Annotated in this window: 45 protein-coding genes and 1 pseudogene (2 of these 46 only partly in view); 9 read left to right on the top strand and 37 right to left on the bottom strand. The window is 52.0% G+C overall.

From position 1 onward, the window contains the following. The 4 genes from AC4PHM_RS11705 to AC4PHM_RS11720 all read right to left on the bottom strand — a co-directional run. On the bottom strand, positions 1–1,033 hold the 5' portion of the coding sequence (locus AC4PHM_RS11705) for a thiamine pyrophosphate-dependent enzyme (protein ID WP_492017937.1). It extends 923 nt beyond the left edge of the window; 1,033 of the gene's 1,956 nt are visible here — the first part of the coding sequence; the start codon lies at positions 1,031–1,033; its stop codon lies off the left edge, out of view. Between the two features lie 35 nt (positions 1,034–1,068). After that, positions 1,069–1,596, bottom strand: a complete 528-nt coding sequence (locus AC4PHM_RS11710; protein WP_492017938.1) for a ferredoxin domain-containing protein — start codon at positions 1,594–1,596, stop codon at positions 1,069–1,071. Between the two features lie 119 nt (positions 1,597–1,715). Next, positions 1,716–2,312 (bottom strand): LysO family transporter, encoded by a 597-nt coding sequence (locus AC4PHM_RS11715; protein ID WP_492017939.1) that lies wholly within the window; start codon positions 2,310–2,312, stop codon positions 1,716–1,718. Then, on the bottom strand, positions 2,309–2,590 hold the full coding sequence (locus tag AC4PHM_RS11720; RefSeq protein WP_492017940.1) for a LysO family transporter: 282 nt from the start codon (positions 2,588–2,590) through the stop codon (positions 2,309–2,311). Before AC4PHM_RS11720 ends, AC4PHM_RS11715 begins: the two co-directional genes overlap by 4 nt. Before the next feature lie 286 nt (positions 2,591–2,876). Between AC4PHM_RS11720 and AC4PHM_RS11725 the strand changes: the two genes are divergently transcribed. After that, positions 2,877–4,433 (top strand): ABC-F family ATP-binding cassette domain-containing protein, encoded by a 1,557-nt coding sequence (locus AC4PHM_RS11725; protein ID WP_492017941.1) that lies wholly within the window; start codon positions 2,877–2,879, stop codon positions 4,431–4,433. 299 nt (positions 4,434–4,732) lie between these two features. Here the strand turns inward: AC4PHM_RS11725 and AC4PHM_RS11730 are convergent, their stop codons facing one another. Genes AC4PHM_RS11730 through yedE form a run of 3 tightly spaced genes read right to left on the bottom strand, consistent with a single transcriptional unit; the run spans position 4,733 to position 6,286 of the window. Beyond that, positions 4,733–4,981, bottom strand: coding sequence for a putative Se/S carrier protein (locus AC4PHM_RS11730; protein WP_492017942.1), 249 nt, complete (start codon positions 4,979–4,981; stop codon positions 4,733–4,735). Positions 4,982–4,992: 11 nt separating this feature from the next. Continuing rightward, positions 4,993–5,208, bottom strand: a complete 216-nt coding sequence (locus tag AC4PHM_RS11735; protein ID WP_492017943.1) for a sulfurtransferase TusA family protein — start codon at positions 5,206–5,208, stop codon at positions 4,993–4,995. A gap of 1 nt (position 5,209) precedes the next feature. Next, positions 5,210–6,286, bottom strand: a complete 1,077-nt coding sequence (gene yedE / locus AC4PHM_RS11740; protein ID WP_492017944.1) for a YedE family putative selenium transporter — start codon at positions 6,284–6,286, stop codon at positions 5,210–5,212. 190 nt (positions 6,287–6,476) lie between these two features. On the opposite strand from yedE, the gene AC4PHM_RS11745 reads away from it, so the two are divergent. Further along, positions 6,477–7,619 (top strand): aminotransferase class V-fold PLP-dependent enzyme, encoded by a 1,143-nt coding sequence (locus AC4PHM_RS11745; protein WP_492017945.1) that lies wholly within the window; start codon positions 6,477–6,479, stop codon positions 7,617–7,619. A 124-nt stretch (positions 7,620–7,743) separates the two neighbouring features. Here AC4PHM_RS11745 and AC4PHM_RS11750 read toward each other — a convergent pair whose 3' ends face one another. From AC4PHM_RS11750 to AC4PHM_RS11865, 24 genes and pseudogenes are all read right to left on the bottom strand, one after another. Beyond that, entirely contained in the window at positions 7,744–9,216 is a 1,473-nt protein-coding gene (locus AC4PHM_RS11750) for a 2Fe-2S iron-sulfur cluster-binding protein (protein ID WP_492017946.1), read from the bottom strand. Beyond that, positions 9,213–11,678 carry a xanthine dehydrogenase family protein molybdopterin-binding subunit gene (locus AC4PHM_RS11755; RefSeq protein ID WP_492017947.1) on the bottom strand — a complete coding sequence of 822 codons (2,466 nt, stop codon included), beginning with the start codon at positions 11,676–11,678 and terminating at the stop codon, positions 9,213–9,215. The genes AC4PHM_RS11750 and AC4PHM_RS11755 overlap by 4 nt, the downstream gene beginning before the upstream one ends. Before the next feature lie 131 nt (positions 11,679–11,809). Beyond that, positions 11,810–13,405 carry a complex I subunit 5 family protein gene (locus tag AC4PHM_RS11760; protein WP_492017948.1) on the bottom strand — a complete coding sequence of 532 codons (1,596 nt, stop codon included), beginning with the start codon at positions 13,403–13,405 and terminating at the stop codon, positions 11,810–11,812. Then, on the bottom strand, positions 13,405–13,755 hold the full coding sequence (locus AC4PHM_RS11765) for a sodium:proton antiporter (protein WP_492017949.1): 351 nt from the start codon (positions 13,753–13,755) through the stop codon (positions 13,405–13,407). The genes AC4PHM_RS11760 and AC4PHM_RS11765 overlap by 1 nt, the downstream gene beginning before the upstream one ends. Next, positions 13,752–14,189 carry an MnhB domain-containing protein gene (locus tag AC4PHM_RS11770; protein WP_492017950.1) on the bottom strand — a complete coding sequence of 146 codons (438 nt, stop codon included), beginning with the start codon at positions 14,187–14,189 and terminating at the stop codon, positions 13,752–13,754. The genes AC4PHM_RS11765 and AC4PHM_RS11770 overlap by 4 nt, the downstream gene beginning before the upstream one ends. 161 nt (positions 14,190–14,350) lie before the next feature. Then, positions 14,351–14,632 (bottom strand): Na(+)/H(+) antiporter subunit B, encoded by a 282-nt coding sequence (locus AC4PHM_RS11775; RefSeq protein ID WP_492017951.1) that lies wholly within the window; start codon positions 14,630–14,632, stop codon positions 14,351–14,353. Positions 14,633–14,784: 152 nt separating this feature from the next. Then, positions 14,785–15,366, bottom strand: a complete 582-nt coding sequence (locus tag AC4PHM_RS11780) for a Na(+)/H(+) antiporter subunit B (protein ID WP_492017952.1) — start codon at positions 15,364–15,366, stop codon at positions 14,785–14,787. Further along, entirely contained in the window at positions 15,354–15,659 is a 306-nt protein-coding gene (locus AC4PHM_RS11785; protein ID WP_492017954.1) for a cation:proton antiporter, read from the bottom strand. The genes AC4PHM_RS11780 and AC4PHM_RS11785 overlap by 13 nt, the downstream gene beginning before the upstream one ends. Further along, complete coding sequence (locus AC4PHM_RS11790; RefSeq protein WP_492017955.1) at positions 15,656–15,913, bottom strand: MrpF/PhaF family protein; 258 nt, start codon at positions 15,911–15,913, stop codon at positions 15,656–15,658. The genes AC4PHM_RS11785 and AC4PHM_RS11790 overlap by 4 nt, the downstream gene beginning before the upstream one ends. After that, positions 15,906–16,433, bottom strand: a complete 528-nt coding sequence (locus tag AC4PHM_RS11795; protein WP_492017956.1) for a Na+/H+ antiporter subunit E — start codon at positions 16,431–16,433, stop codon at positions 15,906–15,908. The genes AC4PHM_RS11790 and AC4PHM_RS11795 overlap by 8 nt, the downstream gene beginning before the upstream one ends. A gap of 145 nt (positions 16,434–16,578) precedes the next feature. Continuing rightward, complete coding sequence (ltaE, locus tag AC4PHM_RS11800; protein ID WP_492017957.1) at positions 16,579–17,613, bottom strand: low-specificity L-threonine aldolase; 1,035 nt, start codon at positions 17,611–17,613, stop codon at positions 16,579–16,581. 112 nt (positions 17,614–17,725) lie between these two features. Then, positions 17,726–18,694 carry an MBL fold metallo-hydrolase gene (locus AC4PHM_RS11805; protein ID WP_492017958.1) on the bottom strand — a complete coding sequence of 323 codons (969 nt, stop codon included), beginning with the start codon at positions 18,692–18,694 and terminating at the stop codon, positions 17,726–17,728. A 61-nt stretch (positions 18,695–18,755) separates the two neighbouring features. Further along, a complete protein-coding gene (locus tag AC4PHM_RS11810) occupies positions 18,756–19,487 on the bottom strand; it encodes a response regulator (protein ID WP_492017959.1) in 732 nt (243 codons plus the stop codon). Further along, on the bottom strand, positions 19,480–21,069 hold the full coding sequence (locus AC4PHM_RS11815; protein WP_492017960.1) for an ATP-binding protein: 1,590 nt from the start codon (positions 21,067–21,069) through the stop codon (positions 19,480–19,482). Before AC4PHM_RS11815 ends, AC4PHM_RS11810 begins: the two co-directional genes overlap by 8 nt. Positions 21,070–21,090: 21 nt before the next feature. Continuing rightward, complete coding sequence (locus AC4PHM_RS11820; protein WP_492017961.1) at positions 21,091–21,564, bottom strand: FMN-binding protein; 474 nt, start codon at positions 21,562–21,564, stop codon at positions 21,091–21,093. Between the two features lie 909 nt (positions 21,565–22,473). Continuing rightward, the gene (locus tag AC4PHM_RS11825) at positions 22,474–23,442 is read right to left on the bottom strand and encodes a polyprenyl synthetase family protein (RefSeq protein ID WP_492017962.1); all 969 of its coding nucleotides are present in this window, start codon (positions 23,440–23,442) and stop codon (positions 22,474–22,476) included. 104 nt (positions 23,443–23,546) lie between these two features. Further along, entirely contained in the window at positions 23,547–24,080 is a 534-nt protein-coding gene (locus AC4PHM_RS11830; RefSeq protein ID WP_492017963.1) for a Gx transporter family protein, read from the bottom strand. Then, the gene (locus tag AC4PHM_RS11835; RefSeq protein ID WP_492017964.1) at positions 24,064–24,444 is read right to left on the bottom strand and encodes a NusG domain II-containing protein; all 381 of its coding nucleotides are present in this window, start codon (positions 24,442–24,444) and stop codon (positions 24,064–24,066) included. Before AC4PHM_RS11835 ends, AC4PHM_RS11830 begins: the two co-directional genes overlap by 17 nt. A gap of 100 nt (positions 24,445–24,544) precedes the next feature. Then, positions 24,545–26,455, bottom strand: a complete 1,911-nt coding sequence (locus tag AC4PHM_RS11840; protein WP_492017965.1) for an FAD-dependent oxidoreductase — start codon at positions 26,453–26,455, stop codon at positions 24,545–24,547. A gap of 346 nt (positions 26,456–26,801) precedes the next feature. Further along, positions 26,802–27,274 (bottom strand): annotated as a pseudogene (gene tnpA, locus AC4PHM_RS11845) (IS200/IS605 family transposase). Between the two features lie 172 nt (positions 27,275–27,446). Beyond that, a complete protein-coding gene (locus AC4PHM_RS11850; RefSeq protein ID WP_492017966.1) occupies positions 27,447–28,565 on the bottom strand; it encodes an FAD:protein FMN transferase in 1,119 nt (372 codons plus the stop codon). Between the two features lie 95 nt (positions 28,566–28,660). After that, entirely contained in the window at positions 28,661–29,536 is an 876-nt protein-coding gene (locus AC4PHM_RS11855; RefSeq protein ID WP_492017967.1) for a hypothetical protein, read from the bottom strand. A gap of 201 nt (positions 29,537–29,737) precedes the next feature. Beyond that, positions 29,738–30,403: a YczE/YyaS/YitT family protein gene (locus AC4PHM_RS11860; RefSeq protein WP_492017968.1), complete on the bottom strand. Its 666-nt coding sequence runs from the start codon at positions 30,401–30,403 to the stop codon at positions 29,738–29,740. Positions 30,404–30,530: 127 nt separating this feature from the next. Next, the gene (locus tag AC4PHM_RS11865) at positions 30,531–31,649 is read right to left on the bottom strand and encodes an alanine racemase (protein WP_492017969.1); all 1,119 of its coding nucleotides are present in this window, start codon (positions 31,647–31,649) and stop codon (positions 30,531–30,533) included. Between the two features lie 283 nt (positions 31,650–31,932). On the opposite strand from AC4PHM_RS11865, the gene AC4PHM_RS11870 reads away from it, so the two are divergent. Both AC4PHM_RS11870 and AC4PHM_RS11875 read left to right on the top strand, forming a co-directional pair. Further along, on the top strand, positions 31,933–32,949 hold the full coding sequence (locus AC4PHM_RS11870; RefSeq protein ID WP_492017970.1) for a potassium channel family protein: 1,017 nt from the start codon (positions 31,933–31,935) through the stop codon (positions 32,947–32,949). A gap of 98 nt (positions 32,950–33,047) precedes the next feature. Then, positions 33,048–34,907 carry a diguanylate cyclase domain-containing protein gene (locus AC4PHM_RS11875; protein ID WP_492017971.1) on the top strand — a complete coding sequence of 620 codons (1,860 nt, stop codon included), beginning with the start codon at positions 33,048–33,050 and terminating at the stop codon, positions 34,905–34,907. A gap of 139 nt (positions 34,908–35,046) precedes the next feature. Here the strand turns inward: AC4PHM_RS11875 and AC4PHM_RS11880 are convergent, their stop codons facing one another. Next, positions 35,047–36,207, bottom strand: a complete 1,161-nt coding sequence (locus AC4PHM_RS11880; RefSeq protein WP_492017972.1) for a GGDEF domain-containing protein — start codon at positions 36,205–36,207, stop codon at positions 35,047–35,049. 228 nt (positions 36,208–36,435) lie between these two features. Next, a complete protein-coding gene (locus AC4PHM_RS11885) occupies positions 36,436–36,960 on the bottom strand; it encodes a hypothetical protein (RefSeq protein WP_492017973.1) in 525 nt (174 codons plus the stop codon). A 1,081-nt stretch (positions 36,961–38,041) separates the two neighbouring features. Here AC4PHM_RS11885 and AC4PHM_RS11890 point away from each other — a divergent pair. Both AC4PHM_RS11890 and AC4PHM_RS11895 read left to right on the top strand, forming a co-directional pair. Then, positions 38,042–42,553, top strand: a complete 4,512-nt coding sequence (locus AC4PHM_RS11890) for a hypothetical protein (protein WP_492017974.1) — start codon at positions 38,042–38,044, stop codon at positions 42,551–42,553. Between the two features lie 326 nt (positions 42,554–42,879). Beyond that, positions 42,880–43,479, top strand: a complete 600-nt coding sequence (locus AC4PHM_RS11895) for a rhodanese-like domain-containing protein (RefSeq protein ID WP_492017976.1) — start codon at positions 42,880–42,882, stop codon at positions 43,477–43,479. A gap of 142 nt (positions 43,480–43,621) precedes the next feature. Here the strand turns inward: AC4PHM_RS11895 and AC4PHM_RS11900 are convergent, their stop codons facing one another. Then, positions 43,622–44,782: a GGDEF domain-containing protein gene (locus AC4PHM_RS11900; RefSeq protein ID WP_492017977.1), complete on the bottom strand. Its 1,161-nt coding sequence runs from the start codon at positions 44,780–44,782 to the stop codon at positions 43,622–43,624. A 1,455-nt stretch (positions 44,783–46,237) separates the two neighbouring features. Here AC4PHM_RS11900 and AC4PHM_RS11905 point away from each other — a divergent pair. Next, positions 46,238–52,330 carry a DUF7507 domain-containing protein gene (locus AC4PHM_RS11905; protein WP_492017978.1) on the top strand — a complete coding sequence of 2,031 codons (6,093 nt, stop codon included), beginning with the start codon at positions 46,238–46,240 and terminating at the stop codon, positions 52,328–52,330. A gap of 733 nt (positions 52,331–53,063) precedes the next feature. Here AC4PHM_RS11905 and AC4PHM_RS11910 read toward each other — a convergent pair. The 3 genes from AC4PHM_RS11910 to AC4PHM_RS11920 form a co-directional block, all read right to left on the bottom strand. After that, positions 53,064–53,336 (bottom strand): Txe/YoeB family addiction module toxin, encoded by a 273-nt coding sequence (locus AC4PHM_RS11910; protein WP_492017979.1) that lies wholly within the window; start codon positions 53,334–53,336, stop codon positions 53,064–53,066. Further along, the gene (locus AC4PHM_RS11915; protein ID WP_492017980.1) at positions 53,330–53,569 is read right to left on the bottom strand and encodes a type II toxin-antitoxin system Phd/YefM family antitoxin; all 240 of its coding nucleotides are present in this window, start codon (positions 53,567–53,569) and stop codon (positions 53,330–53,332) included. The genes AC4PHM_RS11910 and AC4PHM_RS11915 overlap by 7 nt, the downstream gene beginning before the upstream one ends. A 258-nt stretch (positions 53,570–53,827) precedes the next feature. Next, positions 53,828–53,950, bottom strand: a complete 123-nt coding sequence (locus AC4PHM_RS11920; RefSeq protein WP_492017981.1) for a hypothetical protein — start codon at positions 53,948–53,950, stop codon at positions 53,828–53,830. A 742-nt stretch (positions 53,951–54,692) separates the two neighbouring features. Between AC4PHM_RS11920 and AC4PHM_RS11925 the strand changes: the two genes are divergently transcribed. Further along, entirely contained in the window at positions 54,693–56,084 is a 1,392-nt protein-coding gene (locus AC4PHM_RS11925) for an ATP-binding protein (protein ID WP_492017982.1), read from the top strand. Positions 56,085–56,520: 436 nt separating this feature from the next. Beyond that, positions 56,521–57,671, top strand: partial view of an RNA-binding domain-containing protein gene (locus AC4PHM_RS11930; protein WP_492017983.1) — the 5' portion only. 157 nt of this gene lie beyond the right edge of the window; only the first 1,151 of its 1,308 coding nucleotides appear in the window; it begins with the start codon at positions 56,521–56,523; its stop codon lies off the right edge, out of view.

The raw sequence follows: 57,671 nt of genomic DNA on the forward strand, positions 1-57,671 counted from the left end.
GCTCTGTATGCAGTTCTCCGGTAAAGCTGAAATATTTCTTCCCTTCACATTGAATGCCATGGCTTTTGAGTTCATTCTCAATGAAAGGGGTCAGCTCCTCCAGCACCAGCACCTGCTCGTAATCCTCCACCAGGGACCGGAGCGCTTCAATTGGCAGCGGATACACCATGCCCAGCTTGTAGATGTCGACAGGTGCCTCCAGCTCTTTAAGGTTGTAGTACAACAGCCCCGAGGTGATGATCAGGGTTTTGGGTGGGAAGAAGGGGTCGCTAGGCGCAAGCCACTGCACCGTCTGTCTCCCATTTATTGGATGGAAGGGGGTGTCTGACACCTTCTTCCTCTCATCTTCCTCCCAAACCTCCAGGAAGTTGATGTCCCAACCAGAAGCATCCTCTGTCAAGCGCTCGATGCGCTTTTTCATCTCAAACTGTTTGGGAAACGTGTTGGGCGGCACCATGCCAAAATCCTCCGGGATCTTGGAAAAGCCCGCGATGTCTCGAACTTCCCGCTCCAATTCTTCAACCGGCCCCCGGCTGTGGCAGACACGGCTCGTCATTCGGAGCATGACCGGCAGACCATAATCCTCGCTGAGAGAAAATCCGAGTTTGGCAAAGTCCTTGGCTTCCTGAGAAGACCCCGGATCCAAAATCGCCATATTGGCGAATTTCCCAAGCACACGGTTATCCTGCTCATTCTGAGAAGACATCATTCCGGGATCCTCCCCGGAGACAAGCAAAAATCCACCCTGAATAGGCGTTTGCGTAAACGTCATCAGCGGATCCATGGCTATGTTGACCCCCACGTGCTTCATGGACACCATGGCCCTGGCCCCCGTAAAGGACGCGCCTATGCCGACCTCCAGCGCCACCTTCTCATTGACGGAAAACTCTGCATAGACTTCCGGCGCATAGGCCCGGACCGCCTCCAGCAGTTCTACCGTCGGTGACCCCGGATAACTCGACGCCACCAGACCGCCAGCCTCGTAAAAGCCTCGAGCCGCCGCCTCATTCCCTGTCATCAGCTTGACTTCCAAGAAGATCCCTCCCTAAGACTTGTCGCGAAAGTTTCTTACCCTCTGTCAAAGTAAGGGCTTTTCCCCTTGACCGACAGCGGCATTCCATAAGCGATCTTGACCTCTGACTCAAAAAGACCCAGCTCGATCGCTGCCTTCCCAACAGAAAACATCACCCGGTTGTCCACCCGTCGATCCGCCGCCAGAGACACCGCCGACCCCACCGCAATGCCCAAATCCGTCACATCAAAGGTGCAGATCCCGCCCGCAGCCTTGCTCGCCCCACAGTCCCTATACCCGCACATCCCGCAGAGGGGCACCCCGCGCTGAGACAGTGTTGTGCCTATGAGTACCACCGCCTCCGAGTTCAGAACGTTGGCAGCATCCCGGACAAAAAACGCCGCACCGCCCTCTTCGCCAATCGCCTTCATGCGCTCAGCCAGCGGCCCCAAAGCCTCCGTCCGCGACAAGACCACCGTTTCAATATGATCCACGCCGCGCCCCTTTGGCGCTGTCTTAGCCGCTACACACATGTCTTGAGCGGTTCTCAACACCGCATCACTGTAAACATTGTTGTTTTTCACTGTTAGCCCTCCCGATTTTCGAAGACCAACCCTATGGCCTTCCTACTCTGTTCACTTCATAGCTTCAGCCGATGGTCACCTAGCCCAGCTGCCCTGAAAATTTGACATTCCACTAAAACTTACAGCCCATAGAAAAACGGCACCAACACCGGCACCAGGGCAGACAGCACCACCCCGCTGAAAAACGCCATGATGGCTGCCTCAGGATCCGTATACCTCGAAATCACCGGCAGCGTCGAGTCCATGGCCGTCGCTCCAGACGGGGCAATCGCCGTATAATGATTCATATACTTCGCTAAAAAAGGTATGCTTATAATAGCCATGAGCTCCCTGAAGATATTGGTCATGAACGCCACCGCCCCAGTCTGCGCATTGTCCAGCGTCGTCAGCAGAATCCCGGACAGACTGTACCAGCCGTATCCTGCCGCAATGGCAAGCCCAGTAGATGCCGGCTGGCCAAACACCTGACTCGACACGTAGCCCCCCAGAGCGCTGCCGGCGATGATCCCCAGTGGAATCGCCACCAGCATGGTCCCGTGCTTTCGAATCTCCTTAAACACTGAGAGGTTCTGGCCCACCTCGATGCCAATCATCAGAATCAAAAAATTCAGCGCCCACAGGGTGAGCTCTCCAATCAGACCTCCCGCCTCAGGCGGCAAGGCGATGTATCCCACTCCTATCCCCGCTGCAATTGCGCCAATCAGCATCCAAATCATTTGTGGCGCACCTCCCGCACGAGCACCCGGCTGAGTCCGTAGACCACCAGGATACTGAACACGCTGGTCAGAGCTGCGTAAGTAAACGCCTGCAGCCCGAGAGCACGAAGGTTCCCCAGAATCTCCTCATTGAGGCCTATGGACAGCCCCATGGAAAACAGCAGCAGGACGACGCCCATTTGCTGAAGTCTTCCAACCCACTTCTTCTGCCGCTCCCCAAACTTAACTACTGCGCCGATGGTCACGCCCACCGCCAAAAACACCAAAATTCTCCACATGTCAAACTTTCTCCCTATAGTTGAATTGTTACTTCTATTCTACACGAAAATTTGAACAGCGGCTTTGGAAATTTGAAGGATTTAACAACCATCGGCAAAGTCTTTGAAAAGTCTTTGAAAAGGAGGGGAAAAACGGGGCTTCTGCGCTGAAATCACCAGTTGACAGCCGCCGGGAGTCGTATATAATCTTATAGGATGCTACTTAAGAGAAAATTTCCCCAGGGCGGATGTCGCAGCGGGGGTGCACTGAGAGGGCGGAAGTCCTCCATGATAAAGGAGTTTGAGCATGAGTATTTTGAATGTCAGAAACCTGAGCCACGGGTTTGGCGACCGCGCCATCTTCCAGGACGTCTCGTTCCGGCTGCTGAAGGGCGACCACATTGGGCTGATCGGGGCCAACGGCGAGGGCAAATCCACGTTTATGAACATCATCACGAATAAGCTGATGCCGGACGAGGGTAATATTGAATGGTCAAAGCGCGTCCGCGTCGGGTATCTCGACCAGCACACGTCCCTGAGCCCGGACCTGACCATCCGGGACGTGCTGAACAAGGCGTTCCAGTATCTCTTTGACCTGGAAGCGGAGATGCACAGCCTCTTCGAGGCTATGGCGGATGTGGAACCGGACGAGCTGGAGGACATCCTCGAGGATACAGGCACCATTCAGGACCTGCTGGACCACAATGACTTTTACAACATCGACTCCAAGGTGGAGGAGGTTGCCCGCGCGCTGGGGCTGTCAGAGATCGGTCTCGAAAAGAGTGTCGCGGACCTGAGCGGCGGTCAGCGGACCAAGGTGCTGCTCGCTAAGCTGTTGCTGGAGAAGCCGGACATCCTGCTCCTGGACGAGCCGACCAACTACCTGGACGAGCCCCATATCGAATGGCTCAAGCGCTACCTGAACAACTACGAGAACGCGTTCATCCTGATCACCCACGACATTCCGTTCCTGAACTCGGTGGTCAACCTGATCTATCATATGGAAAACCAGAAGCTGGATCGATACGTGGGCCAGTATGACGACTTCATGGCGGTTTACGAGATGAAGAAGAGCCAGCTGGAGTCTGCCTACAAGCGACAACAGCAGGAAATTTCAGAGCTGGAGGACTTCGTCCAGCGGAACAAGGCCCGTGTAGCCACCCGCAACATGGCTATGTCCCGTCAGAAAAAGCTGGATAAGATCGACCGGATCGAGCTGGCCAAGGACAAACCAAAGCCGGAGTTCAATTTTAAGGAAGCCAGGGCATCCGCCAAGGTCGTCTTCAAGACCACGGATCTGGTGATCGGTTACGACACCCCGCTGTCGAGACCTCTGAACCTGCAGCTGGAACGGGGCCAGAAAATCGCCCTGACCGGTGCCAACGGCCTCGGCAAGACAACGCTGCTGCGTAGTATTTTGGGGCTGATCCCATCCATCAGCGGCACGGTGGAGCTGGGGGATTATCTGTCGATTGGGTATTTCGAGCAAGAGATCAAAGAAGCCAACTACAACACCTGCATCGAGGAAATCTGGCAGACCTTCCCGTCCTACAACCAGTTTGAAGTGCGCTCCGCCCTTGCCAAATGCGGCCTGACCACCAAGCACATCGAGAGTAAGGTGCTGGTCCTCAGCGGGGGCGAACAGGCCAAGGTGCGCCTGTGCAAGCTGATCAACCGCGAATCCAACCTTCTCGTCCTGGACGAGCCGACCAACCATCTGGATGTGGACGCCAAAGAAGAGCTCAAGCGGGCTCTCAAAGCTTACAAAGGCAGCGTCCTCCTCATCAGCCACGAACCGGAGTTTTACCGCGAAGTCGCGACCGAGGTTTGGAATTGTGAGGACTGGACGACGAAGATTTTTTAATCGTTATTATTATAACTTGGTGACGCGGACAAAAACAAAACTGGTGACGCGGACGGATTTCAACTTGGGGCCAGAGCTTAGTGTAAATTTACACTTCCATCGGCTAATTGCTGTTTTTCAAGTCACTGGCAATACCCTAAAGCCAAAAAGCTACTTCCTGCACGAGCGCCTTGCCTTGGCGCATCCTGAGGAAGTAGCTTTTTTACGGATCAGAGGTGGCTCCGAGTTCGAGAACGACTATACGAAACCACACGCTTTTGGTCACTGATTACTCTTATACAAATTTAATGAACACTGGTTTAATATATATCATTCTCCCAAACCCGCTGATACTCATGACTGACCACCAGATACACTGCATCCAGATCTTCGAAGGCCAGGCTTCGAAAATTGCTATAGTTAAACCTGGCGCAGACGCCGCAGCTGGAGCTGATCATTCTCGGAACTGGCAGAAGCTTGCATGCCTCATTCAAAGCCTTGAGCTTTCGCTCAAATTTCAAAGCGCCTGCATGGGTATGAAAAGTGGCTACAAAATAGGTTTCCGCCATTGTCAGGCCACCTATTTGCTCGCGCGAATCAGCGTATCTTCGCCATTCGGACTGGCATCCACGTTCTTGAAGCCCGCGCTTTTCAGAAAACGCGTCACATTGCCCAGCGCGGCGGCGTTGTCAACGAGGACTTCCACTGTTGAAGTGGACGCAGAACCCGCCACAGCCTTTTTCGTCATAAGCACAGGCTGTGGGCAGGACATGCCACGGGTATCGATGATCGACATATTACATCGCCTCCTTGAGTTCTTTGGCTTTTTCGGTGACCATCGGCAAATTCATGATAGAGATGACCGCCACCACTATTAAAAGCAGCAGCACAGACAATTGGCCATTCGCCGTCACGCCCTTGGCGCTGGAAGCCAGACCAAAGTTGTGTGAAATCGCCGCACCTACGATCAGACCAAACACCGTCACCGCCGAGTCGGAGTTGCCCTCCCCCGAGAGGATCAGCTGGCGAAGCGGGCACCCGCCAAGGAGCACGCTGCCCCAGCCCGTCAAGAACAGGCCAAGGAAGTTCCAAAGACCATCCGTATGGGCAATAGGCTGACTTTCAAAGCCTAGAGCAAATGTTCCCATCGCCAGATTTCCTATTAAGGCGGTCACGAGAATGGCGCCAACGCCCATCAGCAGGTAGAAGTCCTTGAACAGAATCGCGTCCCGAATCCCGCCCATAGTGCAAAGCCGGGTCCGCTGTGCCGCCACGCCGGCGATTACGCCAGCGCCCAAAGAAATCAGCAACGGCGCGTGCAGGGATCCAGGCCCCTCAACGCTGAAGAAAACAAATGCCGGCGCTATGACGAGCAGCGCCAAAAGTCCTATCATTACCACAGGCAGCAAACTGCCTTCAAAAGCATTCTGCTTATAATTCCGCTTCAGGGAAAAGCCTTTGTTCAAGAAGACAATCCCCATGCCAATGCCGCCCGCAAAGCCGGCGAGGCCCACCAGCGCGTTCAGATCGCCGGCAGATAGGCGAAGGATCATGCGCAGCGGACATCCCAAGAACACAAGCGCCCCAATCATGACCGCAATGGCCAAGACAAACCGGGTCAGCGGCGATGATCCCCCGCGCGCAGAAAACTCCTTGAAGTACATGGCCGACCCCATAGCGCCAATTACAAGACCAATAACTTCCGGCCGGATATACTGCACCACTTCCGCCCTATGTAATCCCAGTGCCCCGGCAGTGTCCCTGAGAAAGCACGCAATACACAAGCCCATATTGGCAGGGTTCCCGAACTTGACCAGCGCAACTGACATCAGTCCAATCAGCGCCCCGGCCACAATAATACTGCTTTTCTTCATGACTTCTAAGCTCCTCTCATTTCCTCAATTTATTTAGTTCATATTGTTCACAGTTGCCATAATATCGCAATTCCCAATTCGCATCCAATCGCAAATATAGATCGAGAATCATTCTCGATAAAATAGTTCTATAGCAACCATCGGCAAAAATCCAGTATTCTAGAAGTAGATTAAAGAGGAGGACACACCCATGCATTATTTCGACAACGGCGCAACATCTTTTCCGAAAGCACCGGGCGTTGCCGCAGCCGTCGCAGATTATATCGAAAATATTGGCGTCAACGTCGGACGCGGTTTTTATTCCGAAGCCCTTGGCGCTGCGGGCGTCATGCTGGACTGCCGCGAAAAGCTGCAGCGGCTCTTTAACGCCCCGGAGGGCTACGAAACTGTCTTCACTATGAACATCACCGAGGCCCTCAACCTGATCCTCAAGGGTTATCTCAAGCCCGGGGACCACGTCATTGTCTCCAGCCTCGAGCACAATGCAGTCATGCGGCCTGTGGTCTCCCTCGAGCGACACGGCATTACCTTCACCCGCGCGCCATTCGACGAGGAAGGTGAGCTCATCGCCGAAGCACTGCCAGGCCTGATCCGACCAGACACCAAGCTGATCCTGGTTACCCATGCGTCCAACGTCTGCGGCACGGTCAATGACATTAACCGCATAGGCGAAATTGCCCAGGCCCATGGGATTCCTCTCGTGGTCGACGCGGCCCAAACCGCCGGCGTCATCCCCATTGACCTGCAAAAAAATAAGGCCAAGGCCATCTGCTTCACCGGGCACAAAAGTCTGCTCGGGCCGCAGGGCGTTGGCGGGATGGTGATCGACAAGGCGTTCGCTGCGCTGGTCGACCCCCTGATCGAAGGCGGTACCGGCAGCCGCTCGGATTCTGAGGAGCAGCCGTCCATGCTGCCGGACAAGTTCGAGTCCGGCACCCAGAACCTGCCGGGGATCTACGGTTTGAACGCCGCCCTCGACTATCTGGCCAAGACGGGCATTGACAATATTCACGCCAAAGAGATGATCCTGACAGAGCGCTTTATGGCGGGCGTAAAAGACCTCGTCGGCGTCCGGCTAGTCGGCCGGCGAGGGGTCGAAAACCGCACGGCTGTGGTCTCCATTGATTTTGAGCTGCACGACAATGCCGACATTGCTTATGTCCTCGACAGCGAGTATGACATCAAAACCCGGGTAGGTATGCACTGCGCGCCGGCCGCCCACAAAGCCCTCGGCACGTTCCCGCAGGGCACCGTCCGCTTCAGCTTTTCGTACTTCAACACGGAGGAAGAGATCGATTATTTGATCGAGGCGCTGAGGAAGATTTTGGCGTAAAGCGCCCCGGTGTGTCTGATGTGCTGGTGTGGCTGATGTGGCTGGTGCAAACCAATGAAATACAAAAAAATTAACCCTTGCCGATGGTTGGCCGTACCACAACCATCGGCAAGGGTTTTTAGTTTTATGAGCGCTTCACAGTTTTAGCCCTTTCCACCGCATCCCGGATCCCTTCGTATCCGGTGCAGCGGCACAAGTTGGCGGAGAGCCACTCCCGCTGAACCGCCTCATCCGCCTCCGGATGGGCTTCCAGCATAGCCCAGGCGTTGACCAGAAAGCCGGAGGTACAGTAGCCGCACTGGAAGCCGCCGCACTCGACAAAGGCCTGCTGAATCGCCGTATTCCCCAGCCCTTCCACGGTCATGACTGCTCTTCCCTCTGCCTCCACCGCCAGCATCAGGCAGGATTTCACCGGCCTTCCCTCCAGCAGCACCGTGCAGGCCCCGCAGTCCCCGTTCTCGCACCCCGGCTTGGCGCCGGTATGGCCCGCCGCCTGCCTGAGCACATTCAAAAGTGTTTCGGATGGCCGCACTGCCATAGTCCTCAGTTTGCCATTGATCTCGACAGCTATTTCGGTCAGCCCAGAATAGCGCGAGGCTTCCGCCAACTTACCAGCCTTGGCTTTGAGCGAATGTCCTTCAAAGCTTCCCCCATCCTGAACCTGCTCTCCTGCTTCACCGCCGGCTCCAGCGTCAGCCGGATCTCCAGTTACACGCGAATGCCCAGATTCAGCGAAATCCCGACGCTCACCTGGATCCTCCAGCTTCGAAAACGCCTCGACCAGATCCCGCTTCAGGAGTCCTAACTTATACGCCTTGGACGCTCTTAAATCATCCACTGCCAGTTCCTCAAGCCGCTCCCAGATGACCATGGCCTGGTCCTGCGGCAACGCCCCCGCCTCAATTCGCGCCGAGGTCTTCTCCCCGAACCAGACATAGGCTGAAACGCCGCTGACCGCGACGCTGTAAGACTCTCCCCGCCGCGTCACCACGGTGTGACAGATGGGATAATCAGTTTCCGTCTGCTTTTGGCGTCGGCGCCTGAAAAACCGCGTCTCTGCCAGCGCCGCCGGCGCCAGCTCAAACCCCAGCAAAAACTCGCCGGCCTTCAGCTCCAGCCGTTTGTGGAACACCTCCGCCATAGGCCGCTTCACAAGCCCTTCCGGCCCATAGAGCACAACTGCGGCCCCCAGCGTCAGCAGCCCCAGCGCCATTTCCCTGTAAGGCAGACGCCCACAGAGGTTCCCGCCGATGGTCAGCGTATTTCTCACCGTATGATCCGCAATGCCTCGGGCAACTTCTGACAGCAGGGTCCCTGGCATTGCTTCCTCAAGAGCCCCCAGTGCCGCACCGCCACCGATCCAAAGTGCGTCAGTCGACACCGGACTTTTTCCTACCCCCAGCGTCTTATAGGCCTCAATGCCCTTTAAGTCAATTACGACCTCCGCTTTGACGGTTCCTTTACGCATGGCAGTCACCACTTCTGTGCCGCCGCTGAAATAGATAGGTTTTTTACCTGCCTCTACGGCCTGTGCCCACAACTTGTAGGCAGCCTCCGCTGTGACCGGGCGTTCAAAGATAAAATCAAAGGCGATCATTCGAGGTCACCTGCCTTCTCTGTTAGTTCTACTTCTTCATTGTTTGTGTTGGAAGCGTTGTGGGGGGATCGGTAACCATCGGCAGAATTCTCTTTTTGTTCTTTATTGCTGAAGTCTGTGTCACCCTCCATAGCCAGCCAAATGGACTCTGGCGTCAGCGGCAAATGGTTCAGAGGCACGCCGGCCGCCCTGGACAAAGCGTTGGCAAGGGCGCCGGGCATGCCTATCACAGCCTGCTCGCCAAGCCCCCTGGCCCCGTACGGCCCATCCTTCTGCGGCGTTTCCAGAAACTCAATGTGATAGGTCGGCGCGTCGCCATAGCGCATGATCTTGAAGTCCCTGAGATCGTCATTCAGCACCTGTCCCCGGCTGTTGAACCGGAAGCCCTCGCAGGCAGCGTAGCCCAGTCCCATGGCCATGGCACCGGCGATCTGGCCTCTGGCTAAGGCCGGGTTGATGACTTTGCCGGCGTCCAGGCAGCAGGCCGCATTCAGGATCCTGTAGGTGCCATCCTGGGGATCCAAGAGGACTTCCACCCCTTGGGCGGCGAGGGTCCATTCCAGATCCGGGTGGCCCGCGCCGGTCTCAGGGTCGATCCCAGTCAGCCGTCTGGAGATGTAGCGACCTCGGCCAATCACTTGGCCTTCAATGGCATTGCCGTTTGGATAGGTGTACCCAAGCGCCACGTCTTTGAGGGGCAGCCCCACATGCGGCTCCCCGTCTAAGTAAATCCTGCCGCCGGATGCCATCAGATCCTCAGGCGGCACCCGGAGCACAATGGAAGCTGTTCTCTTTAGCTGGTTCAGCGCATCTTCACAGGCGTCAAATGCTGCCCGGCCGGCCATGAACAAGCCGCGGCTGGCGGCGGTTGCCCAGTCGTGGGGCGCCACCCTGGCATCTGCGGTCATCTGGACATGCACCTTTGCCGGTTCCAAGCCGAGGCGCTCCGCGACAATTTGCGCAAGGCCGGTCTTGGTCCCCTGTCCGAGCTCGACAATACCCGTCTGAAGATTGACTGAGCCGTCGCCATTGAAGGTCAGGATCGCGCCTGCGTCCGTGTTGGTCGGCATGGCAGGCGCTTTCCAGAGGCAGGTCACGGCTTTGGCAAGAATTCGTCCGTCCTCCAGCACCCGCCTGCTTCCCTCGTCCCAGCGCAGCGACTGGGCCACTTGGCGAATGCAGCCTTTCAGGTCGCCGGTGCTCTCATCCAGCACACTTTGAACCGGTGTCGTGTCGCCGGCGGTGACTGCGTTTCGCAGGCGGAGTTCTACAGGGTCCATCCCCAGAGCGTCTGCCAAAGTTTCCATAGCCCGCTCAACCGCGAAGGAGGCCTCCACGTGGCCAAAGCCACGGTAAGCCGTCGCGAAAGGATGGTTGGTATAGACGCACAGGGAGTCGCAGCTCACGTTTGGAATTCTGTATGGTCCGGTGCAGGAAATTGCCGCCGCCCGGCTGATGTTGACCGCGTAATCCGCGTAGGCGCCGCTGTCGAATAGAAATTCCAGCTCCGCGGCTAAAAGGGTGCCATCTCTGGCCGCGCCCAGCTTGACCCTGGCTTCCAGGCCCATGTTGCCCGGGGAGCTGAGGAGATCCTGTTCTCGGGTGTTGACCAGGCGTACAGGACGGCCGCCTACAGATTTAGACAGCAGATAAGCCAGACCCTCCAGCTGAATGCCGGCTTTGCCTCCAAAGCCTCCGCCTATGGGCGGCGCGATCACGTTGATCAGACCTTCCTCGATGCCAAAGAAGACGCTCATGAGCCCCTTGACCACAAAGGGCGCCTGAGTCGTGGAGTGGATTTCCACCTCTCCGCTGCCGTGAATGCGGACCAGCGCCGCCCTCGGTTCCATGGCCACATGGTCGCCAGGCGGGAAAGAGGTAGAGACTTCAACTATGGTTTCCGCTGCCTTGAACGCCTCAACGGCGTTGCCTTTGCGAATCTTCGTTCGGTTGGCCACGTTTGTCCCGGGCTCCGGCAGGATCGCGGGGATGTGAACGTAATCCGCCATCTCGGGATGGAGGAGCGGGGCGCCTGGTGCCAGTGATTCGGAGGGTCTGCTGACCATCGGCAAAATCTCATATGTGACCTCGATCTGGTTCACAGCAGCCTGAGCCTGACGCAGGGTGTCTGCCACCACCGCAGCCACGGGCTCGCCGTGATGGCGTACCACGCCTCTGGCGAGAGGCGGCTTGTCCCCGAGATAAAGACCAATATTTTGGGCATGGTACTCACCGGTCAGCACAGAGTGGACCCCGGGCATGGAGAGCGCTTTTTCGACATTGATTGAGAGAATTTTGGCGTGGGCGTGTGGACTGATCTTGACGGCGGCGTGAAGAACACCGGCTTCCGAATAATCTCCCAGGTACTTTTGGCGCCCCGAGACCTTGTTCTGACTTTCCTTGCGCGGGATTGACCTGCCTATTGCGTGATGCCTGTTTGCGTCGACTTGCTTGTCGTTCACTTCTCTGGCCCCTTCCACAAATGAGAATAATTTTCGCATGCTCTGGCACAAAATTTATTTCTGTCCGCGTCACCAAATCAAAACCTGTCCGCGTCACCAAACTAAAACTGGTGACGCGGACTGTAACACCCCTACCCCAGCACCATCAGCCAGTGCAGGCCGCCAATCAACACCAGCATCCCAAAGAACGCCATTTCCACGTCGGGCACAAAACGCCCCAGCCGCACCGCCCAAGGGGGCTTGTCCTTGAGGAGAAACCAGTAAACCAACAGCGCCGCCCCCATATAGCTCAGATAGGTTAAAACCTCAGAAGACAGCTTGTAAAGAGGATCCAGCCCCAGGGAAACAACCTCCAGCGGATAAAGCACCACCACCAGCACACTCATAAGGCCTATGGCAAAGGCCTTCCCGCCAAAGAGCTTCATCTCCTTTTCCTTAGGCCCGAACAGCATGGCAATCCACTTCGAGAAGGATACAGCCGTCCCGAGGTTAATAAAAGTTAGAGCAAGCGTTACCAACCTCACAACCCCTGGCGTTAAAGGTCCGCCAGCGACGCTGTATTTGATCAAAGTCTTGCCCACACTGCCAATCATCCACGGCGCGCCGCTGATCGCCAAAACCCCGACCAGCACAGCCACACCCAGAAACGGATTCGATCGCATGACGCCGTGAATCCGGGTCAGGTTTCGGGTGCCGTACATGCGGGCCAGCGCCCCCGCCGTCAGAAAGAGCAGGCTCTTGAACATAAAATGGTTGAACGCGTGGACCATACCGCCCAGCCCGCCATCCGCCAGATACATGGCAAGTCCAATCACCATCAGCCCCACCTGGGACACCGTATGGAAGGCAAGCATGCGCTTAATGTCCGTCTGAAACATAGCCCGCGCCACCCCGTAAAGGGCTGCGCACAGCCCCAGGACCAGCGTAATCCCATATACCATGGAAGACCCAAACGGCGCAATGACATTGATATAGAGAAAGAGCCCCGACTTCACCACAAGTCCAGAAAGCAGCGCAGAGATAAAAGTCGGCGCATAGCCATGTGCCACGGGCAGCCAGCCGCCCACCGGAAAAGAAGCGGTCTTGACGGCAAAAGTCGTCATAAAACAGGCCAGGGCAAACCGCGCCCGAACAGACAGCGCCACCCCCGCGGCGGCCTCCGCCCCAAACCACGCGTGAATCCCCGTCAGGTTGAGGGTCCCCACCTCTGTATACAGTGCAATGACACCAATCAAAAAGATCAGCATCCCCACGCTGTTAAAAATCAAATAATAAAGCCCGGCCCGCACCGACACCGCATCCCGCTCGTAGAGAATCAGAATGCTGGCCAGAATCGTGACCACCTCAATCATCAGATACATGGTGAAAAGATCCCGCGTCAGATACAGCGCATAGAGCGCCCCCTGCAGCATCCCCAAAAAGAGAAACAGCTTATGGTCTTCCTGATGCTGATGCCAAAGATAGCTGTAAACATACATGAACGCCACAGCCGTCATGATCAAAAAGAGCTGCCCGAAACCCCCGGACGCCAGCTCAATGCCTATGCCTTCCGGCCAGCCGCCCAGGACGAGGCTGACCTCGCCTTGCCGTAGAAGCAAAAAAACTAACACGCCAAGCAGCACCTGCTCCCCAAACACAGTCCGCGTGAAGCCCACCCGGTCCACCAAAAAAATCAGCAGCCCCCAGAGAAACGGCAGGAAAATCAGAGTCAGCATGAGCGCTTCCATCAGTCTGTCCTCTCAAAGGTGTCTTTGTGGAAGATGGCACGCCAGTCGAGACTCCCATAATAGTGGAACAGTTTGCCTGACATGAACAGCCCCAGCGCCGTCACCGACGCCCCTATCACAATGGCCGTGATCATCATGGCCTGAGGCAGCGGATCCACCATGCCCCCAGTGCCCATGCCGATGATTGGGATCGCCGAACCCGTTTGGCTGGCCAGGCTCAAAAGCAGAAGGATCACCGCCGTCTGAACCAGATTCATACACAGGATGGTTTTGACCACCTGCCGGGAGGTCACTATGCCGTACAACCCAATTAAAATGACCAGGCATGCCGTCACCGTCACAAACATCATAAGCTTCCCTCCTCGAAAAACATGGTGATGATGCCGCTCATCCCAAGGGCGACCTTGGCCCCAATCAACATATTGAAAGCAATCAGAATGATGCGCTTGAGCAGCATGGCCTCCGGTGTCACCAGTGACGCCAGAGCGCCGGAAAAGAAAAGAAGATGAACGATGCCGGCGACAATCAAAGCGAAAAAGAGCACTTTTTCGATTCGGATCAATCGGCTGAGCTCTACGGTCTTTTGCTCTGAAATAAAATAAACCAGAATGTAAGCCGTAGCCAGGACGACACCGCCCTGAAAACCGCCGCCTGGAGACAGGTCTCCATTGAACACAATGTAGAGGCCAAACATGAGCATGAAAGGCAGCAGCAGGAGGCTGATCACCTTCAGCAAATCGTAGCTCTGGTTGATTCTGGGTCTCAATGAATTTAACGGACTCACGGCCTCTTCATCTCCTTTCTGTCAGTTCAGCCAGCTCAACTCAGGGGTCCGGCCGCTGTATAATCAGGTTTCTCCCACAATAATTTCAAAGCCGGCAAGTCTGCAGCCTCGCGAACTGGAGGTTCCATCACCGCCACCCCCGCCACGATCACCATCAGGCATCAGCGGATCTCTTCATCCTTCCTGCCCATGAATAGAATCCCCGCCGTCACCACGAACAGCGTCGCAGCCTCAAACAGCGAGTCAAACAGCCGGTAGCTCAGATAAATGCCGGTAACAAGATTCTGTGACCCCGTCTCTGGCAGCGTCTCACTGATAAAATAATCCATGCTGAAGCGGCCATACGCCGGCGCATTCAGGACGAACGCCTCTAACAGGCCGTTCCCCACAAAGCCTATGGCCGCCAGGATCATCAGCCCCTTGATTCTCTCACGGGTTCTCATCTTTCACCACCTCCACCGCAGTGCCGTATGACCATTTGTGTTCGTGCTTGATCGTTTTAAGGGTTCTCATCTACAGGCCCCTCCTGCTGGGTTTAGCCGATGGTCACCTGCTAAAACCCATACCGTCCAAGATTTTTAGACTTCCCACACTCTTATGCGTCTTCTTCCTCATTCTCCGACACCCCAACCCCCACGAACGCCACACCGGGCGTCTGTTTCAGCCAGCGCTCCAAAGACTCAATCAGACTGTTGTTCTCGTTGCCTTCAACGCAAATGAGGTCCCGAACAGGATCATAGTCAATCAAGAGATCCGGGCTGCTCGGCCGAAAAATGCCGGCCACCGTCGTCACTTTGCCCTCCAGCCCTCCGACCAGCTTGGCTTCAAGACCGTACAGGTCACAGAAACGTCCAATCTCCTCCATAAAAGCCTCCAGCCGCTCCGGATTCATGTAGCAGTCGTATTGCTCCGAGCCGGCACACTTGACGACCACATTCAGGGTGGTCTGCTTCATGACCGCAATGGTATAAATCAGCGGCACAAAAGCGCAGCCCACGGCAATTTCTGCAAGGGCTATGTCCGGGGCGTGCAGGAGCATATAGAGCCCCGCCGCTGTCAACGAAAACGCCGCGAAGTAGAGAATCAGCCTGAAGTTGTTTTCCGTGATCAGCGTCATGAGCGCCGCGATCAGGAGCGCCACACTCAGGACTGCCATCAGTATCATCAGCGGATCCACGGATGGATTCCCCCTTTCTCAGGAAGCAGCCCACCGCGGTACGCAGAAGCCGCGATCATCTGATTGGACACCGGATTGGTCGCCAGATAAAACACCAGAAGGATCAGCAGCCGCAGGGTCATGGGACTGAAACCCAAGCGGAGCATTAGGGAGATAATGACGGTCAGCACCACCACAGAGTCAATTTTACTGCTGCTGAGCAGGGTCTCATAAACGCCTTCCAGGCGAAATATGCCCGCAACGCCAAACCCCAGGAAGATCCAGGCCAAAACGAGAAGCAGATCTGCGATCATTTCAGCCGCCCTCCCTTCAGGACAAAACGCGTCAGGACAATAACTGTCATAAATCCAATAATACTGTAGGTCAAGGTGATATCCAGCAGCTCGCTTTGACCGGAATAGACTGCATACACAGTCATAATCAGGGCAATTTTAACTGCGATCAGATTCAGCGCAACCAGACGTTCGTAAATGGTTTTGGCCAGCGTCAGCTGATAAAGCAGAAACAAAACAGCGACACCAATGAGGACCATGGTCATCTCAAGCATGAGACCGACCTCCCCCCAGTACCTGCTCATAACGGGTGTGAATTTGACTCCGGAACGCCTCAACCTCTTCCTCGCCGTCTACGAAAGCCAGTACGGTCAGCTCTGAGCCATTGACCTCCACCGTCATGCTGCCCGGCGTCAAGGTAATGGCATTGGCGATCAGCGCGATCAGCATAGGTTCCTCCAGAGACAGCTTCAGAGTGAACATCTCCGGTGAAGGCGACCCATACACCACCCGTTTCATATGCGCCCAGGCTGAGACAAAGATGTCCTGACCCACTCGTACCGCGAAGCTCAGGATTCTGAAAAGTCCCGTTGCCGCCACCGGCTCGAGATTGAAGTAGTTCAGGAACCGCCGGTAAAAGCTCAGCGTGATCCCGACGGAAAGGATGCCGGTCACCGCCATGCGAAGACTAAAGGCACCAGTCAGGAGCAGCCAGAACACAAACAAGGCGCCCGCCAGCGGCAGTCCGCCGTGCTTCAGAGCCCCATGCCTCCCTTTATCAGACTTGTCTTCCACCCCTTGCCTCACCTCCCCGTATACTTTGATCAAAAGCGAATTACCCTATTTGCCCGCTTGTAAAAAAACACGCCAGATCACAGCCGCAGTAAAGTTTCTCTCAACTTACCGTCACTGAACATGGCGTGCCTTACATTTTATTGTGTTACATCAGACATGCCTTCATGACGTCAATGACCGTATCGATGTCCTCTTTTTCAATGCCGTAATGAGTTACAAATCTGTATTCCCCATCCTCCATGCCATTGGACTTGATCCCTGCGTCCATGAGCTTTTGAAGAAATGCCGCTTCCTTGATCAGGCCTTCCTCAATCTTGAAGAAGACCATGTTGATGTCTCTGCGGTGCTTCATAATTTCTATCCCCGGAATCTCCGCCAGGCGGGCAGCCAGGTAAACCGCGTTCTGGTGATCCTCTTTCAGACGGTCCACCATGTGGGTCAGCGCGTAAAGCCCAGCCGCTGCCAGATAGCCCGTTTGCCTCATGCCGCCGCCCATGCGCTTTCTATTCTTGCGCGCTCTGAGAATAAAGTCCTTGCTTCCCAGCAGTAGCGAGCCAATAGGCGCCGCAAGGCCTTTTGAAAGACAAATATTGACGGTGTCCGCCTGAGCCGCGACTGTCTTCGCCGAAACCCCGAGGGCCAGCGCCGCATTGAACAGCCTGGCGCCGTCCAGGTGCACCGGAATATTGTGAAGATACGCCAGTCTGTAAATTTCCTTCATATTATCCAGCGTCAGCACGCAGCCGTTGCCCAGGGCGTTTTCAATGCAGATCAGCGCTGTTTCCGGATAGTGGACATCATTCAGGTCGCGGATGGCACGACGAACATCCAGCGCCTCAATCTGGTTCAGGTGCACCGGCACCGTCTTCAGCTGAACCCCTGCCAGGGCAGCAGCCGCGCCCACTTCATGAGCCTGGATATGCGCGTCCTGCCCTATGATGATCTCATCCCCGCGCCGGGTGTGGGTCATGATGGCCAGCTGATTGGCAAAGGTGCCGCTCGGCACGAAAAGCGCCGCGTCCTTTCCCAGAAGCTCTGCCGCGAAGCGCTCGAGTTCCGCCGTCGCCGGATCGTCCTCATAGACGTCATCACCGACCTGCGCCTCAAACATGGCGCGTTTCATTTCCTCCGGCTGCAAAGTCACCGTGTCGCTTCTCAAGTCAATCCAACGCTTCGTCATAGTGCGCTCTCCTCCAAGTCATGGTCAGTTGAAATTTGGTTGTCAGTATGGCTTAATTTGGGGGTGGTTTGACCATCGGCAAACACCCGCCTTGGTCTATCACCGCTTTAAGTCATGCCAGCGTATAATGGTAGATGCCGTCGATCAGGGTCCTGTTCAGCCGGCCCCGCAGGTGCAGATACTCCAGGTGGGCCATGGCCTCGGAGGACGCGAACCACTTCTGGGCTTTGGGAAACTCGTCCCAGCCCGCCGCGCGCAGCTCCCAGTGCATCCTCGCTGCGATGTCGCGTACCGTCTCATGACCCTGCCCCACAATTTCAAAAACTTCTTTCAGCCGATGGTCATGATGAACCATCAGCTCATCAATCCGGCGCTCCGGATCATCAATCACGTTGCGGTGGGCGCTGTAGACACGCTTCAGCTTCATGGCTCTCGCCTTTTCCAGCATCTCGAGATAAACGCCCAGACTGTCGAAGCCTTCCTGCCAGTAGCTTATATTCGGCGTAATCTTGTCGAGGATGTGATCCGCACCAAAGAGACAGCCCCGCGCGCGGCAGTAGAGACCAATCAGCCCCGGCGTATGACCCGGAAGGTCGACCACCTCCAGGCTGAAGCGGCCCATCTCAATCCGGTCGCCTTCTGTCACGGTCTCGAGCTCCGGCGTGGACTGCGGGGCGTATTTGTAACCCGGATTGTCATAATAGTGAATGCCGTCGCGCTCGAGGTCAAAGCGCTGGATGAGGGTCTGGAATCCACTCGCCATTTCCTCTGTACGCAGTCTACGGATCCACCAGCTCTCGGTTTGTCCGGCAATGATTTTGGCGCCGCGCTCGTGGAGCTCTCCTGCCAGGCCAGTGTGATCCGAATGAAGGTGGGTCAGCACGACGGTCAGCTTGTCAAAGGAGACGCCGAGTGCATCCAAGGCTCCGTAAACCGCTTCCCTGCAGGCCTCCATGGCAAAGCCGGTGTCAATCATTACTGCGCCGTCATCACCCAAAATGATGTAGCCGTTTAAGGCTTTCAACGGGTTATTGGGCAAGGGAATGGGAAAGGTATAGAACCCTTCTTCTAGCTGATGCATGTCTATTTCCTCCAAGTATCTTAAGATCGCGCTTCAGAGTCTTTGGCCGGTTCCGTTCGCGCTATTCGTCTTTCTCGCTCTTGTCGTTCCAGCAGCCTTCCCTGATCTTATATCTGTTTTTAGGCCGTCCGACTTTGCCGTATTCCAGCTCAATTTCAAGCTTGTCTTCTTTTTCCATGTAGTCGAGATAGCGGCGCGCCGTGATTCTCGAGACACCTATTTTTTTGGCCACCAGCTGCGCCGTGAAAGTTTGGGTGCCGAAGCCGCGGATGCACTCACACACCTTGTCATAGGTCAGCTGACTGAAGCCTTTGGTATCGATCATTTCATGATCTTCGTCTTCCTCGCGCCCGCTATTGCCGCCTTCCCGCATGACCAACTGGTCGATCAGATCCTGCTCTACGTTCTCCGACTGCATTAGATTTCTCCTGCGCAGGCGAAACTGGGATAAGGTTTCCTCAAAGCGCTTGAATTTGAAAGGTTTGATCAGGTAATCCACCGCGCCGTAGCGCAGGGCTTCCTCCACGGTTTCGACAGAGCGGTCCGCGGTGATCATGATGACGTCCGAACGCATGCCCTCCCAACGAATCCAGCGCAGAAGGTCGACGCCCTTCCCTTGAGGGAAAAACACGTCCAGCAGAACCAGGTCCGGCTCTGCAATCTTCATCAGCTCCTTGGCCCGGTCCAGGGTGGAGACGCTGTCTAGCAGTGTATAGCCTTCAATTTTAGCCAAAAACCGTTCATTGATTTCTCTGACCATGGGATCGTCTTCAACGATGAGCACTTTAATCATAATCCAGTGCCCGCCCCCCTTCATAGGGTATTGTGATGCGCCATTCAGCGCCCAGTTCATTATCCAGCTCTATGACGCCGCCCGCCTCATCAATGATTTCCTTGACAATAGTCAGCCCAAAGCCGCGGCTGCCCGTTTTAGTCGTCACGCCTCGCTCAAATATTTTGTCCGCAATGTCCTCGCGAATGCCCGGACCGTTGTCGGAAATCACCACATCCAGCGTTTCCTCACCGGAAGTGATGCAGACGTAAATTTGGCCTCCTTCGATCTTGACCAGCTCTTCAATTGCATTCTCTATGAGATTGCCCAGTACCGAGCAGAGCTCGTCTTCTGAAATTCTGTCCGGCAGCCGGTTCAAGTAAGAGGCAGGATCGATTTCCATGTCTATTTTGGCTTCAGTTGCACGATTGTATTTTGCCAGCAAAATAGCGGAGACGTGGGTATTTTCAATCCGGTCATTGATGATGCCGGAGAGGCGCTCGCGCTGGTCTGAAACCACGGAAATATAGTCCACTGCTTCCTCATAAGCCTCTAACTGAATCAGCCCCGAAATGGTATGAAGCTTGTTCATGAACTCATGATTCTGGGCTCTCAGAGCATTGGTCATTTTCTGATAGCCCGTCAGTTCCTCCGCCATGAGCTTGACCTGAGTTAAGTCCTGAATGTTGGACACGACGCCTATAAATTCTCCCCTGTGATCCCTCAGCGGCGTGTGGCTGCATAGAATGGTCTTACCGGGACTGAGTCGGATTTCCTGGTTCAGGATGGTCTCTTTAGTCTCGAGGGTCCGCAGCATTTGATGCGCGTAAAGATCGCTGTAATCCGACAAGGGCTTGCCGACGTCTTCAGGATTGAGGCCGAGAATTTCCCTGGCCAGTTTATTGAACAGAAGAATTTTTCCGCTGCTGTCTATGGTCAGAACCCCGTTGTTGAGACTCTGAAGGATGATGTCCCTCTGCCCAAGGAGCAGGGCGATTTCTTTAGGTTCCAGCCCAAAGATGGTCCGTTTGATGTTGAGGCTGAGGATCGCGGCCCCCAGGATTCCCACCAGCAGCCAAACCACCAGTGTCGTCTCGAGATTCCTGATCTGTGTGCCGACTTCTTTGTAGACCGTGTCCGTCAGGAGGCCGACCAGGACGGCGCCAACCTGGACGCCGTTCTCATACACTGGTGCAAAGGCCCTTATGGCAGAGATCAGCTCGTTTCGGTCCGCGGAGACGTAGGCCTCGCCAGTAGTTAAAACCTGTTCCTCGCCCCCGTTGCGATACCTCTGCCCCAGCAGATTTTCCGATGGATACGAGTACTGAATCCCCTCCATATCCATGACGATAATATATTGAAAACGCGTCTGCTTCCTGAAATCCTCCACCAGTGTCTGAACGGTTTTGTCTTCATTCTGGTCTGCAAGCGCATGCTTGATCTCCGGTATGGCCGCTACCGTCACCGCTAGGTCCATGGCGTTGTTGCCCATCTGAGTCTCAATGGTCCGCTCCAAATAGCCAAAGGTCATAAAACCAATGCCTCCAACGACGAGGACCAGCATCACCGACAGAAAGAGCGCGATTTTGAATTGAAGTTTCAAGGCACGTCCCCCTCATGTCCGTTAGTTGGTGTCTTCAGTGTCTTCGGTGTCTTCACCACCGGACTCCGGTTCAGCCGCATCCACAGACGTAATCAGGGCCTTGTCCAGTCCGTCCCGGATCGCTTTGATCAGCGCCGTACTGGTCATAGTCGCGCCGGACACCACGTCCACCTCGGTAGAGTTGTTGCGCCGGACCCGTTCCGGAATGGTCTCGTAGACAATGTCAACCACTTCTCCCAGCACTTGCTTTTCGTGCTCCTCAATGATGACAATGGACTCAATGTCCATGGCGTTGGTTGTTACTACCACACGGATTGGACCATGGTACCCCTCAGAAACACCTTCATAACTGCCAGGCACATAAATCTCCTTTTGGATCTCGCAGGCAGACAGCCCCAGAATCAGCAATGCGGCAACTGCGAGCAGTGCCGCCCCACGCCTGATAAACGCATAGATGCCGATGGTTTCACAGCCTTCAACCTCGCTTTCAAACATAACCGGCACCCCCTGCCACCAAAAGTGTAAACCTAACAATATTTTACCACATCTTATGAACAAAATAGCAGAAAATTCTACATCCTTTGGCATTACTTGTTGGCAGCCTTACTCGACGGCATCACGCCGTCTAGTTTCTGGCACCATTTTCGCTGTTCCGTACCTGGCACCGTTTTTGGAACGCCGACGTGCAAATCATTTGAAAAGATTGATAATGCTAGATTTTAGATAATTCTATTTCATTATCTTCTTCGCCGGTGCCTGGTACAGGAATGGAAGTTCTGCCTTCCCGGCAGAAAAAAACAGGGCGCCTCTGGCGCCCTGCGGGTAATCATTCCGCCTCTTCATCTACCTACACACACTCGGATTCCGCTGCGCTTCATCCTTCGCGAGTGACCCTAACAGGCTCTGCCTGTTCTTTTTTCTGCCTTACCGGCAGAAAAAAACAGGGCGCCTCTGGCGCCCTGCGGGTAATCATTCCGCCTCTTCATCTACCTACACACACTCGGATTCCGCTGCGCTTCATCCTTCGCGAGTGACCCTAACAGGCTCTGCCTGTTCTTTTTTCTGCCTTACCGGCAGAAAAAAACAGGGCGCCTCTGGCGCCCTGCGGGTAATCATTCCGCCTCTTCATCTACCTACACACACTCGGATTCCGCTGCGCTTCATCCTTCGCGAGTGACCCTAACAGGCTCTGCCTGTTCTTTTTTCTGCCTTACCGGCAGAAAAAAACAGGGCGCCTCTGGCGCCCTGCGGGTAATCATTCCGCCTCTTCATCTACCTACACACACTCGGATTCCGCTGCGCTTCATCCTTCGCGAGTGACCCTAACAGGCTCTGCCTGTTCTTTTTTCTGCCTTACCGGCAGAAAAAAACAGGGCGCCTCTGGCGCCCTGCGGGTCTCTCTCGCTAATGATCTCTTCCAATCAACTGATTCGTCAGCCTTCTCAGCGTCTCTTTTGCCTCATGCTCCGGCAGGGCCTCAATTCTGGCCATAGCTCTTGAAGTATAGCGGTCTGCCAGCTTCTTGGCACGGCCTACACCGCCGCTTGACCTGACCAGGGCCAGGAGGTCATCCACATCATGCTCAGACAAGGTGCTGCTCAGCTTAGTCTCAATAGCCTCACCCAGTGGGGTCTCTAAAGCGTACAGCAGCGGCAGAGTATAGAAGCCTCTTTGCAGATCCCTCTGCGCGCTCTTCCCAAGCTTTTCGGAATCACCGTTGTAGTCCAGCAGATCATCCACCACTTGAAACGCCATGCCAATATCATGGCCAATTCTGCCCAGGGCTTTGCACAGCTTCGGATCACAGCCCGCTTCAAAGGCGCCGGCGTAGAAGCTCATAGCAAACAGTGCCGCGGTCTTGCCAGAAATGACCTTCAGGTAGTTCTTGAAGGACATGTGGGCATTATAGCGGAAGTTGAACTGGCGGATTTCGCCCATGCAAATCTTCATGATGGCCTTCGAGATGTCCTGAAGATTCTCCCGGGTGTAGTCGTGGGAGGACAGCATCATGAAGCACTGACAGAATAGCCAGTCGCCCAGGTAAACCGCGTAATCCTTGCCATACTTCGACTGTACGGTTTCAATTCCGCGTCGGAGCCTGGAATCATCCACAATATCATCATGGACCAAGGTCGCCATATGCAGCATCTCAATGACGGCAGCAAGCGTCCGGATTTTCTGCGGCTCCACCTCGCCAAATCTGGACGAGAGCAGCAGGAACGCCGGGCGCAGCATTTTTCCGCCGCTGCCGACCATCTCCGTCAGCGCCTCTTCGAATCCCGCGTCCGGTGACTGACTATGCTTTAGGATCAAGCCCCTGACCAGCTGAAGCTCATTATTCAATTCGGGGAAGTCTTTCCAGAAAGCGCTCATAGCTTCTCCTTACGATCTTAATCTTAATCTCAATTAATTGTTAGCTTTGGCTTATGATTTTATCTCTGTTAAATAACCCGTCCGGGTTTTGCCTTCAATCCCTCTCAGCTGTTCTGAAACAGCTTCGTTGCCTTCAGCGCTTTGAGCAGATATTGTACCGTGAGTCCGACAGCTATACCGGTAGCGATGGCGGCCAGCATGAGCATCGGCAAATACCCTAAAATAAAAGCGTTCTGAATAATAAACGCCGCCATGAGCAGTTGTCCCAGGTTATGAGCCACCGCGCCCACAACGCTGATGCCGATGGTTCCGAGATTCTTAAAATCCAGGTAAACCAGCAGGGCCATGATGAAGTAGCTCAGATAACCGCCGGCCAGGCTGTACAGGAACGAAGAAAAAGAACCGACGATAAACGCCGTCATCAAAATCCTGAGGGTCACCACCAGAAAGGACTGCCTAAAGGGCAGCATGTAGATCGCCGTCAGTGTCACGATATTCGCAAGGCCAAGCTTCGCGCCGGGCACGTTGAAATTGAATGGAATCATGCGCTCCACCAAACTCAGGACAATAGCCTGGGCTACCAGGACCGCGATAAGGACCATAGTTCTCGTTTTGGAATGCTTACTGCGCAACGGCATCCAGCCCCCCTTCAGAAGACCCTTTAATCTGCACGATGACCTCATGAGGCAGGCAGACAATGGTGTCTCCCGGCTGAGTCGCAGGTACTGTATTGACGCAGATCTGATCCCTGCAGTCCGCTTCGAACATCAGGATTTGGCCTTCTTCGATTTTGAGAAAATTGTACCCTTTCTCAGTCCGGATTTCAATAACCTGAGGCTCAGATAGATTCACAGTTTCAAACAGCTCGCCTTCGACGACGATCTCTGCCTCAATCACATCCGCAGACTCTGCCGCTCTGGCCTGTAGGAGCCTCATTATGCCGAGGGATCCAAGGGCCACCACGGCGAGCACAACGATCAGGATGATGTCCGTCTTTTTCATGATAAAAACTCCTGTCTTAAGGAACGTTGACATAACGAAATGTCCCTTCAAAGCAAAGGCAAACTTCAAAAGGACATTTCATGTCAGGCGTCAACTAATGCTATTCGGTGTATAGATAATATTTTTTAACGAAACCGATCTTCTTCCAGATCTTCTTGAGGAATGGAAGGACATAGTAATCCATGCCAAAGGTGCTTCCGGATCCGCCGATCAGCGCAACGCCGCCAGCCATATACCAGAGCATCTCAAGAGGAGCCATGCCGGAAGCCCAGATCATGCCGCCCATAGCGATAGTCGCGATGGAAGACAGAGCCGTGAAGAGACCCGCCATAAGCGCGAGGCCGAAGAGGACCTCGCCAATAACCATACCGGTCTGGAACACCGACGCCAGCGTCGTAAAGCCGCCGTCCGCCGTGTAGAAAAACGCGTCCATAGACCATTGTACCATAGAAGAGATGAAATCAGGAACAGGAAGTGCTTCGCCCCATGCAGACGCCGTTTCAGCAGCAGCGCCAGCTGTTGCAGATGCAGCCGTAGCAGCGTCAGCCACTGTCGCGACCACGTTGCCGCCGCCATTCCAGGCAGGAGATGCGGTCGTGCCGCCGTCGATGACCTTCGCAGGAATCAGGAAGATCTTGGACGGATCTGCAAGGACGCCGGGAAGCTTGTGCCAGCCCTGCTCAAACCATTTCCAGCCCACAAAGAGGCGCAGCGGAACGAGCCAGAAGTTTGGAGACGCTTTAGCGAAGTGACCGCCGACGAAGCTGCGGTTGTCTTTGACGTGGAAGACTTCATGAAGCAGGTACGTCCAGCACTTGTTGAAGCCGGCGACCTGGATAAAGTAAACGAGGTTGATGAAGTGCTTGACGAACATAGCGAAGAATCCGGTGAGACCGAAGAACTTGCCAGGCATGCCAAGGTGTGCGACGCCGGTGCGGCCGCCAATACATACCATAGCGCCGTGGAAGGCAGGCTTGTAGCTTTCCTTTGTGCCGCCCTTCAGGTCAGCAGTGATGTTATGGGCAACCGTTGCAGCGGAATGCTCCGCGTTTTCGACCATCTGCGGCACCGGTCTCTGCTCGCCTTCAACAATGTAGAAAATGTTGTCGCCAGCGACGTAAACGTTTTCATGCTCAACGGATTGAAGTTTGTCATTGGTGACAATGCGGTTTCTGCCTTCGCGCTTGACTTCGAGGTTCGCCATAACATCAGCGCCTTCAACGCCCGCAGCCCAGATGACTGTGTCCGCTTCCAGAGTGCCCTTCTCGCCGAGTCGGACAAAGCCTTTGCCCACTTCAGTGATAGAGGAACCGGTGAGAATCTCAACGCCAAGCTTGACGAGGATTTTCTCCGCTTTCTGAATCAAGTTGTCAGGGAAGATAGGCAAAATCTTAGGCAGCATATCCACTGCGTATAGCTTGACTTCGGAAGGATCCACATAGAAATCCTTGCAGAGTCTGTCCTTCCACTCGCCGAGCTCGCCGATCATCTCGACGCCCGTAAAGCCGCAGCCTACGACGACAAATGTCAGCATCTTCTTGCGCTTTTCAGGATTCTTTTCTTTGACTGCTTCGCGGAACATTTTGAGGATGTGCTCATGGATGCCTACCGCATCTTCAAATGTCCAGAGCTGGAACGCGTTTTCCTTCGCGCCTGGTACGCCAAAAAACGTCGGCTTGGAGCCCGCCGCCATGACGAGGTAGTCGTAAGGATAGCTGGCATCCTCTGATTTCAGAACTTTGCCGTTAAAATCAATGTCTTTGATGTCATCCAGAACGACGTTGACATTTCTTCCGGCGAATATCTTTTTAAGGTTGATCCGGATCGCGTCCTCAGGAACACGGCCGGCAGCTACTTCGTGGAGCTCCGTCAGCATAGTGTGGTACGGCTTTTTGTCGATCAGCGAGATTTCGACCTCTTCGCTTTTCTTGAACTTTCTGGCAAGCTTCTTGGCTGTCAAAATGCCAGCGTAGCCGCCGCCCAGAATGACGATGCGTTTCTTGTCGCTCATGGTATTCCTCCCAGATCTTTTTGGTATGACCTATTATGATAAATAATTGCTAAACAACCATTTGATAAAACATTATCATACCTGTAGAAAAAATCCATAGTTTTGCCGCTTTTGTTCATTAAAATGGTTTTTGTCCATATTGTTTTTGATTTAATGAAACCGGGTGTCTGACACCGAGTTTCCAAAAGATGTAACCGGGTGTCTGACACCGAGTTTCCAAAATCAAAACTACCCGCTTAGCGGGTAGTTTGCTCAGCCCTATAAGGGCTTGTTACTCGCTTGAGCCTTAAGGCTCTTCGAAAAAGTCTGCCAACTGCTTTTATTCTCGGGCTGCTGCTAAAGCAGCCTATTTTTTGCCCTTTTTCACCTGCTCACCCGTAAACGGGTCAACATACTCCTCTATACTTATCTGGTCATGTGCTATGTCCTCATCTAATTGATTTCTTACGTACTCTCTTATTTGCTTTTCATTACGTCCCACTGTATCCACATAATATCCTCTGCACCAGAAATGCCGGTTTCCGTACTTGTACTTTAAGTTGGCATGCCGGTCAAATATCATGAGCGAACTTTTTCCTTTCAGGTATCCCATAATACTCGCTACACTGTACTTTGGCGGTATTGCAATTACCATATGAATATGATCTGAGCACGCTGTTGCTTCAAGTATTTCGATACCTTTTTGCTCACACAGTTTCCGTAAAATCCTCCCAATATCATTCTTATTTTTCCGTAAATCACTTGTCGGCGATACTTGGGAGCAAATACTACGTGATATTTGCAGTTCCGTTTTGTATGTGCTAAACTATTCTTATCCATTTCAGGATACCTCCTTTTGTTTATTAAGCTGGTTGGCAGACCATCTTTATTCTAACAAAAGGAGGTATCTGAATTAAATACTCAAAGCTAAAGCTCTTTAGAACCCCCGGTAGAACCGGGGGTTTTCGTTTTATAAGAATTTGGCCGATGGTTACCATCGGCCACTGCTTTGTTATTCAACGATGTGGAAATTATTATCCGTCAGCTCAAAGAATGCCTTCGCGCCCTCAGTCATGGTGATGGACTTGTCCTCCATGACGAAGATGGCATCGATGCCGTCAATGGACTCCACCAGCGCTTTGCCCTTTTCTGGTCCCAGGGAGAAGACCGCCGTGGAGAGGGCATCCGCGTCCATGGAGATATCAGCGATAATGGAGACGCCCACAAGGCCATTTTCGACCGGGTAGCCATTCGTGGTGTCGAGGATATGGTGATAGCGCTTGCCGCCCTCCTCAAAATACCGCTCATAGACGCCCGAGGTCACAATGGTCTTGTCGGTGATGGTGGCAATGCCCAGGTATTCGCCGCGCTCGGAGTATGGATTTTGGACGCCTATACGCCACGGTGAACCATCTGGCTTTTCGCCCATGACCAGGACGTTGCCGCCCAGATTGACAATGGCGCTGCGGACGCCGTAATCATACAGGATCCCAGAAACCACGTCCGCGCCAAAGCCCTTGGCTATGCCGCCCAGATCTATAAGCATGCCTTTTTCCTTGAGGAAAACCGTCTTCTCCGCTTCGTTCAGCTCAATTTTCGTATAGTCCACAAGGGGCAGACGCGCGTCGATTTCTTCTTTAGCCGGAATCGCGGCATAATCTGTGCCAATATTCCAGAGCTTGACCAGGACGCCGACGCTGGGGTCGAAGCGGCCATCGGAGAGTTCGCTGTAACGGACAGCGTTCCTGATGACCTCAAAAGTGTCCTCAGAGACCTTCACCGGAGCGATGCCCGCATTTTCGTTAATCTGCATGACTTCGCTTTCCGCTGGATTCGCGTCGTTGATGGTCATGCGGCGCTCAATGTCCCGCAGGGCATTAAAGCTGTCAAGGAAATAGGCTTCCTCCGCATAGTCGAAAAGCTTGAGAGAAATTATGGTGCCGAGGATGAAGTCATTTTGCTCCACAGGCTCGGCAAGTGGGGTTGGAAGGTCTGTGCCCGGCTGTTCGGCGCCAGGCTGCTCAGGCGCGGGGGCCGGCTCTGAATTCTGACAGCCGGTGAAAGCCAGCAGTGTCAGGGAAAGTAAAATCAAAATTATAATTGCCGATGGTTGTCTGTAACTTTTTTTCATATTTGGATGCCTCCGTCAATTGCGGCGTAAACGTAAAACAAGACTCAAGGTGCGTCCCTTGAGTCTTGTTCGGTTAACGTGTTTGGGGTGAACTATTACTTCGCAGTTGCGAGCGCTTCAGCAGCGAGTGTGAAGAAGTCGCCTACAGAGATGGAAACGCCAGCAATGGCATCAGTTTTGCCTTCTGCGTTGAGCGTCACTGAAGCAGGATCTTGGGATTCGAGAAGGACTGCTTCCGTAGCAGCAGCCTGCTCATGCCAAGGTGCTTTCGCGCCTGCAACGGTCATGTCGTAACGACCGTCAGCAGATTGGACTTTTTTGGTGTCGCCGCCATCCTTGTGGATGCCGTCCCAGTTAGCTGCAACGATGTAGCCGTTGATGACCGTAAGGTCTACAGTTGATTTCCAGCCGCTGTTAGCGTCGAACTCAGCGCCTTCAGCATGGTAAGCGCCGTCTTTGTATTGGCCAGCGCCAACCGGACCAGCAGCAAGTGCTTTTTCAACAAGTGTGAAGTACTCGATGACGTGGATGGAAACGCCAGCGATTGCATCCGTATGACCTTCAGCGTCAGTGTACTCGATCATAGTAGGATCTTGTTTCTCGAGAAGGTAGGCTTCAGTAGCAGCAGCCTGCTCGTGCCATTCAGCCTGAGCGCCGCCCTTTGCGACCATACCGTAAGTGCCGTCAGTGGAGAGTGTGATCTTGTCAGGACCAGCGTTTTTGTTGGCGCCGTTCCAAACTGCAGATGTGATTGCGCCGTCTTTAACTTCGACAGTGACCATGTACTTCCAGCCGTTTTCTGCGAAGCCGTCTTCTTGAGCGAAGTAGATGCCGTCAGCGTATTTAGCTTCTGCCGGAGTTTCAGCTGGCGTTTCAGCGGGCGCTGGAGTCTCAGCTGGCTTGGAACAACCTGCGAAAAGGCTGATGGCGAGCACGGACACGAGGCCGAGCGCTAAAAGTTTTTTCTTCATTTTGGTAATCCCCCTTGATTTTAGTTTCATCCTGAGTATAAATTCCTGATAAAATAATGTCAATCATTAGGGGTAATTTGTTCATTTAGGTCACAAAAGTGACAAATTGTTTTTTATTTATTTTTTGTACAGCCCATGTTTTTCAAAGGATGCGAGCATTGATTGAATTTTCTAAAATCGAAATTGTAATTATTTCAATTGTTACTTCGCCCGCACCCACGCTAAATCCTCGTCCACGAAGCGGTGCTTTTGGCCTTTGACGTCAAATTTGACCAGCTTGAAAACGTTTTGGACGGCACAGCCAATACCAACCGCCGTCAGCACCGTGCCAATGCCTATGGAGCCGCCCAGGAAATAGCCTACGGCCAGCACGCAGAGCTCGATGCCGCTGCGGATCAGCCCGACCGGCTTGCCGGTCTTTTTCGTTAGCGCCACCATCAATCCGTCCCGGGGACCCGAGCCCATGCCACAGCCCAAATAGACGTAGGACGCGATGCCTATGGTGTACATCCCAGCAAAGAGCTGAATCACCCTGAGTGGGACGGATTCCAGAGACGGCAGCAGCCCGCTGCCGAACAGGAGGTCCAGGAATACCCCAATAAAAATCATGTTGCCTATGGTCCCCCAGCCAACCCGCTCACCCAGTTTGACGTTGAGGGCGACAATGATGATGCCCACGCCAATGCTGGCCGTGCCAAAGGTAATCCCCAGGGTCTGGGACAGCCCCTGATGCAAGACGTCCCAGGGCGCAAGGCCAAGATTGGCGTCCACCGTCAGCGCAATGCCAAGCGCGTAGAGAAAATACCCAAACATCAGCCTGGGCAGCCGCTTTACATAGGTTATTACCGGATTTGATGTCTGTTCCAAAGAGATGACTTCCTTTCATTCGTGAGGTTGGGGCAATAGGCCATCGGCCACGCGGACGGTTTTCACATTGGTGACGCGGACAACTTTTAATTCAGTGCCAGAGCATGCGATAACGTTTCTCAACCGACTACAATACCGTCTCCCCGTTTAGCAGCACCTTCTCCACCGACGCGGAGCCCGTCGAATACAGCATTGCCGGGTAGCTGAGGTCAAATTCCAAAACATCCCCCACCACAGGCCGCGCTTCCGGGGCTAGATCCGTCACGTCCAAAATCAAATGATCGCTGCTGCTGCCAATCAGCCGCAGCCCCTCATTCCTGACCAGCAGCTTCTCATGGGATCCAATATCCTGCTTTCCTACAGCGGCAATCGCCCGAACGCGGACGCCCTCATCCACATACACCGGCACCTCGCCAAAAGCATCCACAAAGATCTCCCCAATGGGATAACTCGGTTTCTCCTTGACTTCCACGACCTGCGCCTTCAGCGTGAACGCGTCCGCCACCACACCCGGGAATGGCGTATTCCAGAACACCATCAGATCCCGGCCGTTCAAAATGCCCTCTCCAACCCGCAGATGGTTGATCCCCTCCGGCACGCCGCCTTTCAGCAGCAACGGCAGCGTCGTAGTCGCGCCCCCAGACACATACCGGAGCTTCCGCCCCAGCCGCGCCTCAATCGCCCTCGCCAGTTCCACCAGCTCCGTCAAATTCTCCGTGGTCGGACTGATCGACCCATAGCACCCTAGATTCGTACCAATACCCTCCAGCACCACGTGCGGCATCCTGAACTCAATCTCCTCCGCCAGCGCCATCATGGCTTCAAAATCCCGAAAACCCTCGCGAAGATCCCCCAGGTCCGCCATCAGGATCACGCCGTGCTGTTTTCCCAACCGACCACAAACCTCTTCAATTTTGCCGATGGTCACTTCTTCCGAATTCAGACTGAGATCTGACAACAGAACCATGTCCTCAATCTCGGACAGCATAGGAAGCCTAAGGAGCCACGTCTGCGCACCCGGCACCGCCTCGCGGATCCGCCTCATCTGATCCATCCGCGACGTCGCAAGGCCGGTACACCCGCCCTTCAGCATGGCCTTTCCCGCCTCAACTATAGAATTGCAGCCCTTGATCACACCCGTGATCTCAATCCCGCGCTCGCGGGCATAAGTCGTAACGCAAGCCGCATTGCTCGCCAGTTTCTGAAGATCTATTTCCAGTCTCGGATAATGATTAGGTGTAGTCATAAATTTCCCTCCAACTTCAAAGGCTTTCCAGCAGAAAGCCAAATCTTTTTTCCATTTTACATTATTTAAAAGCCCCGGGCAAAAAAATCGAAATTTTTGTGAAAAAGGCGTCGAAAAAGGTCGAAATTTTGCGAAAAAAGGTGAAAACCGCCCTATTTCTCGTTATAATCAGAATAGTCCACCCTTTTTGTAAGCCTGCCACAATTTCTTGTTGCCTGACACGCCAAACGGGGGATACATAAGACAACCAAATTTCCGCACCAACCCCTGAGGAGGTGGCGTCATGCACTGGCAGTTCAAGCGTATACTGATTCTGGTGTCCTCCCTGGTGTTATTGCTGCTTACCGGGACTATGGGCTACATGGTCTTGGAAGACATTCCAGCGTTAGACGCCTTCTACATGACGGTCATCACGCTGTCCACCGTAGGTTTCAAGGAAGTCGTATCGCTGTCAAACGCCGGCAAGATTTTCACGATCCTGATGATCTTCGGCGGGATCAGCTTCGTGGCCTACACCTTGACCTACGTCGCCGCGTTCGTCTTTGGCGGCGAATTCACCGAAATTATGAGGAGGCGCGCCATGGAACACGACATTGACAACCTCAGAGACCACTACATCCTCTGCGGCGCAGGCTACACGGGGATGAGCGTCATCAAGCGTTTCCTTAAAAGCAACGTCAGCTACATAGCCATAGAAAAAAGTGAGGAGCGAGCCAACGCCTTGCTGGAGGAAGGCATCATGGTCCTCCACGGCGACGCCACCCAGGAAGACGTGCTGGAAAAGGCCGGTATTCACCACTCCAAAGGTCTGGTCAGCTGCCTCTCCACCGACGCGGACAACGTCTTTACCGTGCTGACTGCCCGGGGCATGAATCCGGATCTGCATATTGTCTCCCGCGCCATCGATCCAAACGCCCATAAAAAACTATTCCACGCCGGCGCCAACAACACCCTGTCCCCCAACGAGCTGGGCGGCGACCGCATGGCCACCATGTTGCTCAGACCCGCCGTCATGTCCTTCCTGGAAATCACGACCCACATAGGAGACATCATCTTTGACATAGAAGAAGTCGAAATTCCAGACGGCTGTATATTCGCGTGGCAAACCCTGAGAGAATCCGGCTTCAGAAGAAAGACCGGGCTCAATGTCCTGGCCACCAAAAAGCACACCGAGGACTTTGTCCGCCCCAACCCAGATCCGAGTTTTCTGGTCGAGCCCGGCGACAAGCTGCTGGTCCTTGGGCAGCTGGAGCAGATCGACAACATTAAAAAGCTGCTCAAACAGCCCCGTTCCTATTAGTTTCGCTAATTTAAGCCGTCACTGCTAAAATCCACAAGTAAAAGAATCCCCACGAAAAAGGTCTAACAATTTGCCATCCAAGGAGTGTCGATGCTTCAATGACAAAGCCTAACCCGACTGAACAGACCGAGACAGCATTCAAAGCGCATAAGGACCCTAACTCAGACAACCCCCGCGACGCCGCCGTTGCCGGCAACGGCCTGAAGTACGAAAAAATCTATCAGAGTATTGCCGACGCCGTCTTCATCATCAAAGTCGAAGAGGGCCCCACTTTCCGTTACATAGACAGCAACCTCTACCACGAACAGATGACAGGACTCCTGCGGGACCACCTCAAAGGCAAAACGCCCCAAGAACTGCTGCCGGCGCCGCTTGCCATCACGGTTGAAAAAAACTACCGTCGCTGCTGGGATCTGAAAAGCACCATAGTTTACGAAGAAACCCTGAACCTCCCAAGAGACACCCGAACCTGGCAGACTACGCTGACACCTCTGATGGAAGCCGGGGAGGTCCGCTACATCATAGGCTCCGCCATGGACATTTCCGGACAGAAGTCCGTTGAGCTCGCCTTCCAGGAGACCCACGAGCAGTTCGAGAGCTTTTTCAGCCTGTCCCCGGACCTGCTGTGCATTGCCAACAGCCACGGCCGGATCATGAAGGCCAACAAAGCCTGGAAACTCCTGATGGGATATGAGCCTGCTGACCTCCAGGACGCCATTTTTTTTGAGTTCGTCCATGCAGAGGATGTCGAAAAATCCATCAACGCCCTCAACACACTTAACCGCGGCGAGCCCCTCATGGGCTTCGTCATCCGAATGAAAACCAGCTCCGGCGAATTCCGCTACATCGAGTGGAACGCCGAGCCGTCCGGTGCCCACATCTTCGCGGCCGCCCGGGATATCACCGAACGCAAGGAAACCGAGGACCGGCTCATGTACCTCAACTTCCACGACCCGCTCACCGGCCTTTATAACCGCGCCTATTTCGAGGACGCCCTGAAGCGCATGGACGTCCCCCGCAATCTGCCCATCAGCGTCATCACCGCCGACCTGAACGGCCTTAAGCTCGTCAACGACACCTTTGGCCATGCGGAAGGCGACGAGCTCCTGAAAATGGCGGCCGAAGTCATGAAGTCCGCCTGCCGGGCAGATGATATCATTGCCAGAGTCGGCGGCGACGAGTTCTCCCTGCTCCTCCCGAAAACAGACGCCGAAACCGCCGCCCACATCACCCAGCGCATCCAGTCCCTGGCTCAGGCCGCCAACACCGGCACCGTGATGCTGAGCCTCTCCATGGGCGAGGCCACCAAGTCCGCTGAGCATCAGATCATGAACCGCGTCCTCAAGGACAGCGAGGCCACCATGTACCACAACAAGCTCCTCGAAAGCCGCTGGGCCAAGAACGCCCTGATCGAATCCATAGCCACCGTCATGGAAAGCCAGTCCGCCCGCACCATGGAGCACTGCCGCCGCGTTCAGAGGCTCTGCGAAGCCTTTGGCACCCGCCTGGGCCTGACCCCGGAGCGCATCGAGGACCTCAGCCTTCTGGCCCTGATGCACGACATCGGCATCATGAGCGTGCCCCGGGAAGTCGTTGAAAAGCGCGGCCAGCTGGACAGCCAGGAGCGTGTCCAGGTCCAAAAGCACGCGGAAAGCGGCTACCGCATTGCCGTTTCCAGCCCAGACTTCACCCGCATCTCCGAGGACATCCTCAGCCACCACGAGCGCTGGGACGGCGAGGGCTACCCACGGGGCCTCTCCCGTCGGGACATCCCCCTCCACGCCCGCATTGTCGCCCTGATCGAGGCCTACGACACCATGCGCCACGACCAGGTCTACCGCTCCCGCCTCTCCCCCGACCAAATCCAAAAAGAATTAGCCGATGGTGCCGGCACCCAATTCGACCCGCATCTGACACGGCTGTTTTTAAGTGAATTTTTGGTGGAAGAGTTGGGGTAGAAACTCTGTGTCAGAAACTCGGTGTCAGACACCGAGTTTCACGCCTAAAAACAAATCGACCCCCTTCGTGTTCAACTTCCACGAAAGGGGTCGAAATTTTTTGGGCGTGTATTGTTGTCATCTTTTGTCGGCATCTGCTCTAAACACTGACCACATTCAAATTGGATTTCTTTTCTGTCTTCCGCCGATTTTTCTCCTCATACATCTTAAGATCGATTTCCATCAGCGCCTGCTCCACTTCCTCAGGGGTTTTATACACAAAAGTGTCATAGCCCATGCTGACCTCCAATTTCCAAGCATCACCTGATGTCTCATTGTACACCGCAAAGGCCTCCTGAATACGTTCCACCGCCTTTAGAAGCGCCATGCGGTCCTCAACCTCCATGACCACCAGAAATTCATCTCCCGCATACCGTGCGACAAAATCCGTCTTGCGCAGGCTCCCCCTAATGAGCTCCGCCGTCCGCTTGATGGCCAGATCCCCAGCAGAGTGACCATACAAATCATTGATCACCTTGAGATTGTCAATATCCAGCATCATGCCCGCATAGAGCACATCTCGCCGATTGTCTCCCATAGCCTTCACCAGCAGATCTATACTCCGCCGGTTCTCCAACCCTGTCAGCGGATCTATAAAGATCATAGCCCTCTGGACATTGATATAAATCAAGAGAAGAGCGATGGTCTTAAAGCTCAACGTAGCCGTAGTGCCATAAAATAAAGTCTGAATCACAACTCCTGCGACAGGCAGCAGCGGGAACAGCACCAGCGACCACAGCATCACCGGATTAAGCCTTCGCCGGTTTAACAGAAGTGTCAAATAAGCCTGTCCTGCTAAGAGGACATTAAGCATCACCTGGATCATAAACCAAGGCCCGCGAACGTAAACGTTGCCCTCTTCGAGTCGAAACAAAATCCCGGTGTAGAAGTTTGCCAGGACCATGAGCATTATGACAGCGACCAACGCGCCGCGTAGGGCCACCCTATACCTGCAGGCCACAAGGTCTGTGACAAACAAATTTTCAATGTAATCCACCCAAAGGTAAAGCGTAACCGGCGCCAGCGCAAACAGCAGCGTGTTGCTGATGTAGCCGGCAGCATACATCCACGACTCCGGACGCCCGTCCAAGGCAAAGGTCACAATTTCAACAAAAGTACTGATCAACATCAAAAAGGTCAATCTGGAAAAAAGGTCTGTTGATTTGTTTCTTAGCCCCATGCTCTTTCTCGTATTGATGAACATAGCAAGTAGTATCACGAACGCCAGTATATCAACATCAAGCTGAATAAACAGGTCCATCCAAAACCTCCAGGCTGCGCCTTTAATGATGTGTCTAAGGTCATTATACAATTTTGTAATGCTTAAGAACAGAATATTAAACCAAAAAAGGAAAATTTTTTACAAACAAAAAGATCCTGAGTGGCGGCGAATCAGTCAGCGCTTAGGGGAAGCCGCGGGGCCTTCTCTCCTTACGCACTACTTTCGCGTTTGACTCAGGATCCATGGACATATTAATTAGACCTAAACCTAGACCTCTTTAAGCTTCTCCTCAGCGGCTGCTTTGACATCTGCAACCTTCTCTTCCGCTGCCTCTTTTGCTTCTTCAACTTTTTCCTCAGCCGCTTCTTTAGCCTCTTCCACTGCGGCCTGGGCTTCTACTTTGACATCTTCAGCCTTTTCTTTTGCTTCCTCAGCCACAGCCTCAGCCTTTTCTTTGGCTTCTCCAGCCGCAGTTTCCGCTTGTTCCTTGACTTCTTCGACTTTATTTTCTGCTTGATCCTTCAGACCTTCAACTTTTTCTTTCGCTTCTTCCAATTTATCCTCTGCCTTGTCCTTAAGCGCTTCAGCCTTGACTTTCGCGTCCTCAAGGACGTCCTCTGCTTTGTCTTTCAAGACCTCTGCTTTTTCTTTCATTTCACCAGCCAAGTCCTCTGCTTTGTCCTTTAAAACCTCAGCTTTTTCCTTGACCTCGCCTGCCAAATCCTCAGCCTTGTCCTTGACCTTTTCAGCTGTCTCTTTGGATTTGTGGAACAGTTTGTCTAGAAATCCCATGATAATCCTCCTTTAAACTATTGGTTTCCGCGTGCCCTATGTGCAGCATGTGATGTCACGATCTAAATATTTAGTCTTTCGGTTTATACCCTTATTTCAGGAAGGATTTCAATAATTTTGAGAAAGTTATGGTTGTCGGCAAATAGCAGTCTTAAAAAGAGGATTTTGCCGATGGTTCCCCTCCCCCCAAAAATTGCATATCGTTTGAAAAATTAATAATCGTTCATTATTATATGGACATAAATTTACAGAGTCGTTTTATGTGTTATGTAAACCTATTTGTATTTATATACGTCTTGTTGTTTTAATTGTGAACATTATTACACAAGTTAAAATATTTGATTTTAAACACAAATAGCATAAATTGAACAGCCATAAATTTTGATTATTATTCAATTGTATTAATATTTTTTATTATTTTGGGTATAATATAAACGACTTTCCAAGGCTAACAATTCCCTGCCAACGCATAAACGCCAAGTTTATGCATCCTTGAAAATTGAATAAATTGGCGGAAGCAATGAAAACCGGATCCTGAATGGACGCCCTGATCCGGTTGGAGCCAAAGGCGTAACCGACCCTTAGTTTTTGTGGGTCGTATTTTGTTTTTTGGAGCACGAGGAGGTATGCCTATGAAGAATCAGGCGGCATGCCGGCAGATCAGCGCACTACATAAATAACGGATCAGACAATTCAAGGCAGAGATAGGACAAGCAGTTGATCGAGGGGGATATGTGCCTGCAGAAGACACCGCCCTTCGAATTATGGATAGAGTCAGAGCAAGGAAGCATCCAATTTCACAAGAGCTCCCGGCCAACCACTGAGGCTGCTGGCGATAACAAATCAAGAGGGAATGACGGATCTGAAAAGGATCTGTGATTCTGATTTGTGTTGTGTTTTGAATGGGAGCGATGAAGTCCGGCTATCAGATGGACGCCTTATGCCGGGCTGAGCCAGTGGCGTAACCGACCTGTGAGGGTCGGTTTTTGATTGACTCGACTTTGAAAATTTGTTTCTCTCCTAAACTTAGAGAATTTAAGGAGTGAGAACGATGTTAGGATACCCGACCGCTAGGAGGAGCGTGACGAGGCTTCTCTTAGCATCGATGTTGATTTTTACACTCATCATCTCTACTATTCCAACGGCAAGTTTTGCCGCACCAGCACTAAGCGCGACACTTTATGGTTATTCAGTGGATTATAATAATACTGAAACCAAAATTGACGATATGCGATGGCAAAACTCCAACTTAGGCAGCGCTTGGGCTGAAGGCGAATGGGTCCCATATCAGTTTGTCATCAGCAATATCAGCAACTTTAACAAAGAAATGGCCAAAACCATCGTTGCCTATGAGTTTATTAAAAAGACGCCATATAACAACCGCTTTGTCGACTTGGTCCGTGGCTTCCAGGTCAGATATACAACAGATCCAGCTGAAAATATTATGCTGAAAAATCCTACCAAAACCAGTTATGGTGACCAAGGCTGGCCACACGTCACCAGCGCGGATCCAATTGAACCGAATGATGTCGCTCAAATGGAAGCTGCTCAGAACTGGCCAGTACTTGAAGATCTCTGGGCTGGCTTTACTGAGATGACTGTACCAACCACCCAAATCAATCTTGGTCCTCCAAATGGTTCAGGTGGATTTTATCCACTGAATCCTAATGGCAACTATACCATCGGTGGAAAAGCTGTTCATGATCCAAGTGCGTATTTCTATTTTACTGGTGATCAGTTGGTTGCAGCGGCAGGTGAAGGCATAAGAAACGCCAAAACAATTGTCGTCTATTTCCAACTCCACTTGTCCCGCACTTCACTTTGGAACAGCGGTCTCTACCAAGGCTATGCAGATCCATCAGTACCCGCCTTTAACTGGGGTGGATGGGTCTATGGAGAACCTCGTTTTGACGACGCTTCCGGTAAACCTCTTACAAAACTCGGTTCCTTCTTTAACCCTGGTTCCTCCGGCGACGCACGTCTCGTTACTGTTGGGGACAGAACCGTTTCCATTCCGGTTCCAAAACAACCTGTCGTCCGTGTTGAAGGTTACAAATGGCACGACCGAGACGGTGATCATACCCTGGATACCGGCGAGGAATTCCTTGCCAACTGGCCAGTTTATGTATCCGCTGAAATAGATGGTATGGCCTTCGTATTGGGTACAAAAACGGATGCCACAGGTAAATATGTTTTTCCAACTTTAACTTATGGTACACGTTATATTACCGAAGGAGAAACACGCTTGGGTGAATCCGATTGGAGTCAGACTACACCGCCTGGCGGTCTGGCCATTACCTCCGGTGAGGCTGATTTATTTGATGTTGATTCAGCATTTACTTCAGATTCATTGGGTCTATTTGGTTCTTATCAACTCTACTTTGATGCTCTTGATGCTTCAGGTAAATTGATGTACATTCCGTCAAGCAGCATTGCCTCTGAAGTTCCTGATCCTCCAGTTTTAGCCCAATATGGCTATGAAATTTTGTTGAGCTCAGCCAGCGGCACCATCACTTCTGTTGATGGCGTTACGGTAAGACTCGTGGATGACTTGAACTTTGGTAACATGTTCTTTGATGCTAGAATCAGCATTACGCCTGATGGAACCAACGAAGTCGGCGACGACCACATCTTTACTGCTCACCTTGAAGTCAATTATGGCTCAGGTTGGGTGGATGCGCCTGCCGGTGTTGAAATTGACTTCACAAACGACTTTGGTTTACCTGCTTCCGGTACGGTTTTGACCGACGCCAACGGCGAAGCTCAATTCACCATCAGTTCTGATGAAGCCGGTTTATCGACGGTCAGCGCAAATGCGACTTTCGATTTAGGCAGCAGAATGTTCTATGTTGAAACCGATGGCACTGCTGAGAACAGCGAACCTGCTGAGAAAACTTGGGTCGACGCTAGAATCAGCATTGCCGCAGACGATACCAACGAAGTTGGCGACGACCACACCTTTACCGCTCTCTTAGAAGTTAACGACGGCTCCGGTTGGGCCGACGCGCCTGCCGGTGTTGAAATTGACTTCACAAACGACTTTGGTTTACCTGCTTCCGGTACGGTTTTGACCGACGCCAACGGCGAAGCTCAATTCACCATCAGTTCTGATGAAGCCGGTTTATCCACGGTCAGCGCTTCTGCTACCGTAACCGTCGGTGGAATTGAACTCTATCGTGAAACCAACGGCTTAGCTGGCAACAGCGATCCCGCTGAGAAAACTTGGGTCGACGCTAGAATCAGCATTGCCGCCGACGACACCAACGAAGTCGGCGACGACCACACCTTTACCGCTCTCTTAGAAGTTAACGACGGCTCCGGTTGGGCCGATGCGCCTGCCGGTGTTGAAATTGACTTCACAAACGATTTTGGTTCACCTCTTTCCGATACTGTTTTGACCGATGCCAACGGCGAAGCCCAGTTCACCATCAGTTCTGACGAAGCCGGTTTGTCCACGGTCAGCGCTTCTGCTACAGTCTTAGTTGGCGGCGTTTCACTCTATCGTGAAACCGACGGCTTGGCTGGCAACAGCGATCCTGCTGAGAAAACTTGGGTCGACGCTAGAATCAGCATTGCCGCCGACGACACCAACGAAGTCGGCGACGACCACACCTTTACCGCTCTCTTAGAAGTTAACGACGGCTCCGGTTGGGCAGACGCGCCTGCTGGTGTTGAAATTGACTTCACAAACGACTTTGGTTTACCTGCTTCCGGTACGGTTTTGACCGACGCCAACGGCGAAGCTCAATTCACCATCAGTTCTGATGAAGCCGGTTTATCCACGGTCAGCGCTTCTGCTACAGTCTTAGTTGGCGGCATTTCACTCTATCGTGAAACCGACGGCTTGGCTGGCAACAGCGATCCTGCTGAGAAAACTTGGGTCGACGCTAGAATCAGCATTGCTGCCGACGATACTAACGAAGTCGGCGACGACCACACCTTTACCGCTCTCTTAGAAGTTAACGACGGCTCCGGTTGGGCCGATGCGCCTGCCGGTGTTGAAATTGACTTCACAAACGACTTTGGTTCACCGCTTTCCGATACTGTTTTGACCGATGCCAACGGCGAAGCCCAGTTCACCATCAGTTCTGATGAAGCCGGTTTATCCACGGTCAGCGCTTCTGCTACCGTAACCGTCGGTAGAATTGAACTCTATCGTGAAACCAACGGCTTAGCTGGCAACAGCGATCCCGCTGAGAAAACTTGGGTCGACGCTAGAATCAGCATTGCCGCCGACGACACCAACGAAGTCGGCGACGACCACACCTTTACCGCTCTCTTAGAAGTTAACGACGGCTCCGGTTGGGCCGATGCGCCTGCCGGTGTTGAAATTGACTTCACAAACGATTTTGGTTCACCTCTTTCCGATACTGTTTTGACCGATGCCAACGGCGAAGCCCAGTTCACCATCAGTTCTGACGAAGCCGGTTTGTCCACGGTCAGCGCTTCTGCTACAGTCTTAGTTGGCGGCGTTTCACTCTATCGTGAAACCGACGGCTTGGCTGGCAACAGCGATCCTGCTGAGAAAACTTGGGTCGACGCTAGAATCAGCATTGCTGCCGACGATACCAACGAAGTCGGCGACGACCACACCTTTACCGCTCTCTTAGAAGTTAACGACGGCTCCGGTTGGGCCGATGCGCCTGCCGGTGTTGAAATTGACTTCACAAACGACTTTGGTTCACCTGCTTCCGGTACGGTTTTGACCGATGCCAACGGCGAAGCTCAATTCACCATCAGTTCTGATGAAGCCGGTTTATCCACGGTCAGCGCTTCTGCTACTGTAACCGTCGGTGGAATTGAACTCTATCGTGAAACCGACGGCTTAGCTGGCAACAGCGATCCTGCTGAGAAAACTTGGGTCGACGCCTATATCACCATCAATCCACCATTAGATACCAATATGATAGGAGATCCTCACCTCTTCACTGCAACATTAATGGTCAATTACGGCGATGGTAATGGTTTTGTCAGTGCACCTGACGGAACTACTATTTACTTCAACATCGTATCCGGACCTGGTTCTCTCGATGCGCCTAGCGCCGCCACAACCGATGGCCAAGCTTCAGTTACCTTGACATCCTATGTGGCTGGCACGACAATCGTCAGCGCAAACTCAACCGTTAATGTAAGCGGCGTAGATCTCTACCGTGAAACCGATGGTAATGCACCTAACAGCGGTCCTGCAACTAAGATTTGGGAAGAACCTGAATATGAAACTGCTTGGGCTGCCCATAGTCCAGGGGTCTACCGTTACACGCCAACTGGCAGCTGGGCAACTTATATCAGCTACGCTGAATTGATTGACAGGAAAGCTAATATTTACTCTGGACAAACCACTTATGTCGGCACCGTTGAATTTGTACCTAGCGGTTCCGGTGTACAATTGATCATCACTCTTGAAGACTGGACCTTCGGATCTAGTTCAATAGTATCTGTACAAGGCTATGATACAGCGCCTATCGGTATGTCCTCTGCACCAGGTCAGTTTGAGTACCATTTCAACGCATCAGAAAACACTTTCACATCTCCTGAAATTCCAATCTACAACTTCTATGGTATTCACATTAATGTCTACGAAGAATTTCATTGATGGCACTCAGGTTTCCCTCACTCACCTGATAGAATATCCAATGCAGCGATGGTAAATAATTTCGAAGAGTTTGTAATCACTTGTTTTTAGCAAAAACAACTTCTTCAACTTCACTCGCGATGACAGTTAAAGTAATGAAAAGCGCCTCCAGAGCTTTATCCGGGGGCGCTTTTCAATCCTAGCGAGTGGGATTAGTGGGGGCTAAAACCATCGACATATTTATTTTCTAACCATTTTCATTTCCTTCGGGGTATAAATAAAAGGTATAAAATTTAGAGACGTGTACTCAAACAATAGTTCCACTCAAGAAAGAGGTGCATCCCAAAATGAAAGGCAAGCTCACCCAAATTGTCCTCAGCGCCCTCCTCCTGCTGCTCCTCCTGGGCGGCGCCGTCTTCGCCGTCATGCGCGTGCCGGTCTTCATCGACGGTGACAAGCTCGTCAGTGATGTCGAGCCCCAAATCATCAACGGCAGGACCATGGTGCCGATGGCCGTGATCGCCAACACCTTCGGCGGCGAAGTCAAATGGATTGAAACGACGAAGACCGTCGAAATCACCTCCCCTGCGCAGAAATTCATGGATAGCTACGGCGAAAAGAACATGTACATCACCAATGCCACTTCCATGAAAACCGCCTTCGAAGCAGGAAAAGCGGTCATCCTGGACGTCAGACCGGATCCAGTCAGGGCACAGGGCTACATCGAGGGCTCCTTACATATTCCAATGACCGAGCTTCTCGACCGCATGGGCGAGCTGCCTAAGGACAAGATCATTGGTGTCTACTGCGTCAAAAACATCAACGCCGCCTACGCCGTAGCCATGCTCAACATGCGGGGCTATGACGCCTACATCCTCGAAAACGGCACCACCGCCTGGAAAGCCGCTGGCGGGATCATCACCATAGACGCCTCCTGTTTGCCATGAGGCTCAAAATAGTGGCAGGCTGCCACAAAAATAAAACGGCGAAACCCGCGTCAACCATAGGCCTATGGCCGTTGGCGCCAGTTTCACCGTTTTTTTCTTTCTATATATATGCTAAGTGCTCACATTGCGAGCAGCTTCCACCCTACGTCATCTCCATGTCCGCCGCCAGTCGCCGCTCCATCTTCCGCCGCTTCTTCTCCTGATACATCAGGTCATCTATGCGGCGCATGGCATGATCCACAGACTCCGCAGACTCATACCGGAAGGTGTCATAGCCAATGCTGACATTGATTTCCCAAGGCTCACCGGACGCTCGGTTGTAATCGTAAAAGGCCTTCTGAATTCGCTCCACCGCCCTGGTAAGGGCCTGGGCCTCCGCCACTTCAATCACAACAAAAAACTCATCCCCGGCATAGCGGGCGACAAAGTCGCCTTTTCGCAGCGAGCACTTGATGATCTCCGCAGCCAGTTTGATAGCGAGGTCGCCAGTGGCGTGGCCGTAAACATCATTGATTTCCTTCAAATTGTCGAGATCCAGCATCATGCCCCCATAGAGCACATCCCTGCGCCGCTCGCTCATGGAATCGATCAGATTGTCCACGCTTCGCCGGTTGTCGATCCCCGTCAAGCTGTCCACCAGCAGCAGTGACTTCTGGACATTCAGGAAGATCAGCAGCAGGGCCAGGGTCATATTGCTCCAGATCATAGTGGTGCCGTAGAAGGTGAGCTGGATGAGGACACCGACCATCGGCAGAAGGGGGAAGGCTGCGAGGGAGATCAGCTTGGCCGTATCAAGGCTGCGGCGGTTGCGGTACAGGGTCACATAGGCCTGGGCGACAATGACGGCATTGAGCAGGATCTGGTGCACAAACAGCGGGCCGCGCTCGTAAATGTTACCGGGCAGGATCCTAAAGAGGTAGCCGCTCGCCGGGTTGGTAAGCACCAGCACGAGGATGACCAGGATGGGTACCGCCCGGATCAGCCGCCTGGTCTTCAGGTCGGGGACATCCCGGAGGAGATAATGCTCGACATATTCCGCCCAGAGGCTGATGGCAAAGGGCGCGAGCAGATAGAGTATCAGGTTGCTGAGGTAATTCAGCGTCGGCATCATGGCGCCCGGCCGCAGATCCACCGCAAAGCTGATGATCTCGGATAGGGTGAGGATCAGAACCAGCGCTGTGAGCCGGCTGAAAATGAGATTGGTCTTTGTGCTCATTCCGGTTGAGACCTTGCCGTTTAAGAGCAGAATCAACAGAATCAGCGCGGCGAAAATATTTATATCCAGACGGACAAACAGATCCATGCAAGGCCTCCTTTAGGCGGTTTTGCCGATGGTTTCTTCTATTATACCTTGATTTGGAATGGAATCAAGATGGTGAAGAGTGCAAATTGGGGATGGGGTTTTGTGGGGCTTTTTTGAGGGTCAGGTAAGTATCTGGTGAGTATCTGGCGATCACTGTTGATTTATTATCGAATGATGCTATATGGATGTGTCATCGCCGCCTGGTTAAATAATGAACAAACGAATTTCGAATAACATTATTCAAATTTTGTTTACATAATGTAATTACTTTTTGATTACATGGGTATATTTAGGAATGACTTCGCACTTCCAATATTTGAGCGGAGTGGACACGCGCCTACTAGCGAAGGCGTGGTACGTTCATTACAATACGCTAAAGTAAATTGGTGGTGGCAATGAATTCCGGGTCCAGTGTGGACGCCCATGATCCGGAAGGAGCCAAAGGCGTAACCGACCCCAGTATTTTTGTGGGTCGGATTTTGTTTTTTAAGGATTTAAAGGAGGGATGCCGATGGTCAGTCAAGAGGCATGCCGGCAGTTCAATTGACCTTCCAATAATCACAGATTATTTGACGCATAGACAGAGCACAGACGCAATTAATCATAGGGTGACCACCTGATCTGCACAGAAGCAGACAGCACCCATTGAATCATAGAGAGGCAGCAACAAGGAAGCATCCAAATAAAATAATGCTCCTGGCTGGTGATTGAATAGGCTGGCGGAAATCGCATGTGCGGAATGGCGGATCCTCGAGGGTCTGTGATTCTGCATTGTCTTGTAATTTTTAAGGGAGCGATGAAGTCCGGCTATAGATGGACGCCTTATGCCGGGCTGAGCGAGTGGCGTAACCGACCTGTGCAGGGTCGGTTTTTTGATTTCGAAATCAAGAAAATGTGAAATTCACTCAATGACTTTGATGAATCAAAGGAGTGAGAAATATGTTAGGTTATCCCACCTCCAAAGGGAGGGTGAGGAAGTATCTTTGGATTTTGACACTTTTGTTATTGTTGATCCCGTTTGGTTCGGGGGTGTCGGTTGCTGCGTCTGAAAGCTTAACCGATGATGAAGTTGTTACAATGTATGCTGCTGATATGCCTGCAACACCAATTGATAATCCGATTGCACCAAAAACTTTAAGTGGAGCATTATGGGATTATTTCCCCGGTACAGAATCTAGCGGCACCGGCGTATTCAACACTTATTTGGCAATTCAAAACAATCTAGTTGAGAGAGGTTTTAACTCAGGTGGTAAAGTTGCTGATTATGATGAAGGCGATTCAAAGACCAGTGCTCTCCCGATGACTAGTGTTCCGTTAGTAGAAATTAATGGAATATGGTATAGAGAATTTGCAGTTGACATTAACCAAGTCTCAGGAATTCCAAGCCAATACTTGAGCACAGAAGTTCTTCAGATTTGGCAGACTAGCTCATCGAATCTGGAAGGGTTATACGATATGACGACATATTCGTTTGACACACCTCCGGGCGGTAGCATAGATCTGATTTATGATCTGGATACTGAAAAAAACTATACGGTTGTATTGGACTACGGTGTAAATACTGGTAGTGGTAAACCAGACTATAAAGTTTTTGTTCCTGCTGACTGGTTTGATGACAATACAGGTTATGCCGTTATGGTTGTTGTACACGGAAATCTAAACCCTGCCAACGCTGGTTTTGAGGAGTGGGGGGTAAGAAAAGCAACCATTATTCCAATGCCTGCTCTGACCATCGTAAAATCAGCTTCTCCTTCCACTTATGATGCGGTTGGGGATATTATCAACTACAGTTATGTAGTCACCAATACAGGAAACATCACTCTTTACGATGTTTACGTAGTCGATGACAAAGCCACCACAAGCCCTGCTTCTGTAGCTTCCCTCGCTCCTGGCGCTACGGCCAATTTCACGGCCAGTTACACCATCACTCAGCCCGACCTGGATGCAGGATTCGTTACAAATACAGCGTACGCTACGGATGGGACGACTGAGTCGGATCCGGATAGTGAGACAGTGACTGCGGATCAGAATCCTGAACTCACCCTCGTCAAATCTGCATCTCCTTCCACTTATGACGCGGTTGACGATGTCATCAGTTACACTTACAAGCTGACCAACTCCGGCAACGTCACGCTGACGGGTCCTTTCACCGTTGATGATGACAAAGCCACTGTCACCATGACGACCAGCCCGGCTCCAGATTCCCTGGCTCCTGGTGAATTCGTCGAGTTCTCAGCTTCTTACACCATCACACAGGCCGACCTCGACTCAGGTTCTGTCAAAAACACCGCTATGGGCCACGGCTTCTTCGGTACAACTCCGGTTGATTCCAACGAAGATGATGAGACCGTGACTGCGGATCAGAATCCTGAACTCACCCTCGTCAAATCCGCATCTCCTTCCACTTATGACGCGGTTGACGATGTCATCAGTTACACTTACAAGCTGACCAACTCCGGCAACGTCACGCTGACGGGTCCTTTCACCGTTGATGATGACAAAGCCACTGTCACCATGACGACCAGCCCGGCTCCAGATTCCCTGGCTCCTGGTGAATTCGTTGAGTTCTCAGCTTCTTACATCATCACACAGGCCGACCTCGACTCAGGTTCTGTCAAGAACACCGCTATGGGCCACGGCTTCTTCGGTACAACTCCGGTTGATTCCAACGAAGATGATGAGACCGTGACTGCGGATCAGAATCCTGAACTCACCCTCGTCAAATCCGCATCTCCTTCCACTTATGACGCGGTTGACGATGTCATCAGCTACACTTACAAGCTGACCAACTCCGGCAACGTCACGCTGACGGGTCCTTTCACCGTTGATGATGACAAAGCCACTGTCACCATGACGACCAGCCCGGCTCCAGATTCCCTGGCTCCTGGTGAATTCGTTGAGTTCTCAGCTTCTTACATCATCACACAGGCCGACCTCGACTCAGGTTCTGTCAAGAACACCGCTATGGGCCACGGCTTCTTCGGTACAACTCCGGTTGATTCCAACGAAGATGATGAGACCGTGACTGCGGATCAGAATCCTGAACTCACCCTCGTCAAATCCGCATCTCCTTCCACTTATGACGCGGTTGACGATGTCATCAGCTACACTTACAAGCTGACCAACTCCGGCAACGTCACGCTGACGGGTCCTTTCACCGTTGATGATGACAAAGCCACTGTCACCATGACGACCAGCCCGGCTCCAGATTCCCTGGCTCCTGGTGAATTCGTCGAGTTCTCAGCTTCTTACACCATCACACAGGCCGACCTCGACTCAGGTTCTGTCAAGAACACCGCTATGGGCCACGGCTTCTTCGGTACAACTCCGGTTGATTCCAACGAAGATGATGAGACCGTGACTGCGGATCAGAATCCTGAACTCACCCTCGTCAAATCCGCATCTCCTTCCACTTATGACGCGGTTGACGATGTCATCAGCTACACTTACAAGCTGACCAACTCCGGCAACGTCACGCTGACGGGTCCTTTCACCGTTGATGATGACAAAGCCACTGTCACCATGACGACCAGCCCGGCTCCAGATTCCCTGGCTCCTGGTGAATTCGTCGAGTTCTCAGCTTCTTACACCATCACACAGGCCGACCTCGACTCAGGTTCTGTCAAAAACACCGCTATGGGCCACGGCTTCTTCGGTACAACTCCGGTTGATTCCAACGAAGATGATGAGACCGTGACTGCGGATCAGAATCCTGAACTCACCCTCGTCAAATCTGCATCTCCTTCCACTTATGACGCGGTTGACGATGTCATCAGTTACACTTACAAGCTGACCAACTCCGGCAACGTCACGCTGACGGGTCCTTTCACCGTTGATGATGACAAAGCCACTGTCACCATGACGACCAGCCCGGCTCCAGATTCCCTGGCTCCTGGTGAATTCGTTGAGTTCTCAGCTTCTTACATCATCACACAGGCCGACCTCGACTCAGGTTCTGTCAAGAACACCGCTATGGGCCACGGCTTCTTCGGTACAACTCCGGTTGATTCCAACGAAGATGATGAGACCGTGACTGCGGATCAGAATCCTGAACTCACCCTCGTCAAATCCGCATCTCCTTCCACTTATGACGCGGTTGACGATGTCATCAGCTACACTTACAAGCTGACCAACTCCGGCAACGTCACGCTGACGGGTCCTTTCACCGTTGATGATGACAAAGCCACTGTCACCATGACGACCAGCCCGGCTCCAGATTCCCTGGCTCCTGGTGAATTCGTCGAGTTCTCAGCTTCTTACACCATCACACAGGCCGACCTCGACTCAGGTTCTGTCAAAAACACCGCTATGGGCCACGGCTTCTTCGGTACAACTCCGGTTGATTCCAACGAAGATGATGAGACCGTGACTGCGGATCAGAATCCTGAACTCACCCTCGTCAAATCCGCATCTCCTTCCACTTATGACGCGGTTGACGATGTCATCAGCTACACTTACAAGCTGACCAACTCCGGCAACGTCACGCTGACGGGTCCTTTCACCGTTGATGATGACAAAGCCACTGTCACCATGACGACCAGCCCGGCTCCAGATTCCCTGGCTCCTGGTGAATTCGTCGAGTTCTCAGCTTCTTACACCATCACACAGGCCGACCTCGACTCAGGTTCTGTCAAGAACACCGCTATGGGCCACGGCTTCTTCGGTACAACTCCGGTTGATTCCAACGAAGATGATGAGACCGTGACTGCGGATCAGAATCCTGAACTCACCCTCGTCAAATCTGCATCTCCTTTCACTTATGACGCGGTTGACGATGTCATCAGTTACACTTACAAGCTGACCAACTCCGGCAACGTCACGCTGACGGGTCCTTTCACCGTTGATGATGACAAAGCCACTGTCACCATGACGACCAGCCCGGCTCCAGATTCCCTGGCTCCTGGTGAATTCGTCGAGTTCTCAGCTTCTTACACCATCACACAGGCCGACCTCGACTCAGGTTCTGTCAAAAACACCGCTATGGGCCACGGCTTCTTCGGTACAACTCCGGTTGATTCCAACGAAGATGATGAGACCGTGACTGCGGATCAGAATCCTGAACTCACCCTCGTCAAATCCGCATCTCCTTCCACTTATGACGCGGTTGACGATGTCATCAGCTACACTTACAAGCTGACCAACTCCGGCAACGTCACGCTGACGGGTCCTTTCACCGTTGATGATGACAAAGCCACTGTCACCATGACGACCAGCCCGGCTCCAGATTCCCTGGCTCCTGGTGAATTCGTCGAGTTCTCAGCTTCTTACACCATCACACAGGCCGACCTCGACTCAGGTTCTGTCAAGAACACCGCTATGGGCCACGGCTTCTTCGGTACAACTCCGGTTGATTCCAACGAAGATGATGAGACCGTGACTGCGGATCAGAATCCTGAACTCACCCTCGTCAAATCCGCATCTCCTTCCACTTATGACGCGGTTGACGATGTCATCAGCTACACTTACAAGCTGACCAACTCCGGCAACGTCACGCTGACGGGTCCTTTCACCGTTGATGATGACAAAGCCACTGTCACCATGACGACCAGCCCGGCTCCAGATTCCCTGGCTCCTGGTGAATTCGTCGAGTTCTCAGCTTCTTACACCATCACACAGGCCGACCTCGACTCAGGTTCTGTCAAAAACACCGCTATGGGCCACGGCTTCTTCGGTACAACTCCGGTTGATTCCAACGAAGATGATGAGACCGTGACTGCGGATCAGAATCCTGAACTCACCCTCGTCAAATCTGCATCTCCTTTCACTTATGACGCGGTTGACGATGTCATCAGTTACACTTACAAGCTGACCAACTCCGGCAACGTCACGCTGACGGGTCCTTTCACCGTTGATGATGACAAAGCCACTGTCACCATGACGACCAGCCCGGCTCCAGATTCCCTGGCTCCTGGTGAATTCGTCGAGTTCTCAGCTTCTTACACCATCACACAGGCCGACCTCGACTCAGGTTCTGTCAAAAACACCGCTATGGGCCACGGCTTCTTCGGTACAACTCCGGTTGATTCCAACGAAGATGATGAGACCGTGACTGCGGATCAGAATCCTGAACTCACCCTCGTCAAATCCGCATCTCCTTCCACTTATGACGCGGTTGACGATGTCATCAGTTACACTTACAAGCTGACCAACTCCGGCAACGTCACGCTGACGGGTCCTTTCACCGTTGATGATGACAAAGCCACTGTCACCATGACGACCAGCCCGGCTCCAGATTCCCTGGCTCCTGGTGAATTCGTTGAGTTCTCAGCTTCTTACACCATCACACAGGCCGACCTCGACTCAGGTTCTGTCAAGAACACCGCTATGGGCCACGGCTTCTTCGGTACAACTCCGGTTGATTCCAACGAAGATGATGAGACCGTGACTGCGGATCAGAATCCTGAACTCACCCTCGTCAAATCTGCATCTCCTTCCACTTATGACGCGGTTGACGATGTCATCAGTTACACTTACAAGCTGACCAACTCCGGCAACGTCACGCTGACGGGTCCTTTCACCGTTGATGATGACAAAGCCACTGTCACCATGACGACCAGCCCGGCTCCAGATTCCCTGGCTCCTGGTGAATTCGTCGAGTTCTCAGCTTCTTACACCATCACACAGGCCGACCTCGACTCAGGTTCTGTCAAAAACACCGCTATGGGCCACGGCTTCTTCGGTACAACTCCGGTTGATTCCAACGAAGATGATGAGACCGTGACTGCGGATCAGATGCCTTCAATAGACATCGAAAAGTACATCTGGGACGGAGACTCTTGGGAAGATGCTGACGAAGCTACTGGCCCTTATCTGATGGCTGATCCGATCTTCAAATTCATCATCAAAAATGATGGAAATGTCACCTTGACCGATTTAACCCTCAGCGACATGCCTGTCATCGCTAACTTCTTCTCCAATGTCGAACTCACCACTCCATTTGTTCTCCCAAGTACACTAGCACCTGGTGAAGAGTTGACCGCTTATGGTTCTCTTCCTTGGGCTGCCGGTCAGCAAACAGACACCGCTACAGCTACTGGCGACTTTGACGGAGAAACTTACACTGATTCAGATGACGCCAATTATTATGGGCAGGTTATGTACCATGACGAAACTGCATGGGGTCGTTCAATCACTCGTAATATTCCATTCACCGATTTAGGCTTATCCAATTGGGGCTGGACAAACGGTACATTCTCAAGAGGAGCTTCTGACACCTTAATTCTATATGCAGGCGCTGGAGGTAACAAAATTGATGATTCTAAAATTGTTGGTACTGTTGATGTGACATATTCTACTGATGGTGTTGTCACAATCAAATATAATATCAACGACGGTATCGTTTTAAGAGAAACTCATTTCTGGGTTGGTAGTACTCCATTACCAATGGTAAAAGGAAAATACACCAACGCTCCAGGTCAATTTAAAGAATTAACTAATTTCACCTACGATGCAACAACCGGGATCTTCACGTCTAAAAAACCTTTCAGCGGCACTATTTATATCGCCGCGCATGCTGTTGTTGGTATCCCCTATGTTATGATGCCATAACCCCCGTACCCACATCCGTATCTGGTACACCCAGCGAAGTTGATGAAGTTGTTTGCTGTTGGATATAGATTTTTGAATACTTTCAGCGACTGACTTTTGAAAACCGAGCATTTATGTACCAGATACAGAAAAAAGAAATAAGTGAAATTGATTCACAATTCGACGGCAACTCACAACAAGCGCCTCCGGATCTCTCTTCGGGGGCGCTTTTCCATGTCATTAGATTTTCTCATTTCAGAATTAATCCACACCCCCGTATCTGGCACGTTTTTCGGAACAATGACGTTCACGCACCCCCGTACCTGGCACGTTTTTCGGAACGATGACGTCAAAGTATTTTGAAAAGATTGATACTGCTAGTTTTCAGTAAAAACATCTTCTTCAACTTCGTTCGGAGTGCCAGGTACAGAAAAAGAAATAAGTGAAATTGATCCAAAATTTACCTCAAACCTTCACCAAGCGCCTCCGGAGCTCTTTCCGGGGGCGCTTTTCCATGTCCCTAGTTTTTCTCTTGTCAGAATTAATCCAAACCCCAATCTGCGCGTTACCGCTGCACCATTGATAGTCTCTGACGTCAAGAGAAAAGCCACCTGGTCCTTTGATTTTCATCCGCACCCATTGCTCTGATGTTTACTCTGCGAGGATTGAGGGGTGGGTGACCATCGGCAAAAGCTTTAAAAATGAAAGCAAAAAAGCCACCACAATATGTGATGGCATCAATAATAAGGCTTTATCAAAATTCATAATGTGTCCACATGCTGACGATCATGATCACTTTTTCTTCCTCGAGGACTCGGTAAACCAACCTATGTTGTCGGTTGATTCTTCTGGAGTAAAGACCTTTCATGTTACCTATCAACATTTCATACGGAGGGGGATTTTGATAAGGATTTGATTGAATTATTTCAAGCAGTTTCTCAACATTTCCTTTCAAAGCAGGATACTGTTTTATCTTTTCTTTGTCCTTTTCTGCCTGTTTCAATATGACGACTCTGTATGTCACCATTTGAACTCCTCGCAGTCCTCAAGTGTTGCATTAAGGCCATCCGTCAAGCGTTCTTTCATCCCAGGCACTGAACAGAGATACAGCGTTTCCATTAAACCATTATATTCTTGCTCGCTTAATATGACTGCATTTCCTTTTTTTGTATTGACTTTAATGATATCATTGAAATCAATGGCTGAGTTCAAATAATCAAAGAGATGTTTTCTTAAATTAGTTGCATTCGTAGTACTCATAAACACACCTCCCTATTTATGTACATCATAGCGTACATTTTCTAATTTGTCAATTCAGCAACTGATGCAGATCGTGGATATACCCCCACGTACCTGGCACGATTTCCGGAACGCTGACGTTCAAATGATTTGAAAAGATTGATGCTGTTAGTTTTCAGCAAAACATCTTCTTCAACTTCGCTGGCGGGGGCGATAGGCGCCAGCCGCAGGTACAGAAAAAGAAATAAGTGAAATTGATCTAAAATTTACCTCAAACCTTCACCAAGCGCCTCCGGAGCTCTCTTCGGGGGCGCTTTTCCATGTCCTCAGCTTTTCTCTCGTCAAGATACCCTCCATCAGCCATTTCGTCATTTCCAAAGGTACCATCATGCGCCCTTTCACAATTGAGAAAAGCCTCCTGGTCATTTGATCTTCATCTGACTCTACCGCTATATTGTTTACTCCGGATGGGTGGAGAGATGGGCGACCATCGGCAGAGGTCTTTGGGAAATGCGGCGTTTAGTATTAGTGATACGAATGCCAATACAAGGACTTTAACCCGCTGATATTTTATCGTACCCACCCCCGTACCTGGCACGTTTTTCGGAACGATGACGTTAAAGTATTTTGAAAAGATTGATGCTGCTAGTTTTCAGCAAAAACATCTTCTTCAACTTCGTTTGGAGTGCCAGGTACAGAAAAAGAAATAAGTGAAATTGATCTAAAATTTACCTCAAACCTTCACCAAGCGCCTCCGGAGCTCTACCCGGAGGCGCTTTTCCATGTCCTTAGCTTTTCTCATGTCAGTATTAATCCGATGCCCAATCTGAACATTTTCTTTGCACCATTAAAAGCCTCTCACGTCAAGAGAAAAGCCACCTGGTCAATTGATCTTAATCTGACTCTACCACAATATTGTTTACTCCGGATGGGTGGAGAGATGGGCGACCATCGGCAGAGGTCTTTGGGAAATGCGGCGTTGAGTATTCGTGATACGAATGCCAATACAAGGACTTTAACCCGCTGATATTTTATCGCAATACACTTCGACGAATTTTATTTCGATAAAATTGCAAGATTAATTGTTTCGTGTTATAGTTATCGTAACAAGATACGACGTATTACGTTGCGAGGAGGTCGTTACATGTTTATTGGCAGAGAACTTGAGCTACAAGAGCTTGAGCGGCGATATGAATCCAGCGGATTTCAGCTGTTTGTTCTATACGGGCGGCGGCGAGTGGGAAAGACGCGGCTGATTCAGGAGTTCTGTAAGAATAAGGCTGCCCTCTTCCACGTCGGTATACAACAGGAGGCAAACGGGGCGCTGCGGGCTTTTTCCAGAGATGTTTTAACAGCACTGCCTTCAGAGGTCTCTGCCTATATAGACCATTTCAACTCCTGGGAGGAGGCTTTTCATTATGCGGCGGCTCAGGCGAATGGCAAGCGTCTGGTGCTGATCATAGATGAATATCCTTATTTGGCGCAATCGGATCCATCGATTTCCTCGGTGCTTCAGAAGGTGATCGATCATGTGTGGAAGGATACGGACTTGTTTGTGATCCTATGCGGCTCTTCCATGAGTTTCATGGAAAATCAGGTGCTCGGCTACCAAAGTCCGCTTTACGGCAGGCGTACGGCTCAAATGAAAATACTGCCGCTGCAGTACCGGGAAAGTTTTGAGTTCTTCAAAGGCTGGAGCTGGGAGGACCGCTACTACGGGTATGGGGTCTGCGGCGGCATTCCTCAATATCTGGAGTATTTTTCAGCTTATGAAGACTTTCCATCTGCTGTGAAAGGCGAGCTTTTATCGCTGAGCGGCCACCTGCTCGAGGAGCCCATGAATTTGATGAAGCAGGAGATGAGGGAGCCGGCGCTCTATAATTCCATCATCGAAGCCGTTGCTAACGGCGCCTCCAGGCAAAATGAAATCGCCACAGCGACCAAGAAAGACGCGCGAGATATAACCGCCTATTTAAAGGCCTTGATCGATCTCGGCGTTCTGGAGAAGCAGCAACCTATCGAAGAGAAAAATCAGAAAAAGACGATTTACAGGCTGGCAGACCAGCTCTATCGTTTCTGGTACCGCTTCATGCCATCCTGCCTGTCACTCATCAGCTTGGGAATGAGCGACAATGCCTGGAAAGACGTTATTCAACCTGGATTAGATGCACATATGGGGGTTACTTACGAAAACATCTGCCTTCAATACATCCAGCGGGAAGTCAGGGAGGGTCATATCAAACCAACTTATCTGACTTATGGCCGATGGTGGGGGAACAATCCCGATCGGAAACGGGAGGAAGAAGTGGATGTCGTCGCTGTGACTTCTAGTCACATTTTGGTTGGGGAATGCAAGTGGCGAAACGAATCCATGGGTACGGAGACCCTGGAAGTGTTGAAAGCACGGGGCGAGTTGATCAGAAAGGGCCGGGAAATTCAATATGTTCTGTTCTCAAAATACGTTTTTAGCGACGCGTTAATTAAGCAGGCTAAGAAGGATCACGTGCTGCTGCTAAGGGCGGAGGAGTTGGTTTAGAGGGTGGAGGAGTTGGTACATGCATCCCCAAGGCACCCCCGCACCCCCACCCCCGTACCCACCCCCGTACCTGGCACGTTTTTCGGAACGATGACGTTCAAATGATTTGAAAAGATTGATACTGCCTCTTTTCAACAAAAACAACTTCATCAACTTCGTTTGCAGTGCCAGGTACAGAAAAGTGCGTTAGCCGCAGGTACAGATAAAAGAAATTGGTGAAATTGACTCACAATTTAACTTACACTACCACCAAGCGCCTCCGAACCTCTTTCCGGGGGCGCTTTTTCATGTCTTTAGCTTTTCTCTTACATGATAATCGTCCAATGATCACTGGTCACCAAGGATTGACGCAAACTATTCTGATGATATAATGATGATTAGAACGATTAGAACGATTAGAATCATCAGAATCATAATCGGAATGCGAGGGGATCTTGTGTTCACAGAAAGCAAAACGATTGAACTGAAACGCGATTACACTGAAGATATTAGAAAAAGCGTCACTGCCTTTGCCAATACTGATGGCGGAAAAATATACATTGGCATCCAGGATAATGGCAGCGTCGTGGGCATCACTCAAAAAGATGATTTAATGACGCGTGTGTCAAACATGATTCGCGATTCAATTCGGCCAGATGTTACATTGTTTACTGATATTTCTATTGAGCAGTTTGATCGTAAAAACGTCCTTGTCATTCACGTCCAACGGGGCACCGCTCGCCCATATTACCTACATGGAAAGGGGATTCGGCCTGAAGGCGTCTACATCCGCCAAGGCGCATCCTCTGTCCCTGCAACCGAGGCTGCCATATTGAATATGATCAAAGAAACCAGCGGCGATAGCTTCGAGAACGCCCGGTCATTAAATCAGCAATTGACCTTTAACGGTGCAGCGGCCTATTTCGAAAAAATGGGTGTCGAATTTCTTGACACTCAAAAAAAGACGCTGCACTTGATTGATCAAGATGGGATGTTTACCAATCTCGGGCTGCTTTTTTCAGATCAGGCAATGCATACGATTAAACTGGCAGTATTTGAAGGTGACAAAAAAACCATATTTAAAGAACGGAGGGAATTCACCGGATCAATATTACTTCAGCTTGAGGAAGCCTATGACTTTATAGATCGCTATAACAAAACAAGGTCTGAGTTCAAAGGCTTAGAGCGAATGGATCAGCGAGACTACCCTATTGAAGCCATTCGAGAGGCCTTGCTTAATGCAGTTGTTCACAGAGATTATGCTTACAGCGGCAGCATTCTGATCAGCCTATATGATAACCGTTTGGAAATTGTGACCATCGGTGGACTGGTCAAAGGCATTTCTCTCAATGACATAATGCTGGGCGTCTCGGTACTGCGCAATCAGCATTTGGCTAATATCTTCTATCGATTAAAGCTGATTGAGGCATACGGCACCGGCATACCAAAAATGATGGCTGCCTATAACGATTATGAGGTTAAACCAATGATCGAAGTATCTGATCACGCCTTTAAAATAACACTGCCAAATACAAATTATAAATATAGCGCTATGAAAGAACGTTTATCTTCTGGGTTAAGCCAAAGAGAGCAGCAGATCTTAACATT

The organism is Acidaminobacter sp. QWL-03, assembly GCF_058683855.1.

Bases quoted from the DNA above. Each gene is read 5' to 3' on its own strand.
- AC4PHM_RS11785 (WP_492017954.1), bottom strand. From the start codon at position 15,659: ATGATCGCAGATCTGCTTCTCGTTTTGGCCTGGATCTTCCTGGGGTTT.
- AC4PHM_RS11745 (WP_492017945.1), top strand. From the start codon at position 6,477: ATGCATTATTTCGACAACGGCGCAACATCTTTTCCGAAAGCACCGGGC.
- AC4PHM_RS11865 (WP_492017969.1), bottom strand. From the start codon at position 31,649: ATGACTACACCTAATCATTATCCGAGACTGGAAATAGATCTTCAGAAA.
- ltaE (WP_492017957.1), bottom strand. From the start codon at position 17,613: ATGACGAAGCGTTGGATTGACTTGAGAAGCGACACGGTGACTTTGCAG.
- AC4PHM_RS11715 (WP_492017939.1), bottom strand. From the start codon at position 2,312: ATGATTTGGATGCTGATTGGCGCAATTGCAGCGGGGATAGGAGTGGGA.
- AC4PHM_RS11885 (WP_492017973.1), bottom strand. From the start codon at position 36,960: ATGGGATTTCTAGACAAACTGTTCCACAAATCCAAAGAGACAGCTGAA.
- AC4PHM_RS11805 (WP_492017958.1), bottom strand. From the start codon at position 18,694: ATGCATCAGCTAGAAGAAGGGTTCTATACCTTTCCCATTCCCTTGCCC.
- AC4PHM_RS11810 (WP_492017959.1), bottom strand. From the start codon at position 19,487: ATGATTAAAGTGCTCATCGTTGAAGACGATCCCATGGTCAGAGAAATC.
- AC4PHM_RS11820 (WP_492017961.1), bottom strand. From the start codon at position 21,564: ATGTTTGAAAGCGAGGTTGAAGGCTGTGAAACCATCGGCATCTATGCG.
- AC4PHM_RS11855 (WP_492017967.1), bottom strand. From the start codon at position 29,536: ATGAAGAAAAAACTTTTAGCGCTCGGCCTCGTGTCCGTGCTCGCCATC.
- AC4PHM_RS11835 (WP_492017964.1), bottom strand. From the start codon at position 24,444: ATGAAAAAGACGGACATCATCCTGATCGTTGTGCTCGCCGTGGTGGCC.
- AC4PHM_RS11905 (WP_492017978.1), top strand. From the start codon at position 46,238: ATGACGACATATTCGTTTGACACACCTCCGGGCGGTAGCATAGATCTG.
- AC4PHM_RS11825 (WP_492017962.1), bottom strand. From the start codon at position 23,442: ATGAGCGCTTTCTGGAAAGACTTCCCCGAATTGAATAATGAGCTTCAG.
- AC4PHM_RS11720 (WP_492017940.1), bottom strand. From the start codon at position 2,590: ATGTGGAGAATTTTGGTGTTTTTGGCGGTGGGCGTGACCATCGGCGCA.
- AC4PHM_RS11760 (WP_492017948.1), bottom strand. From the start codon at position 13,405: ATGGAAGCGCTCATGCTGACTCTGATTTTCCTGCCGTTTCTCTGGGGG.
- AC4PHM_RS11880 (WP_492017972.1), bottom strand. From the start codon at position 36,207: ATGGACCTGTTTATTCAGCTTGATGTTGATATACTGGCGTTCGTGATA.
- AC4PHM_RS11900 (WP_492017977.1), bottom strand. From the start codon at position 44,782: ATGGATCTGTTTGTCCGTCTGGATATAAATATTTTCGCCGCGCTGATT.
- AC4PHM_RS11750 (WP_492017946.1), bottom strand. From the start codon at position 9,216: ATGATCGCCTTTGATTTTATCTTTGAACGCCCGGTCACAGCGGAGGCT.
- AC4PHM_RS11895 (WP_492017976.1), top strand. From the start codon at position 42,880: ATGAAAGGCAAGCTCACCCAAATTGTCCTCAGCGCCCTCCTCCTGCTG.
- AC4PHM_RS11830 (WP_492017963.1), bottom strand. From the start codon at position 24,080: ATGCCGTTGCGCAGTAAGCATTCCAAAACGAGAACTATGGTCCTTATC.
- AC4PHM_RS11765 (WP_492017949.1), bottom strand. From the start codon at position 13,755: ATGATGTTTGTGACGGTGACGGCATGCCTGGTCATTTTAATTGGGTTG.
- AC4PHM_RS11850 (WP_492017966.1), bottom strand. From the start codon at position 28,565: ATGAAAAAAAGTTACAGACAACCATCGGCAATTATAATTTTGATTTTA.
- AC4PHM_RS11725 (WP_492017941.1), top strand. From the start codon at position 2,877: ATGAGTATTTTGAATGTCAGAAACCTGAGCCACGGGTTTGGCGACCGC.
- AC4PHM_RS11730 (WP_492017942.1), bottom strand. From the start codon at position 4,981: ATGGCGGAAACCTATTTTGTAGCCACTTTTCATACCCATGCAGGCGCT.
- AC4PHM_RS11925 (WP_492017982.1), top strand. From the start codon at position 54,693: ATGTTTATTGGCAGAGAACTTGAGCTACAAGAGCTTGAGCGGCGATAT.
- yedE (WP_492017944.1), bottom strand. From the start codon at position 6,286: ATGAAGAAAAGCAGTATTATTGTGGCCGGGGCGCTGATTGGACTGATG.
- AC4PHM_RS11910 (WP_492017979.1), bottom strand. From the start codon at position 53,336: ATGGTGACATACAGAGTCGTCATATTGAAACAGGCAGAAAAGGACAAA.
- AC4PHM_RS11870 (WP_492017970.1), top strand. From the start codon at position 31,933: ATGCACTGGCAGTTCAAGCGTATACTGATTCTGGTGTCCTCCCTGGTG.
- AC4PHM_RS11915 (WP_492017980.1), bottom strand. From the start codon at position 53,569: ATGAGTACTACGAATGCAACTAATTTAAGAAAACATCTCTTTGATTAT.
- AC4PHM_RS11875 (WP_492017971.1), top strand. From the start codon at position 33,048: ATGACAAAGCCTAACCCGACTGAACAGACCGAGACAGCATTCAAAGCG.
- AC4PHM_RS11775 (WP_492017951.1), bottom strand. From the start codon at position 14,632: ATGAGAACCCGTGAGAGAATCAAGGGGCTGATGATCCTGGCGGCCATA.
- AC4PHM_RS11735 (WP_492017943.1), bottom strand. From the start codon at position 5,208: ATGTCGATCATCGATACCCGTGGCATGTCCTGCCCACAGCCTGTGCTT.
- AC4PHM_RS11790 (WP_492017955.1), bottom strand. From the start codon at position 15,913: ATGCTTGAGATGACCATGGTCCTCATTGGTGTCGCTGTTTTGTTTCTG.
- AC4PHM_RS11840 (WP_492017965.1), bottom strand. From the start codon at position 26,455: ATGAGCGACAAGAAACGCATCGTCATTCTGGGCGGCGGCTACGCTGGC.